This window comes from Caulobacter sp. P4_E5 (assembly GCF_056401555.1).
Genome location: NZ_JBFUJD010000011.1, coordinates 1 through 56,454 on the forward strand (window position 1 = coordinate 1; position 56,454 = coordinate 56,454).

The following is a 56,454-nucleotide window of genomic DNA, read 5'->3' on the forward strand; positions in this document are numbered from 1 at the left end:
GCGGCCTTGACCGTTTCCGAGGACACCGCGCCGATCTCGGTGGCGGCGGTCTGCGACCGCTCGGCCAGCTTGCGGACTTCCGAGGCGACGACGGCGAAGCCGCGACCGTGCTCGCCGGCCCGGGCGGCCTCGACGGCCGCATTCAGGGCCAGCAGATCGGTCTGGCGAGCGATCTCCTGCACGATGGTGATCTTCTCGGCGATCGTCTGCATGGCGTCGACCGCCTTGGCCACGGCCTGGCCCGAGACTTCGGCGTCCTGGGCCGACTGACGGGCGATCTTCTCGGTCTGGGCGGCGTTGTCGGCGTTTTGCTTGATGTTCGAGGCCATCTCTTCCATCGAGGCCGAGGCCTCTTCGGCCGACGAGGCCTGCTCGGTAGCGCCCTGGCTGACCTGTTCCGAGGCGGCCGACAGTTCCTGGCTGCCCGCCGAGACGTTCTCCGAGGCCGAGATCGCGTCGGAGACCACGCCGCGCAGGCGCTCGATCATGACGTTCACATGGCCCAGCAGGTCGCCGATCTCGTCCTTGGTGGTGATGTCGACGGTTTTGGTCAGATCGCCGTCGGCCACCGCGCGAACCGCGTCCGAAGCGCGTTCGAGGCCCTTGCTGACCGCCAAAGAGATGTAGAGGGCCGCGCCCACGGCGATCAGCAGCGACACGGCGGCCAGAACGATCAGGCTGTTGCGGACCTTGGCGAAGTCGGCGTCGGCTTCCTCGGTGGCGGCGGTCATCTGGGCCTGCGACAGCTCCACCAGCTCTTGCACCTGGGTGGAGGCCTCGGTGACGGCCTTGCGGCCGTCGCCCATCGAGACCGCGGCGGCGGCCGCATCGTTGTTGGCGACCGCCAAGGCATAGACCCGTTCATGCGAGGCGATCAGGCGCTCCCAAGCGCCGCCAAGGGCCTCCCACTTGGGTTTGCCCGCGGCCGTGGCCAAGCCCTCGGCCTTGGTCAGCAGGGTGTCGAAAGCGTGCTTCTCCCGTTCGATCGACTCCTCGAGGGCCTTTACATCCTCGACCGTGTCGACCAGGACCATGTTCTTCTCGAACCGGACCACATTGAGCATGTGGATGTTTAGCTCCTGCGCGACCTGAAGGCGCACGGCCGGCCCCTCGACCATCGCGTTCAAGTCGCGGTTGGTCGCGGACAGACTGCTGACGCCGAACAGGGTCGCCGTCAAAAGCAGGGCGATGATCAGGCCAAAGGCGAGGCCGAGCTGCAATTTTATCGTAAAGCGCATGGTCCGGGTCCTCTGGCGCGATCGGAAACTGGTCGCTGTCGGGTTCAGTATTCGGTGAATTCGCGGTCGTCGGCGTCCGGGCCGCCCTGGCTCAGGTCAAGGGCGAAGCCCTGGGCCCGGGCCTGCTGGACGGCGACGGCGCGCGGAGCCTTGCGTGCCGGGATCTTCGTCGGCGCCGCCTTGGCGGCGCGGGCGGGCAGGCGCACGACCGGGGCCGGCTTGCGCGCGCCCTGTCCGTTGTTCGACAGGCGGAAATAGGCGATCGAGGTCTGCAGCTCTTCGGCCTGAGCGGCCAGTTCCTCGGAAGTCGCCGACATCTGCTCGGACGCCGAGGCGTTCTGCTGGGTGACCTTGTCCAGCTGCTGGATGGCTTCGTTGATTTGGCTGGAGCCGATGTCCTGCTCGCGGCAGGCGGCGCTGATCTCGGCGACCAGTTCGGCGGTCCGGCGGATATTGGGCACCAGGGTGGTCAGCATCTCGCCGGCCGATTGGGCCGCCTTGACGGTGTCCGACGAGACCGCGCTGATCTCGGTGGCGGCGGTTTGCGACCGCTCGGCCAGCTTGCGCACTTCCGAGGCGACGACGGCGAAACCACGGCCGTGCTCGCCAGCCCGGGCGGCCTCGACGGCGGCGTTCAGGGCCAGCAGATCGGTCTGGCGAGCGATCTCCTGCACGATGGCGATCTTCTCGGCGATCGTGCGCATGGCGTCGACGGCGCGGTTGACAGCCTCGCCCGAGAGCTCGGCGTCCTGGGCCGACTGGCGGGCGATCTTCTCGGTCTGGGCGGCGTTGTCGGCGTTCTGCTTGATGTTGGCGGCCATCTCTTCCATGGAGGCCGAGGCCTCTTCGGCCGAGGAGGCCTGTTCGGTGGCGCCCTGGCTGACCTGTTCCGAGGCGGCCGACAGTTCCTGGCTGCCCGCCGAGACGTTGTCCGAGGCCGAGATCGCGTCGGAGACCACGCCACGCAGGCGCTCGACCATGCGCTGCAGGGCGATGCCCAGAGCGTCCTTGTCGGAGAGCGGCTTGGTTTCGACAGTCAGGTCGCCATCGGCGACCTTGTCAGCGACCGCGGCGGTGGCGCGGAGGTTCTCGGTCATGCGGTTGACCGTGTCGACCAAGTCCTTGATCTCGTCGTTGGTCGTGATGTTGACCCGCTGGTCCAGGTCGCCCAGGGCGACGGCGTTGGCCAGGTCGGCGACCTTGCCCAGGCCCTTGCTGATGGTGAGGGCGATCCAGGTCGCGGCCGTGGCGGCGATCAGCAGCGAGCCGATGATGACGGCGATCAGGAAGTTGCGCGCGGTAGCGTAGGTCTGGTTGCCTTCCTCGTCGGCAAGCGCCAGGCGCTGGACGTTGTAGGCGACGAGATCCTCGACCCGTTGCGACACGGCGTTGGTCACCGGACGCTGCACGGTCTGCATCATGGTCACGGCCTCGGCGCGACGGCCGTTCATCATGGCCGCCCGCATCGTCAGATCCATGGCGGCGTAGCTTTCCCAGTCCTGCTCAAGGGCGACCCACTTGGTCTTGGCTTCCGGCGTCGTCGCCTTGGCCACGCCTTCGTCGACCAGCGACTGGACGATCCTGCGCTGCTTGTCGGCCTTTTCGTTCTGGCCATGCAGCTCTTCGTTGTCGTCGGCCAGGGCCATGTTCTTCTGCGCCCGCGTGACCTGAAGCAGGGCGATGTTGGCGGACTGAGCGCGCTGAAGTTGGGCCGCCGGGCCCTTGATCATCGCCGTCTGAGCGGTGTTGATCTTGCCCAGCGCACTGATGCCGAACAGGGTCGAGGCGGTCATCAGGGCGATGACCAGGCCAAAGGCGATGCCGAGCTTGAGTTTGATCGTGAAACGCATGGTGAGGTCCCGGCTCAGGCTTGGAGCGCGTTGAAGGGCGTGACGGTGGCGGTCGATTGGCCGCGCGCGGCGAAGATCTGGTCCAGGTCGGGGATGACGATCACGTCACCGTCCCGGCGGGCCAGCAATCGGATGAAGTCGGCACGCCACTGCAGGCCCACGCGAGGGGCCTCCTCGGTGACGGCGCGGTCGATGGTGGTGACCTCGTGGACCTTGTCGGCGCGGAGGCCGATCAAGGTYGGCTCGCCGTCCAGGTCGTGCTCGATGACCACGATGCGGCTGTCGATGGTCGGCTCGGCGGCCCCCATGTCGAAGGCCACGCGCAGGTCGACCAGGGGGATGATCCGGCCGCGGAAATTGATCACGGCGTTGACGAACGGCGGCGCGCCGGGCACGCCGGTCTCCGGCAGCAGGTCCAGCACCTCGCGCACCAGGCCGGCCTCCAGGGCGAAGGTCTCGCCGCGCAGGTCGAAGGTCAGGGCCTCGATCGGATCGCCGGAAGGCTCGGTGTTCATGGTCGGGACCCTCATCAGCTGGCGACGCGCAGCTGCGCGTCGGGACGTTGGCCGGCCGCCACCAGATGGCCGATATCGAGGATCAGGGCGACGCCGCCGTCGCCCAGGATGGTCGCGCCGGAGAAGGCGCCGACCTCGGCGTGGAAGCCCGACAACGCCTTAATGACGGTCTGGTGGTCGCCGAGGATCTGGTCGACAACCAGACCCACGCGTTCCTGCCCGGTCGACACCACGACGATCTTCTGGTGGGCGTCGGGCGCCAGGCCCGTGGCGAACATCTGCCGCAGGCGGATGAACGGCACTAGCTGGTCGCGCAGGGTGATCAGGCAGCGGCCCGCCGAGCGCGCGTCCTGCTCGACCGACAGCTCCACGCACTCCTCGACCGAGCCCAGCGGGATGACGTAGCGGCTAGTCCCGACCCGCACGAGCAGGCCGTCGATGATCGCCAGGGTCAACGGAATGCGCAGCGAGACGACCGAACCTTGGCCAGGCGTGCTGGTCAGTTCGATCGCGCCGCGCAGGCCCTCGATGGTCCTCTTGACGACGTCCATGCCGACGCCGCGGCCTGAAAGATTGGTGATCGCCGCCGCGGTCGAAAAGCCGGGCGCGAAGATCAGCTGCAGCAGTTCGTTGTCGCTCAGCACCTGGCCCGGCTGGATCAGGCCGTTCTCCTCGGCCTTGGCGCGGACCCGCGCTCGGTCGACGCCTCTGCCGTCGTCGGTGATGGTGATCACGACCTCGGCGCCGGACTGGCGCGCGGCCAGGATCACGTGGCCCGTTTCCGGCTTGCCGGCGGCCAGGCGTTGCTCGGGCGTTTCAAGGCCATGGTCGGCGGCGTTGCGGATCAGGTGGATCAGCGGATCGGCCAGGCGCTCGATCACCGTCTTGTCCAGCTCGGTCGCCTCGCCCTCGGTCGAGAGCTCGATCGTCTTGCCGGTGTCGCGGGCCAGGTCGTGAATCAGGCGGCGGAAGCGGCCGAACAGCTGGGCGATCGGCACCATGCGGACGACCATCATGGTGTCGCGCATTTCCGAGGCCAAGCGTTCGATCTCCTCGGCGACGGCGCGCAGGGCGATGTCGCTGCTACTGGCGGCCAGTTGCTTGAGGCGTGACTGAGCGATGACCAACTCGCCGACCCGATCCATCATCTCGTCCAGGCGCTCGGCGGGCACGCGCACGGTGTCGCCGCCGGTCTTGGCGCGACCCTCGTTGGCGGCCTCGGCCTGGGTCGCGACCGCTTGCGGCGTCGCGACGGTCTCGGTGGCTTCTAGAGCGGCCTCGATAGGGGCCGGCGCGGCGTTCATGTCCTGGATGTCCAGGGTCATGTCGTCGATCACGAAGATGAAGACGTCCTCGATGGCGTCGCGGCCGTGCTTGGTGACCAGGGTCACTTCCCAGGCCAGGTGACACTCGGTCGGAACCAGGGCGTCGAAGTCGGGGACGGCGTCGGTCAGCGCGATCACCGTGCACTCGCCCAGCTCCCGCAGCTCGTCGAGCAGGGGCAGGGGGCGGGTGCCGTTGACCAAGGCGTCGGCCGGCAGGCTAAACTTCACGCGCCAGGTATTGAGGTCCGGCTCGACGGGCGCGGCTTCGACGGCGGCGGCCGGATTTCCGGCGCGCTCGACCACACGGCGCAGCTCGGTCAGCAGCGTCTCGCCGGCAGCTTCCGAAGCGGGGCGGCCCTCGGCCAGGGCGCGCATGTGATCCTGGGCGGCCAGCACCGCGCCGACCAGCTCTGGCGTGGCGGCGACCTCGCCCTTGCGGACGCGGTCGAAGGCTGTTTCGCAGTGATGGGTGAAGGCGGCCAAGGCGTCGAAGCCGAACATCGCCCCCGAGCCCTTCAGGGTGTGGAGGCCGCGGAACACCGCGTCGACCAGGTCTCGATCCCCGGGACGATGAGCTAGGTCGAGCAGGCCCTGCTCGATCTCCTCCAGCAGATCCTGGGCTTCCTGGCGGAATGTCTCGATGGGATCGAGGCCGCTCACTTGGCGAGGACTTTCTTGACGACCCGGACCAGCTGCTCGGGGTCGAAGGGTTTGGTCAGCCAGCCGGTCGCGCCGGCGGCCTTGGCTTGCGCCTTGATCTCGGCGTCGGATTCGGTGGTCAGGAACAGGATCGGCACGCCGGCTCCGGCCGGGCGCTTGCGCAGCTCGCGGATCATCGCCAGGCCGTCCATCACGGGCATGTTCAGGTCGGTGACGATCAGGTCGAAGCCGCCGGCGCTGCCCTTGTCCAGGCCGTCCTGGCCGTTGACGGCCTCGGTGACGCTGTAGCCCTCGCCGCTGAGGGCGATCTTGATCGCCTGACGGATGCTGGCGGAATCGTCGACGGTAAGGATCGCGGTCATTGGGCTGCCCCTTGAAGCCAGAAGGTGGCGCGGTCGGAAGCTTCGTCGTCGAGGAACCCACCGCGCCGCAGGACTTCGAGTAGAGACCCGGTGGCCGGCTGGTTGAGCGAGAAGCCGACACCGATTTCGCTCGCCTTGCGGCGCGCGGATTCTAAGAGTTGTATGAAGGTTAGATCGGTCTCGGTGAGGTCTTCGATGTCGATGATCACGGCCTTCCGCTCGCGCAGCAAGGCGCCAAGCTGCTCGTGAGCTTGACCAATGTTCGAAATCGTCACCTCCCCGGCGAACGATATCGATTTAGATTCGACGACAGACAATAAGCACCGCCCCAAGCAAATATATTTCGTCGTTATACGAAATATTCGCTTGGGGAACTTTGACCGCGCCGGCCTTAAATTAAGGTAAATGAGACAACCTATGGCAGCGCGGCAATTTGCCACGACCGCCGGAGCAGTCGGGTAGTCGACCCAAAATGCCCGCGCCAGGCTGACCAAACGATCGACCGCAAAGGTGGGAGCGGGCGTCAGCGCGTTGCTGTTAGCCCCCGACTCTTGAGGTCAGCGTAGATGCAGTCCCCCCTCGGACCCTTGTCCGGATTCTCGCCCGGAACGTAGGCTGCCCAAGCCGAGCCCGCTTGTGTGGGCTCAAAATGCTGAATGCCGCATCGGGCCGCGGCCTGAACGACCTGTTTCCGGCTCGCCCAATGGATGTCGCCGCGCATGCGGCGGCGACCTTGGCGGCCCTCACGCCTCGATCGGCTGGAAGCTGCCCGGATCCAGGCCCTCGGGCACGCCGCGGACATAGAGGCCTTCGGCATGATGACGCTCGAAGTCCTCGACCTCGTAGACCTGGCCGCTGAAGACGCCCAGATGGGGCAGGTTGACGCCGGTGCGCAGCACCTGTTCGCCGGGCTGGAACGTCCGTTCGATCATCTTGGGCTTCCCGTCCTCGTTTGCGCCATCCTGTCGTTCCGGCGGCGCGGCCTCAAAACACGTGTGCGTTAGTAGCTTGACCTTAGGCGCGCGCTGTTCGCGTCCCCGCTCCCTATCGAGCAAGCGAACTTTCACGACGCTAGGAAACTTCCGCTCGGCCAAGCTCCCGGCGCGGCGCGGGTGCGGACAGGCTCGACAGGACGCTGGCGTGCTTACGTCCTACCGGAAGTCGTTCGCCCCCCTGGAGCAGCACGGTTCGCCGTCCGCCCGCATCGCGCTCGATAGCGACGACACACGCGAGGTTGACGACGTAGCCGCGATGGACCCGCTCGAACCCAGGCGGCAGGCGCCCCAGCATCGCGGCGAGACCGCCCGGCGCGAGCAGGCGGCGGCCGTCTTGCTGACAGACTTCGACATAGTCGTCGCAAGCCTTCAGGTAGGCGATCTTGCTCGGCGCGATCCGATGGAGGCGCGCGCCATCTCGGATCACGAGCGGCTCCGTCGCGGCTCGGGCCCCGTGTGCGCGCTCCAGCGCCGTCTCGGCCGCGAGGGTTCGTCCCCGCAGGTCGAGTTCCGCGGCCTTCGACTGACGCAAGGCGATCGCGTCGGCGGCGAAGCGCCATGAAAAGGCGGCGGCGAACGCCAGATAGCAGCCCGCATCGAGGAAGAGCCCGCCGTCGAGCGAGGCCGCGACGATCACCAATCCGAACGCAACGAACGCCGCGCGCGCGCCGGGAATTCGACGAACTACGCCCCAGCCCGCGCAGCCCAACGCCATTGTCGCGCCCACGATCATCGCTCCAACCGCCTTGTCGTCATAAGGCGGTGACAGGACGAGGGCCGCGACGGCCAGGGCCGCCGTCACCGCGGTCACCGAGTTCCGCCAGGCGCTGGCGAAGCGGTTCGCCGCGATCCGCGCCGTCAGCACGCTCGTGACGGCCGCCAAGCCGGCGATCGCCGCCAGCCGCGGGGTGTGGAAAGGGTAGGGATAGTTGACCAGCAGCCTGCTGGCCTCGAAGGCCGCCTGGGTCAGGACTGTCCCCGCGAGCGCGGCGATCAGCCAAGCCTCCTGGTCGTCGTCGCGCCAGGCCAGGCCGATGGCGTGGCCGAACGCCAAGGCGATCAGGCCCATCATGCCCAAGGTCGGGAGATAGCGCCTGACCAGGTCGCGCAGCGGATCCTGGCGGGGGCCGACGTCCAGGACATGCACGGCGCTGGCGACGGGGGGCCACAGGTGTTGCGCCGACAGCCTCACGGTGACGCGGTTTTGGTCGGCTCGCACCCAGGCGGACGGTACGATGAACTCGGCGGTGAAGCGTCCTGGGCGTTCGGCCGCGGGATCGGCGCCCACGCGGCCGTTGCGGCCCAGCAGCGCGCCGTTCCACCAGACCTCCGAGGACGCCATGGCCTGGATCCGGACCACGGTCTCCGCGCCCGCCATCGGTGGTCGGTAAAGCCGCGTCAGGGTGGTGATCGGCGCGCCCGGTTCGAGGCGGGGCTTGACGATGGGGCGGCAGTCGCGGGCCTGCGAGGCGAAGGCGCAGAGGCTCCACGCCGATCCAGCCGCCTTCGCATAGGCCGGCTGGGCCAAGCCAAGGCAAACCGCCAAGACGAGCACGATGGTCTGGATCGCGTTCCCGCCGGGACGTTCGCCGGTGCTTATGGGTCGTTCGCCGATCAAGCCTTTATCCCACGCATCGCCCGGCCGACGGCCTTCCCTCAGTAGCTTTGCACGAGAGGGATCATCCATGAAAACGAAGTTCGGTCGGCTGGGCCGATTGCTGATCCTCGGTCTGAGCGCGGCCATGGCGGTCTGCGGTCCGGCCGCGGCCGCCGCTCACCGCGTGGGCGAGATCGCTTTGACGACGGGGACCGCCACACGCGAAGGCGGCCCCTCGATCACCTACGAAATTGGAACCCTGTACGTCCCCGAGAACCGCGCCGCCCCCAACAGCCGGCCGATCGGGGTGGGTTTCGCCCGGCTCAAGGCTGCGCGACCGTCGAACGCGCCACCGATCTTCATTCTGCCCGGTGGCCCTGGGCGAAGCTATCTCAACGCCTTCACCGACCAAGACGCGGCCGCGCGGTCTCGCCTGGCCGAACTGCTCGTCTACGCCGAGGCGGCCGACGTGGTCGTTGTCRATCAACGCGGGTGGTCTCGCCAGGGCGACATGCTGGAACAGCCCGTCTCCGATCAGCCGCTCGGCCGGCCGCGCTCGCGCTCGGCCGAGATCGACGACATGGTCGCTCTGGCCAAGGCGGCGCGGGCGGCAAATCCCGACAAGGACCTTGCCGGCTACACGGTCGTGCAGTGCGCCGAGGACGTGAACGATCTGCGCCGGGCCCTGGGCTACAGGACGATCTCTTTGTCTGGGCAGAGCTTTGGTTCGCAGTGGTCGCTGGCCGTGATGCGACTTCATCCCGACATCGTCGCCCGCGCCGTCTTGTCGGGCGTCGAGCCGCTGGACGCGGCGTTCGACATGCCAAGCCAGGTGCTGGCGTCATTCCAGCGCCTGGCCTTCGAGGCTGACCAGGATCCGGCCCTGAAGCCGTATCTGCCGCTTGGCGGCTTGATGGCCGCGCTGAAGGACCTCCGCGCCCGTTTCGCCGACGCGCCGGTCAAGGTGACCGTCGCCGATCCGACCACTGGCGCGCCCGTAAGCGTCGCGCTCGGCCTTGGCGACCTGCAGGCGTCATTGCGCCGGCCACCCGCCGATTGGCCGGCTTTCGTGCTCTCGCTGTACTACGGCCGCTACGAGGATTGGGCCTTGGAGACGATCGCGTCGCGGCGAGGCGCGGAGGGCGCCTTGCGTCTGATCGAGCCGCTGATCGACAGTAGTCTCGGGGTGTCGCCCGCGCGGGGCTACCGGCTCTGGACCGATCCGGCCGCCGAAATCCTCGGCTTCTGGGATTTCGAGGCCGTGCTCGCCTCCGCCTCGGCTTGGCCCACGCCCGATGTCGACGACGCCTTGCGCAAGCCGGTGCTCAACCGGACGCCGGTGGTTTTCATCCACGGCGATTGGGACATCTCCACGCCGATCGACAATACGCTGGGGCTTCTGCCCTATTTCCCCAACGGGCACGCGATCCTCGTGCATCGCGGCGTCCACCATGCTCGCGAGCCCTTGTTCGAACATGATCCAGCGGTGCGTGAGGCCGTCATCGCGTTCCTGCGCACCGGGGCCATCGGTGACTTGCCTGTCGACGCCGAACTTCCTCCGGTCGCCTTTCGGACGCCCGCCTTTTCACCGCCGGCGCGCTAGACGAGCAGGGTGCTCGACGGTCTGGTCTTCGGACTCGGCTCAATGTCCGCCTCTGGCGCAAATCGCCGCAAATCAGCCCACTCGCGTGGAAGCATCGGACAGAAGGTTCAGAGCGGCGAGGCAGCGCTTGGGCGTCGATGGCGCCAGAGGCTCGGAAAATCGAAAGCAAACGAAAATAAACAACGATATTTAGCGATGCGTCGCATCGGTGGGCATGGTACGCCCTCGAGGAGGGCCGGTTCGAAACTGGCCAAACGAAAAACGAAGGGAGACGCCATGGGGAGACGTTCGAAAGCCGCGGCGCTAGCGGTGGTCGGCCTCTGCGCGGCGCTGACAGCCGCTCCATCCTGCGCGATGGCCGGCAAGGCGCCCGTCAAGGTCCCGCCGCGCTATCTCGAAACCCCGCTTGGCGCCAAGCCTCGCGTCGTCATCACGGCCGACCCGGAACTGGACGACTCCAACTCCCTGGTCCGCTACCTGCTCTACGCGCCGAGTTTCCGCACCGAAGGACTGATCTACGCCAGCAGCCAGTTCCACTGGAAAGGCGACGGCAAGGGCACGAAGGGCTTCATCGCCGGGCGAGAATACACCCGGGTAGGCCGCGAGATCTGTCCCTGTACGTCCTGGCGCTGGGATCCGAAGGAGCGCTTCATCGACGACGCGCTCGACGTCTACGCCAAGGCCTATCCGAATCTGCGCGTGCACGATCGCGCCTATCCGACGCCCGCCGCGCTGCGGGCGAAGGTGCGCTGGGGCAATGTCGATTTCGACGGCGAGATGGACAAGGACACCGGCGGCTCGAACCTGATCAAGGCCCTGCTGCTGGATGACGAGGAGGCGCCGATCTACCTGCACGCCTGGGGCGGTCAGAGCACGATCGCCCGGGCCCTGAAGTCCATCGAGGACCAGTACCAGGGCGCGCCGCGATGGCCGGCGATCCGCGCCAAGGTGATCCGCAAGGCCGTCATCCATCCGTCCGGCGACCAGGACGACACCTACGCCAAGTACATCAAGCCCCATTGGCCCGAGATCCGCTACATGGAGCCGGCCGACGGGCTGTCGCTGAGCTATCTGTCGCAGCGCACGGTCAGCGAAGAGGACGCGGTCTTTCTCGGCGTCGATTGGACCCGGAAGAACATCTCCTCACGCGGCCCGCTGGGCGCGTTCTACCGTGTCTGGGGCGACGGGCGGCAGATGGTGAAGGGCGACATCTTCGACTATTTCGGCGTCCCGGGTAAAAGCCGCGACCAGCTGAAGGCGGAGGGCTACATCGTCTGGTCGCCGGTCGAGGAGTCGGGCTCCTTCATCGGTGAGGGCGACACCGGCACCTTCCTGAACCTGGTCGACAACGGACTGGACGGCTACCGCGCCGAGACCTACGGCGGGTGGGGCGGCCATGCCAGCACGGGACGTTCGGCGATCTCGGGCGAGATGAGCGCCAACCTCTCGGCGGTCGCCTCGGGCAAGCCCCCGGCCTTCGCGCGCGCGCCGACCCACCCGTTCATGGCGCCAGCCCAGCGGGACTTGGCCGCTCGCTTCGTCTGGGCCACGACGCCGCGCTACGCCGACGCCAACCACAATCCCAGGATCGCGCTCCAGGGTTCGCGGTTGGTCAGCGCGCGGCCGGGCCAGGTCGTGAACCTGGCCGCCGCGGTCAGTGATCCTGACCATGACAAGATCGTCGTCCGCTGGCGCGCTTGGCCTGGGGCCGGGACCTATGCCGGCGAGGTGGTGCTCGCGGGGGCCGAAGGCCTGTCGACACGCCTGACCGTGCCGGGGGACGCCAAACCGGGTGACACCATCCATGTCCTGGCCGAGGCGATCGACGACGGCGCGCCAGCCTTGAGCCGCTATGTTCACGTCGTCGTGACGGTCGCCAAATAGGGGTGACGAAAAAGGCGGGAGCGGCGTCGGCCGTCTCCCGCCTCGTTTCGGAAGGAGCGAGCGCGCTAGGCGCCGATCAGGCGGCGCAGGTCTCCTTGCGGATCGCTTTGCACCTTGCTTTCCAGGTTGAAGATCATCGTCTGGCGCTTGGCCAGGTCATAGCGCGGCCAGGCCGGCAGGTTCGCGGTTTGGGGATCGCCGGTCTTGGCGAAGGCGACCCAGGCGGGATGCATCTGAGCGGCCATTCGCGTCGGACCGTCGCCGGGGCCCACGAAAAAGCGGATGTTCTCATGCGTTCCGAACACGAACGAGAGCTCCATGGCGTGACTAGCCTTCAGCTTGCCGCCCATGGCCGGGGACCTGTCCCAGTCCATCCGGTACATCCAGACGGGCGCGGGTTGCTTGAGCTTGCGTTCGGCCAGGGTGATCGAGTCGATCCAGAACGCCTTGGCCGTCTGTAGGGCGATCGTCAGGTCGCCGGGCGTGGCGCCCGGATGGGCGGCGCGCAGGGCGGCGATCACCTGGTCGGCCTTGGCGGGATAGACTTCGCGCGCGGCCCTTTCGAAGTCCGCGTCGGTCTGATTGGCGATGGCGGGCGAGGCGGCCAGGAACAGGGTCATCTCGTCGCGATTGGTGCCGATCAGCAGCGGCACGTCGGCGATCCAAGGCTGGGCCTGCGGCATGAATGGACCGCGCGGCAGCGCCTGGCCGTCGATGCTGGGCACGAAGCCGTCGGTCAGGAAGCCCTTCACCGCCGCGCCTTTGACCTTCTCGATGGCCGCCTTCTGACTGTCGAAGATCGTCTTGGCGTCGAGGGCGGCCAGGGCGGCCACGTCGCCGGGCTTGACGCCAAGGGTCTCGGTCAAGGCGCCGCCCAGGGCCTGGGCGTAGGCGCGAGGGGCGGCGGTAAGACCGGCGCCGCTCTGGATGATGGCGCGGTGGAACAGGCCCTTGGCGGGCGGCATGCCCAGCAGCAGCGACACCTTCGCGCCGCCGCCGCTCTCGCCGAAGATCGTGACGTTGTCCGGATCCCCGCCGAACCGGGCGATATTGGCCTTCACCCATTGCAGCGCCTGGACGATGTCCAGCATGCCCGCCAAGCCCGACTGCCTGTAGGCCGGGCCCCAGCTGTCGGGCAGCTGGGTGAAACCGAAGACGTTCAGGCGGTGATTGATCGAGACCAGCACGACGCCGTCGCGGGCGAAATGGTCACCGTAGTAGGTGGGACGTCCCGCCGCGCCTTCCGCGAAAGCGCCGCCGTGCAGCCACACCATCACCGGACGCTTCGCCGGGGTCGGGCCTGGGGCCGGAGCCCATACGTTCAGGAACAGGCAGTCCTCGCTGTGGACCTCCGAGGGCGGCGCGTCCGGACCGGGCGACTGCATGGCCGCGGCCCCGAACGTATCGGCCTCGAAGACCTTCGACCACTTCTGGGGCGGTCGCGGCGGGCGGAAGCGGAGTTGGCCGACCGGCGGCGCGCCGTAGCGGACGCCTCGGAACGTGTGCACGCCATCCTCGACTCGGCCGCGCACCGGGCCGTTCGTCGTCTGGATGATCGGTGTCCGGGCGTCCGTCTGCTTCGCGAAGGCGGGACTTGAGGCGATCAATGTCCCGGCGAGGGCGGCCGCCGACGCCATCCAATCTCGCCGCGAAAGGCTGGCGTTCTCGGTCATTCGCAATTCCTCCCTGTCAGCGGCCAAGCGCCTGTCCGCATATTATTTTCGTATTGAGATCGGAATACGAAGATATTCGAAAGTGGTCAATTGTCATTCGGAGATTCATCGGCTACGGATGAGCCGTCAAAAGAGATCGAAAGGCCGAGATGAGCCTTCGACATAGGGAGAGGAGAAGGGGCATGTCAGCGAATATGTTCGAAAGGCGTCGTGCGGGTCTGGTCTCGGCCAGCCTCATTGCGATCACGGTCGCGATCGCTGGTCCGGCCATGGCCCAGACCGCGCCGGCCAATCCGCCGCCGGCGTCGGCCACCGACAAGGCTTCGTCGGATTCCAGCGAAGTGTCCGAGATCGTCGTCACCGGCACCTTGCTGCGGGGCGTCGCACCGGTCGGGACCAATGTCATTGGCGTCACCCGCGACGACGTGGTCGCCACGGGCGCGGCCTCGACCAACGATCTGTTGGCGACCATTCCGCAGGTCAGCAACTTCAACTCCTTCCCGGCCGGCACCGCCACCTTCGGCCAGCCGATCGCCCAGACGAACCTGCGCGGCCTCGGCGCGTCGGGTGGCACGACGACCCTGGTGCTGTTGAACGGCCACCGCCTGGTCGGCGCCGGCATCCTGCAGACCTATGTCGATCCGACCATCATCCCGCCCGGCATGATCGAGCGCGTGGAAGTGGTGCCGGACGGCGGCTCTTCGATCTATGGCTCAGACGCCATCGGCGGCGTGGTCAACTTCATCACCCGCAAACGTATGTCGGGCCTCGAGGCCGACGCCAAGTACGGTATGGCCGATGGCTACCGGACCTTCGACGCCAACGTGACCGCCGGCAAGGACTGGGGCACGGGCTCGCTGTTCGCCTCGTACGCCTATGCCTGGCACAACGAAATCCAGGGCGACGAGCGCGACTATGTCAGCCAGAACAAGGTGGCCTTAGGCGGCACGGACCGGCGCGTGGCGACCTGCGGGGTGACCAACATCCAGGTCGGCGCAACGACCTACGCCCTGCCAGGGCGAGTCGCGGGGACGAAGAACGTCTGCGACAGCACCGACTACGCGACGATCTATCCGCGCGAGAATCGTCACACGGTGTTCGCCACGCTGGACCAGACGATCAACGACGACCTGACCTTCAACGCCACCGCCTACTACTCGATCCGCCGCTCGGTCACCCAGACCGCGCCGCTGGCCACCAGCGGGACGATCACCTCGGCCAATCCCTACTTCTCGCCGATCGGGGCCGAGGCGAGCCACACGGTGCTGTTCGACTACACCTCGGTGTTCGGCGCCGAAGGCACGCGAAACCCGGCCAAGTTCTCGTCGCGCGGGTTTACTCCGTCGTTCGACTACAACATTGGCGACGGCTGGAAGCTGCGGGGCATGGCCAACTTCGGCCACAGCTTCAACCGGACCGTGGAGGCCTCGATCAACACGACGGCCGCCAGCAACGCGCTGCGGGCGACGACGACGGCGACCGCGCTCAATCCCTATAATCTGAGCCAGACCAATTCAGCCCTCCTGGCGACGATCCGCGACTACACGAACCTCTCCGAGGCCAAGCAGGACCTCGCCGAGGGCCGGCTGGTCGTCGACGGGTCGGTGTTCCAACTGCCCGCCGGCGACGTCCGTCTGGCCGCCGGGGTCGAGTACCACTACGAGAAGATCAATTCGCATATCGCCTTTGGTCCGTCGGCCTCGCCTAAGACCAACCGGGCCATTGCGTCGCGTGACGCCCGGTCGATCTATGGCGAGATCTTCGTTCCGGTGCTGGAGGCTTTCGACCTGACCGGCTCGGTTCGCTACGACGACTATTCCGACGTCGGCGGCACGACCAACCCCAAGGTCGGCTTCAACTTCCGTCCCACCAACTGGATCACGGTGCGCGGCAACTGGGGCACCTCGTTCCACGCGCCCAGCCTTGCCGACACCACCGGCGCGGTGGACGCCCGCGTGACCTCGCTGGCGATCACGCCCAACCCCGCCCCGGGCAGTGCGCCGACCGACGCCCTGCGCCCGATCCTTTACATTTCCGGCGGCAGCCCGACCCTGAAGCCGGAATCGGCGGACACCTGGTCTCTAGGCGCGGACTTCAAGCCCGACTTCCTGCCGGGGATCACGCTGAACGTCACCTACTACAACGTCGACTTCTCGAACGTGATCAGCGTCAACGCCGGCGGCTTCAATGGCGGCGCGGGCTTCTACGCCGACCCGACCAACGCGCCGTTCTACATCCTCAACCCCACCCTGGCGCAGGCCACCGCCTTCGCGCGAGGCGCCCGGGCCGACAACTTCGACTCCCTGGCGGCCTTCTTCGCCAGCAACAGCCCGTACGCCATCTACGACCTGCGTCGCTACAACCGCGGCCGGCTTAAGCAGGATGGCGTCGACTTCAACATCGGCTATCGCAAGCCGACGAGCTTCGGGTCGATCTCGGCTAGTTTCGCGGGCACCTACACGCTGAACCGCAAGACCAGCGACTCCAACAACGGCGTCTATGTCGATCGGCTGAAGAACGGCTTCAACCACTTCAACTACGTCACCTCGGTGGGCGCCGAGGTCGGGCCGATCACCGGTCGTGTGACCCTGACCCACAGCGGCAGCTATCCGCTGCGGGGCGATCCGGTTCAGTCGCGGGTGTCGGCCTTCAATCCGGTCGACGTCTATCTGGCCCTCGACCTGGAGAAGGTCGGCGTTCTCGACCGTTCGTCCCTGACGCTGAACATCGACAACATCGGCGACACCGACCCGCCGTTCCGCAACGCCGGCTCGGGCTATGCCAATGGCTCGACCCTGGGTCGCCTGGTGTCGGTCGGCCTGCGCACGAAGTTCTAGACGACCCCCGAAACTTGCTCGCCGAGGGGCGTTGTCCTGCCCTCTCGGCGAGCTTCTTTCGAAACGAACCCGGCGCCTTGGCGCGACGACGGTTCGCGAGCGCCAAGTCTATTAGTCCAGGATTTCGAACCGGCCTCCGGAGCAGGCCGAGCGGGCGCTTGACGCCCTTCGACGATCAGCTTGTCTGGCGCGCTTGTTGGATCGCCGCGCGCCAGCCGCGCCGGATCCGATCGCGCGCGTCGTTGGCCATGGCGGGTGTGAAGCGGAGCGCGGGAGTCTCCTCCGCGCGCAAGGGTGAGCCCAGCGCCTGAGCGGCCATGCGGGCCACGCCCAAGGCGCTGGCTTCCGGACTGTCCTGACGTGTGACGTCCGCGCGCAGAAGATCGGACAGCAACTGCAACAGGAAGGCGTTGCGTGTCGCGCCGCCGTCGACGCGGATCTCGGTCAGAGGGCGGGCCAGGTCGGCCTGCATGGCCTCGACGACGTCGACGATCTGCAGGGCGATGGCCTCGAACGTGGCGCGGGCGACGTGGCCTGGTCGCGTGCTCAGGGTCATGCCGGTAAACAGGCCGCGCGCCTGGTCATCCCAGTGCGGCGCGCCCAGGCCGGCGAGGGCGGGCACGAAAACAACCCCGTCGCTGGTCTCGACCGAGGTCGCCAGGTCTGTCAGCGCCTGCTCGTCGGCCGCGCCGAGCAGTTGTGTCGAGAATGCCGCCGCCTGGCCGGAAACGGTGATGTTGCCTTCCAGGGCGTAGAGCGTCTCGCCGCCCTGACGCCAGGCGACCGTCGTCGACAGGCCGTGCGCCGAGCGCGCCAAGCGGTCGGTTGTCGTCATGATCGACGAGCCGGTGCCGATCGTGGCTTTCAGGGCCCCGGGCGCGGACTGGACGTGTCCGAACAGGGCGGCGTGAGAGTCGCCCATGATCGCGTGGATCGGAGTATCGGCGGTCAGGGCGCTGACGCCGGCCGCCACGCGCCCGAAACAGGCGTCGGACGACATGATCTCCGGCAGCACGGTCAGGGGGACGCCGAACAGCGCCGCCAGGTCCGGATCCCAGGCCAGTGTGCGCAGGTTCAGGAGCTGGGTGCGCGAGGCGTTGCTCGGGTCGGTCGCATGAACCTGGCCGCCGGTCAGGTTCCAGAGCAGCCAGCTGTCGACCGTGCCGACCCGCAAGGCGCCGGCGGCGGCCAGGCGCGCCGCTTCCGGGACGGAGTCCAGCAGCCAGGCGAGCTTGGTTGCCGGAAACAGCGGATCCAGGCCCAGGCCGCTTCGCTCCGACACAAACCCCTCCAGGCCCTCGGCCCTCAGGCGGGCGCAACGGTCCGACGAACGGCGGCACTGCCAGCTGATCGCCGGCGCGACGGCCCGGCCGGTCCCGGCGTCCCAGGCGACGATGGTTTCGCGCTGATTGCTGATCGCGACGGCAGCGATGCGGTGGCCTGGCGCGGCCGTGAGCAGGTCCTCGATCACGGCCACGACGCTGGCCCACAGATGCTCGGCGTTCTGTTCGGTCCAGCCCGGCCGAGGATGGGCCAGGGTCATCGGGCGGCTGGCGCGGGCGACGATCTGGGCGTCTTGGCCGACGAGCAGCGCCTTGGTGTTGGTTGTCCCCTGGTCGATAGCCAGGATCACGTCGCCGACCATCAGCCGCGCTTCCGCGACAAGGCCTCGCGCGCCGCGGCGGCCAGGCCGGCGGCGGTGAGGCCCGCGCGCTCCATCAGCCATTCGGCCGAGCCGGTCGGCTGGAATCCATCGAAACCGACGATGCGCATCGGCGTCGGGCGTTGCATGGCCAGGACCTCGGCGACAGCGCCGCCCAGGCCGCCGCGCACCACGTGCTCCTCGGCGGTGACGACCGCGCCGCAGTCGGTGGCGGCCGCGACGATCGCGGCCTCGTCGAGCGGCGAGAGGGTGGACATGTTGACGACACGCGCCTCGATCCCCTCGGCGGCCAGGATGTCGGCGGCCTTCAATGCGCGATGGACCAGCGTGCCGGCGGCGATGATCGCCACGTCGCCGCCATCGCGCAGGATCTCGGCCCTGCCGATCTGGAAGGGCGCGCGATGTTCCAACTCAGGGACCGGCATCCGGCTGATCCGGATGAAGGTCGGCTGGTCGCTCGCCGCGGCGGCCTTGACGGCCTCGGCGGTCTCCCAAGGGTCCGAGGGCACGATCACGGTCAGGCCGCGCAGGGTGCGCAACCAGGCCAAGTCTTCGATCGAGTGGTGGGTCGCGCCCAGCTCGCCATAGGCCACGCCGCTGGAGATGCCGCACAGCTTCACATTCGCCGCCGAATAGGCGACGTCGACCTTGATCTGCTCGAGGGCGCGCGCCGTCAGGAAACAGGCCGCGCCGCTGACGAACGGGATCTTGCCGCCGTTGGCCAGGCCGGCGCCGACGCCGACCATGTTCTGCTCGGCGATGCCGACATTGATCACGCGCTCGGGAAAGCGGTCGCGAAACTTGCCCAGCTTGCTGGAGCCGACGCTGTCATTGACCACCGCGACCACGCGCGGGTCCTCGGCGGCCAAGGCTTCGAGGGTTCGGGCATAGGCGTCCCGGCAGTCGAACAGGCCTGGGACGGAAGGGGGCGCGGCGCTCATGCTTGATCCTCGACGCCAGCTTCCTCGATACCGGCCAGCTCGGCCAGAGCCTGAGCGTACTGCGCGGCGTTGGGCGCGCCATGATGCCAGCCGGCCTGGTCGTGCATGTAGGAGACGCCGTAGCCCTTGATCGTGTTGGCGATGACGCAGCGCGGCGCGACGCGCGGCGACGCGGGGCGGTCCAGAGCCGAGAGCAGCTGGGCGTAGTCGTGGCCGTTGATCTCAACGACCTCCCAGCCGAAGGCGCGCCACTTGTCCGCCAGCGGCTCCAGGGCGTTGGTGTCCTCGGTGCGGGCGCCTTGCTGCAGGCGGTTGCGATCGATGATGACGGTCAGGTTGCCGAGCTTGCGATGCCCGGCCAGCATGGCCGCTTCCCACATGCTGCCTTCCTGCAGTTCGCCGTCGCCGGTCAGCACGAAGGTGCGATGGCCCGACCGATCGATCTGCTCGGCGATAGCGATGCCCACGGCGACGGGCAGCCCGTGGCCAAGCGGACCCGTGTTGGTCTCGACGCCGGGCAGATAGGTCCTGTTGGGATGGCCGTTCAGGCGCGAGTTCGGCCGCAGATAGGTTGAAAGCTCGCCCTCAGGAAAGAAGCCCGCGCCGGCCAGCGCCGTGTAGAGGGCGCCGGTGCAGTGGCCCTTGCTCATCACGAACCGGTCGCGGTCGGGCGCGGCGGGGGCGCTCGCGTCATAGCGCATGACGCCGAAATAGAGCGTCGCCAGGACGTCGGTCGCGGAGAGGTCGCCACCGGGGTGGCCTTGCCCGGCCTCGTAGATCATCTGGAGGCTGCGCCTGCGCATCCAATTCGCGCGCTCGCGAATGCGTTCGATGCGTTCGGCGCCTTCATTCTCTCGCCTTGCGTCCAGGGCTTTCACCAATCCGCTCTCCGTGTCGTGAGGATTGGAGTATCCGCACGGCGATATCGAGACAAGTGTAACTTTCGATTTTCTTCGAATTGCGTTGCTCTGTCTGGGAAGTTTCGCCAGATTTTACGAAGGGAACGCCGCGCCGGGTTTGACAGCGCTGATGTCGATAGGCATCTTGCTGGCTCAAAAGAAAATAAACGAAGATCAATCGACGGTTATGTCGGGTAGGGAGGGCGAGTGACGGGAATGGGTCTGGTCCGGCGCCGCGCGTTGTTCGCCATCCTGCTGAGCTGCGCCGCCGTCCTGGCGGGCTGCAAAGTCATGACGGTCGAGCAGGACCAAGCGATCCGCGCCAAGCGCAGCCTCGACTTCGACGCCGACACCTACGTCTCGCGCATCTGGACCACCCAAGCGCTTCCCGAACTCCAGCATCGCGCCGCGCCCGCACGAGAACTCTTCGCGGCGATCGCCGCCGACCCCGAAGGCGCCGGCGCGCGCCTGGGCCGACGCGCCAGTGAGGGCGGCGCCTGGACGTTCGTCGTCAGGGGCGAGGGCGTGGTCACCGCGATCGACGATAGCTCCCGCCGCCGCACCGTCGAGGTCGCGCTCGGCGACGGCGTCTCTCGCGCCGTGAAGCTGGAAACCGGCCCCGTGGTAGTCGGAACGACGGTTCGCGACGCGCTGCCCTTCATCGCCTTCGACGATTTCTCGGACCAGCTGGTCTATGCCGACGTCGGGCGAGCCCTGACGACGACCGCGCTGGCGCGGCTGAAGCCCGCCCTGGACGGCGTGCGTCCGGGTGATCGCGTCCGGTTCCTCGGCGCGCTCCATCTTCCGGCGGCCGGCCAGCCAGTCTTCGTCACGCCTGTTTCGATCGAAAAAGTCGCTTCGGCGGGCGTTGCTCCATGAGTGGCGAAGCCGTCCTCCTCAGCGCCCGGAACGTCGTCAAATCCTATGGCGCGACCACCGCCTTGCGGGGCGTGGATTTCGACGTGCGCGGCGGAGCCGTCAATGTCCTGATCGGCGAGAATGGGGCCGGCAAGTCGACCCTGATGCGCCTGCTGGCCGGGGTCGAGCAACCCGACAGCGGCGAGATCTTGCTGGGCGGCGCGACCGTCAGCCTGCGCTCCGTGCGCGACGCCGCGCGGCAGGGCGTCGGCATCGTTTTCCAGGAGCTGAACCTCTGCCCCAACCTGACGGTGGTCGAGAACATCTTCCTGGGTCGCAACCTCGGGCGAGGCGGGGTGATCGACCATGCCGCCGAGCGCCGGCGCGCCGACGAGGCCCTGGCTCGCCTTGGCGCGACCTTCACCTCGGACACACGCGTGTCGGCCCTGAGCATTGGCCAACAGCAGATCGTCGAGATCGCTCGCGTGCTGGTCGAAGACGTCCGTGTGCTGATCATGGACGAGCCGACCTCGGCCCTCAGCGAGGAAGAGGTCGCCAACCTCTTCGCCATCATCGGCGAGCTGAAGCGCCAGGGCGTCGGCATCGTCTACATCTCGCACCGGCTGGAAGAGCTGATGCGGATCGGCGACCACGTCACGGTGGTGCGCGACGGTTCCGTGGTGGCGTCCGCGCCGATCGCCCAGGCTTCTGTGCCCTGGATCGTCGAGGCCATGCTGGGCGAAGCCGTCGCGGCGGTCGGCGCAACGTCTACCGCGCGCGGCGACGTGGTTCTGGCGCTGGAGGACGTGGTCGTCCGTCGTGGCGACGGCGCCCGGCTAGTCGATGGCGTCTCGGCCGAATTTCACGCCGGCGAGGTCGTGGCGGTCTACGGTCTGCTCGGCGCGGGGCGGACCGAACTCTTCGAATACATCTTCGGTTCGCGACGCGGCGCGGGCGGCGTGCGGCTGAACGGTGAGGCTATCGAGCGGCTCTCCGCCGCCGATCGCGTGGCCCGGCGCCTGCTGATGGTTCCCGAGGATCGCCAGCGGGACGGTCTGTTTCAGAACCTGTCCGTGGGCGGCAACCTCGGCCTGTCCAGCCTGGCCCGTTTCACGCGCTTCGGCTTCATCTCGAACGCGGTCGAGGACCGCTCGGTGCGCGCGATGATCGCGCGGCTGGGGGTGAAGACCCCGTCGCCTCGGACGCCGATCGGCGCGCTGTCGGGCGGCAACCAGCAGAAGGTGGTCATCGGTCGCTGCCTGCTCCGTGATCCGCTCGTCCTGCTGCTGGACGAGCCGGCGCGGGGCATTGACATCGGCGCGCGCGCCGAGGTGTTCGCCGCCATGCGCGCCCTGGCCGCCGACGGCCTGGCCGTGGTGTTCACGACCTCCGACATGCTGGAGGCGCTCGGTGTCGCCGACCGGATCCTGGTGATGTCCAAGGGGCGCCTGACCGCGGACCTACCGGCGAGCCAGGCCGACGAAGGTCTGCTGGTCCAGGCCGCCAACGGCGCGGTCGTTTCCCCATTCGACCCGCGCCCGCGGCGCGCGGCGGTCGCGCAGTGAAGGTGAGCATGTCGTCCATCGCTTCCGATCCCGCCCCGAAGGCGGCCGAGCTGCTCATGAAGCCGCCGACGCCGGCCTGGGTCGCCTTGCTGTTCAAGGCGCGGGCGCTGATCGCCCTGGCGCTGGTCACCGCCTTCTTCTCGGCCATGGCCCCGAACTTCCTGTCGGTGGCCAGCGCCCTGATCACGGCCAAGCACATCGCCACCATCGCTATCCTCGGGATCGGCATGACCTATGTGATCCTGACCGGCGGCATCGACCTTTCGGTCGGCTCGATCGCGGGCTTGTCGGGAATGATTGGCGGGGCCCTGATCCTGAACGGGATCACGACGGGGCCGCTGGGCGTCGTCATCTATCCGTCGACCCTGGCCGTGATCGTCATCGTGGTGATGGTCGGCGGGCTGATCGGCCTGCTCAACGGGACGCTGATCACGCGCTTCGGCGTTGCGCCCTTCATCGCCACGCTGGGCGTGCTGTATGTGGCCCGCGGCGCGGCCTTGCTGTGCTCGAACGGCGCGACCTTCCCGAACCTGACGGGCGGCGCCGACTACGGCAACCAAGGCTTCCCGCTGCTCGGCGCGGGGCGGTTGCTGGGGATTCCGGTTCCCGTGCTGATCATGATCGTCCTGGCCGTTGTCGCGGCGTGGGCGGCGGCGCATACGCCGTTCGGGCGGCGCGTCTACGGGGTCGGCGGCAGCGAGCGCGCCGCGCTGCTGTCCGGCGTCCGGGTGGGCCGCATCAAGACGCTGGTCTACGTGATCTCGGGCATGTGCGCGGCCCTGGTCGGGTTGATCGTCGCCTCGGACCTTGTCGCGGCCCATCCGGCGTCCGGGGAAACCTTCGAGCTGAGCGCCATCGCCGCCGTGGTGCTGGGCGGCGCGTCGCTGAGCGGCGGGCGGGGCACGATCGGCGGAACCATCATCGGCGCCTGCGTGATCGGCGTGCTGGGCGATGGGATGGTGATGATCGGCGTCAGTGAGTTCTGGCAGATGGTGATCAAGGGTACGGTAATCGTCACGGCCGTTGTACTCGATCAGTTGCAGGGCCGGATCATCGGCGCGCGAGACTGAGAGCGGACATGGCCAAGGGCACCTCCCCCAAGAGCGAAGTGAAGACTGGACGCGGCAAGACGATCGCGGCCGCCAAGGCGCCGCGCGCCAAGTCCAAGGGCCCGGGGCTCACGGTCGGCGCCGGCTCGTTGCTTGGCGAACCGCGCCGCATGAAGATGCTGGCCTGGTTCCAGGAGGCCGGCAGCGCGCGGGTGCGCGACCTGGCCGAGGCGTTCGCGGTCTCGGAGGTGACGGTCCGTCAGGACCTAGAGCGCCTGGAGGCCGAAGGCCACATCGTCCGCGAACACGGCGGCGCATATCTGAAGTCCGTGCCCCAGCAGGTGCGCGCCATGGCGCTGCATCACCTGGTCAACATGGACGCCAAGCGCCGGATCGGCCAAGCGGCCGCGGCCCTGGTCGAAGACCATGAGACCATCGTGCTGGACGCGGGCTCGACCATCACCGAGATCGCCATGAACCTGGGCGACCGCGAGGGCCTGACGGTCATCACCAACGCGCTCAACATCGCCCTGATCCTGGGCGCCATCCCGACCTACACCGTCCACATGCCGGGCGGGCAGTTCAAGGCGCCGACCCTGTCGCTGTCGGGCGAGCGCTCGGCCGACTACTTCGAGGGCCTGTTCGCCCAGAAGCTGTTCCTGGCGACGGCGGCGGTTTCGTTCGAGGCCGGCCTGACCTTCCCCGCCATCGCCGACATCGCCGTCAAGCGCGCCATGATCAAGTCGGCGTCGAAAATCTATCTGGCGGCGGACTCCACCAAGATCGGCAAGACCTCGTTCTCGTCGTTGGGCGGGATCGAAAACATCCACTGCCTGATCACCGACAGCGGTATTCGCGACGAGGACCACCGCGCGTTCCTCGACGCCGGCATAGAGGTCATCGTCGCATGAAGCTTGGGCGTCCACGGATCTGGCTTGCCGTTCTGGCGCTGATCGTCGTCGCCGTGGCGGCGGTCGCCTTGTTGGCGCCACGCGCTGGCCGCTCCAGCCTGATCGTGATCATCACGCCCTCTCTCGACAATCCATTCTTCGGCCAGGAAGCCATCGGCGCCGAGCAGCGCGCCCAGGCGTTGGGCTACCGCACGCTGAAGTTCTCGCACGACGACGACGCCTTCAAGCAGAGCCAGCTGATCGACACCGCCATCGCCCAAAACGCCTCGGCCATCATCCTGGACAACGCCGGGGCCGACGCCAGCGTCGCGGCGGTGCKTCGGGCCAGGTCGGCCGGTGTGCCCGTCTTCTTAATCGACCGAGAGATCTCCAGCCGCGGCGCCGCGGCGGTCCAGATCGTCTCCAACAACTATCAAGGCGCGGCCCTCGGCGCCCAGGCCTTCGCGGAGGCGCTGGCTGAGAAGGGCGACTATGCCGAGCTGGTCGGCAAGGAGTCGGACACCAACGCCTCGATCCGTTCGCGCGGCTTTCACGACGTCCTCGACCAGTATCCCGACTTGAAGATGGTGTCGCGCCAGAGCGCCAACTGGGATCAGGCCCAGGCCTTCTCGATCATGCAGTCGATTCTGCAGGCCCATCCGACCCTGAAGGGCGTGATCGCCGGCAACGACACCATGGCCCTGGGCGCGGTGGCCGCGCTGGAGAGCGCCGGGCGACGCGACGTCGCGGTGGTGGGCTTCGACGGCTCCAACGACGCGCGCGACGCCATCCTGGCGGGCAAGATGCGCGCGACGGTGCTGCAGCCGGCCTTGCGGCAGGCCCAATACGCCGTCGAGCTGGCCGACCGCTACCTGAAGACCGGCAAGACCGGCGAGCGCGAGAAGCTGTTGATGGACTGCTTCCTGGTCGACCGCGCCAACGCCGCGCGCGTGAACAACTTCGCGCTGACCCAGCGCTGAGGCCTCCCGAAGACCCTAACCGAAAGCGTACCCATGACCGCCAAGCAACGATACGGCGCCGGCATCTGGCACTTCGCCACCTATGTCGATCGCTACGCCACCGACGGGTATGGGCCGCAACGCGATCTGCTGGAAATGATCGACCTAGCCGGCCAGGTCGAGGATCTCTCGGTGGTCGACATCAACTTCCCGTTCGTCGGCAAGGACGTCTCGCTGACGGCCATTGGCGAGGCGCTGGATCGCAATGGCCTCAGCGTCATCGGCATCACGCCCGAGATCTATACGCGCCGGTTCGCCAAGGGCGCCTTCACCAATCCCGACCCAGGCGTGCGCCGCCTGGCTAACGAGATGTGCAACGACGCCGCCAAGATGGTCCGCCATTTCGGCGCCGACTATGTCAAGCTGTGGCCCGGCCAGGACGGCTGGGACTATCCGTTCCAGGTCGACCACAAGGCGCTGTGGACGGCGTCGGTCGAGGGCGTGGCAGAGCTGGCCGCTCAGAACCCCGACCTGAAGTTCGTGATCGAGTACAAGCCGCGCGAGCCGCGGGTGCACATGAGCTACGACTCGGTCGCCCGGACCCTGCTGGCGATCGAGCGCATAGGCGTTCCCAATGTCGGGATCCTGCTGGACTTCGGCCACTCGCTGTATGGCGGCGAGTCGCCTGCCGACGCCGCCCAGCTGGCGATTGATCACGGCCGCCTGTTCGGCATGGACGTCAACGACAACATGCGCGGCTGGGACGACGACCTGATCGCCGGCTCGGTGCATCCGATCGAGCTTTTCGAGTTCTTCTGGACGCTGCGCAAGAACGGCTGGGACGGCGTCTGGCAGCTGGACCAGTTTCCGTTCCGCGAAGACTGCGTCGCCGCCGCCAACAGCGCGATCCGCTTCCTCAAGCGTATCGAGACGGCGCTGGACCGCCTCGATGTCGAAGGCCTGAAAGCGGCCCAGGCCCGTCAGGACGCCGTCACGGCGCTGGACATAGCGCGCGCTGCGCTGTTCGGCGACGCCTAGCAGGCTGTCTCTAGGCTATGGTTTGAGTTGAGCGTGACGCTACGAGTCGCTATCGGGCGGCTCGTGGCTGCGCCCGCCAAGCCATGCTGGAGAAGACCATGATCGATGAGGCCGAAGCCGCCGAGTCCCCCGCGCGGCGCCGAGGCATCCAGTCGGTTGAGATCGGGCTGGGCATCCTCGAGGCCTTGGCCGGGCTGGGACAGGCCTCGACGCTGAGCGCCGTGGCCCAGGCCAGCGGCATGGCCGCGCCGCAGGTGCACCGCTATCTCCAGAGCCTGATCATCGCCGGCATGGCGCACCAGGATCCGGCCACCGGTCGCTACGACCTGGGCCCCAAGGCGCTGAAGCTGGGCATGGCCGCCCTGTCGCGGATCGACGCCTTCAGACTGGTCGATTCCGCGATCATCGACTTCACCCAGAGGACCGGCCAGACGGTCCAGATCGCCGCGCTGGGACCACTGGGACCGACCATCGTGCGCTGGAACATGGGCCGTCCGGCGGTGATGACGTCGTTTAACGTCGGATCGGTGCTGCCGCTTCTGTACTCGGCGACGGGCCAGGCCTTCCTGGCATTCACGCCGGCGATCGAGACCGAACACTTGCTGGAACGCGAGCTCAAGACCGGACCGATGAAGCGCGCCGAGGCCGAGGCCTTGCGCCAGTTGGTGCGAGCGCGCGGCCACGCCCACGTCGAGGGCACGATGGTGCCGGGACTGCGCGCCACGGCCTTTCCAATCTTCGATCTGCAAGGGCGGGCGGTGCTGACGGCCACGGCGCTGCTGCCTGACGCCTTCGCGGGCGATCGCCACGAGCAGGCGTTGGCGGAACTGGGCGAGCTGTGCCGGGAGATCAGCACGCAGCTGGGGTGGTTCGGTCAGTGAGTTATGCATTGCGCAAGTGATTACGTAGTGTCAAAAATACGCTCACGCAGGCCCTCGGGAGCGGGGCGGCGAAGGATGCGCGATGACCCTGCCCAACGACCAACGCGCCCAGCTGGAAGCGCTCTACGCCGAGATGGCGCCGGCCAACCTGACGCCCCTGTGGGAATCGCTGGCCCAGCTGGTGCCCAAGCAACCGCAGTCGCCCGCGGTGGTTCATCGCTGGTCCTATGATCAGGCGCGCGATTACCTGATCCGCGCCGGCGACCTGATCAGCGCCGAACAGGCCGAACGTCGGGTTCTGATCCTGGAGAACCCCGGCCTTCGAGGGTTGTCGTCGATCACGCCCAGCCTCTATGCCGGTCTGCAGCTGATCCTGCCGGGCGAGATCGCGCCCGCCCACCGTCACGTCCAATGCGCGCTGCGCTTCGTCCTCGAAGGGGAGGGGGCCTTCACCGCCCTGGACGGGGAGAAGGCGATCATGCGGCCGTTCGATCTGGTGCTGACGCCGGCTTGGCAATGGCACGACCACGGCAATCCCAGCGACCGGCCGATGATCTGGCTGGACGGCCTGGACATCCCCACTGTCCGCCATTTCGACGCCGGCTTCGCCGAGTCCTATCCTGAGAAGGCCCACCCCGAGACCGCGCCGCCGGGCGACACTCTGGCGCGCTACGGCCGCAACCTGCGCCCGGTGCGCGGCTCGGCCGCCGACCGGCGACCGGCGCGCCAGCCGCTATTCCACTATCCCTACGCCGACTGGCGGCCGGCGCTGGACGCCATGGCCGCGGCGGCGACCATTGATCCGCATCTTGGCCACGCGCTGGAATTTCTGAACCCGGCCGACGGCGGTCCGATCATGCCCACCATCGCGGCCCAGGCGCGGCTGCTGCCGGCGGGGTTCGAAACCCGCGCCCGGCGCTCGACCGATGGCGCGGTGTTCGTCGTGGTCGAAGGCGAGGGCTGGGCGGTCGTAGACGGCCGCGAAATCGCGCTGGCGCCGCGTGACGTCCTGGTCGTGCCGTCTTGGCGGGAACTGCGCCTGGGCGCGGCCCGCGACCTTGTGCTGTTCAGCTATTCGGACCGGGCGGCGCAGGAAAAACTCAGTCTCTATCGGGAGGAATGCGCGTGACCTTGGTGTTCGAACCCCAGGCGCCCGTCGTCGCGGCGACCAGCGAGGGCCGGGGCTTCCCGGTCCGACGGATCTTCTGCATCGGCCGCAACTACGCCGCCCATGCGCGCGAGATGGGCCGCGACCCGGACCGCGAGGCGCCGTTCTTCTTCACCAAGTGGGCCGAGACGGTGGTTCCGACGGGCGCCGTGGTCGCCTATCCGTCCGAAACCAGCAACTTCCACTACGAGGCCGAACTGGTCGTGGCGATCGGCGGGGGCGGCCGCGACATCGCGTCGGACGACGCGCTAGGCCACGTCTACGGCTACGCCACGGGCCTGGACATGACCCGCCGCGATCTCCAGCTGGAAGCCCGCGAGAAGGGGCGTCCCTGGGACACCGGAAAGAACGTCGAGCAGTCCTCGCCGCTGGGCTTGATCCACACCGTCGCCGAGGTCGGCCATCCGAAGGCGGGCCGTATCGCGCTGAGCGTCAATGGCGAGGTCCGGCAGGACGCCGACCTGGCCGAGCTGATCTGGCCGGTCGCTGACGTGATCGCCTATGTTTCGCGCTTCTACCGCCTGGAGCCGGGCGACCTGATCTATACGGGCACGCCGGCTGGAGTCGGGGCGGTGGTCGAGGGCGACGAGATCGTCGTGTCCGTGGCGGGCCTCTCCGATTGCGCGATCAGGGTCGGGCCGCCGGCCCGCGACTGATCCGGCGAGGCCGTTCCGCCGTCAGGCTCGCCGCAGCGCGAACACCGCCGCGGCGGCCGCCAGGGCCGGGACGATGGCGGCCAGCAGCAGGGCCTGAGGCGTCCAGCCTATGGCCAGCAACGCTCCGCCGATCGTGGGCCCTAGGATCGAGCCGATCCGCCCGACGCCCAAAGCCCAGCCGATGCCGGTGGACCGGACCGCCGTCGGATAGGCATTGGCGGTCACCGCGTTCAGGCCGATCTGTGCGCCCGACACCCCGAACCCGCAGGCCGTCGCCGCCGCCAGCAGCAGGACGGTGTTGGGACCGGCCAGGGCGATGACGGCGATAAAGATCGCCGCGGCGAAATAGGCCGCGCTCAGGATCAGGTAGGGATCGCGGCGGTCGATCAACCGACCCAGCACCACACCGCCGATCACGCCGCCCAGGTTCAGCAGCGCGGTCGACAGGATCGCGGTCTTCAGCGGCATGCCCAGGGTCTTGAGCAACGACGGCAGCCAGTTGACCAGGAAATACATGACCAGCAGGTTCATGAAGAAGGCCGTCCAGACCAGCAGGGTGCGGCCGGCCCGGCCCTCGGCGAACAGGGCCGCCACTGGAAAGCGCGGAGCGTCGCCGCCGCTCTCGGCGCGCACCGAGGCGACGAAGGCCTCGACAGTGAGGTCCGGCGCGCCGCGGCGCAGAATCGCGGCGATGCGCGGCTCCCGCCCGGGGCGGAGCGCCAGGAAACGGGCGGACTCTGGCAGAAGCCAGGCCAGCACCGGCAGCAGCGCCAGAGGCATGGCTCCGCCCACCAGGAACACCCATGACCAGCCGTGGTCGGCGATCAAGGGCGCGGTGACCAGGCCGCCGATCGTCGATCCCAGCGGAAAGCCGCAGAACATCACCGTCACCAGCGTCGCCTTGTAGCGCGCGGGCGCGTACTCGTTGGTCAGGGCGATGATGTTGGGCATGGCGCCGCCCAGGCCGATCCCGGTCAGCAGCCGCAAGGCCAGCAGCTCGTCGATCGTCCGCGCGCGGGCGGTCAGCAGGGCGAAGACCCCGAAGACGGCCACCGACAGCAGGATGATGACCTTCCGCCCGTATCGGTCGGCGGCCGAGCTGAGCACGAAGGCGCCGATGGTCAGGCCCAGCAGGCCTGCGCCGAAGATCGGACCGAAGGCGGAGGCGGCCAGGCCCCAATCCTCGGCGATGCGTGGCGCGACATAGGCGATCGACTGGGTGTCGAAGCCGTCCAGCATCGCCACCAGCCCGCACAGGACGGTGATGCCGACCTGGAACGCGCCGAACCGCGTGTGATCGATCCCTGCGTCGGGCGCCGACTGCATGCCCGCCATCATCTCTCCTTTACGCGCGACACACAGTTCCGACCGGCAGAGGGCTGAAAGCTGTTGCCCCCTTCGCCGCGCGGATAAGCGCCCGGTGGCCAAGGTTGATTGGATTATTTGCCATCGTCAAATGCATTTCGCATGATAAAATCGCGGAAATGCCACCCGGCGGGAGCCGGCTTGATCCCGCGTAGGGATGACATGCGAGCGGTCTTTCGAAGAGATTTCGAATCTTGACGATTTCGGGGGGGCGGGATTGAGCGTGGCCGCTTGTCCAATGTTTCATAGAATAAATTGATTTATAACAATAAATTGTATCGTTTAGATTACTTTTCGACACAGCCCTTTGAGGTTTATTGACAGGGATCCGAAGGTGGCGCTAGGTTTTTCGATAAAATCGAAGCTATTCGAAATATATGCAGAAGGTCCGTTGCCAGCGGTAGACGCGCCGAAGAGCTCGAGATTGGGCTGACGGTGCGCCCGCTTACGCAGGATTTCGCGAAAGGGGAGGGGCAATGAAGCATCAAGCCCGACTGTGGCTGGCCGCGCTCGCGGGGCTGAGCGCCTTGTGCTGCGGGACGATCAACCCCGCCAGCGCGGCCGAGAAGCCGCGGGTGATCGTCCTTTCCGACATCGGCAATGAGCCCGATGACTCCGAGTCCCTGGTTCGGCTCTTGCTCTATGCGAACGAACTGGACCTCGAAGGCCTGGTCGCCACGACCTCGACTTGGCAGCGCGGGCGGGTCCAGCCCCAGCTGATGCGCGAGCGGATCGCGGCCTACGGTCAGGTCCTGTCGAACCTGCGTCGCCACGCCGACGGCTATCCCGACGCCGCCAAACTCGACGCGGTGGTCCGGTCCGGAAGCGCCGCCTACGGCATGCGCGGAGTCGGAGTGGGCAAGGACACCGAAGGGTCTCGCCTGATCATCGAGGCGGTCGACCGACCCGATCCCCGGCCGATCTATGTCTCGGTGTGGGGCGGGGCGCTGGACCTGGCCCAGGCGCTGTGGACCGTCCGCGCGACGCGCACACCCGAGCAGCTCAACGCGTTCGTCGCCAAGCTGCGGGTCTATTCGATCTCTGACCAGGATGACGCGGGTCCCTGGGCGCGCCAGAACTTTCCCGACCTCGTCTGGATCGCCAGCGTCCACGGCTGGGGCCAGTACGGCCTAGCCGCCTGGATCGGCATTTCAGGCGACGTGCGCCGGCCCGCCAAGTGGCCCGCCGCCGAGATGGTCACCAACACCTGGCTCGAGGCGAATGTGCGCCGAGGCCCGCTGGGGGCGCTCTATCCGCCGCACCAGTTCATCATGGAAGGCGACACGCCGGCGTTCCTGTGGCTGATCCCCAACGGCCTGAACGCGCCCGAGCACCCGGAATACGGCGGCTGGGGCGGTCGCTACGTCCCGACCTACGAGGGCGCGGCGCAGTACGGCGACGCCCAGGACACCGTCAAGGGCGGTGACGGAGCCAGCTGGACCAGCAACCAGGCGACGATCTTCCGCTGGCGCGAGGCGTTCCAGAACGACTTCGCCGCGCGAATCGGCTGGACGCTGACGCCCGAGCGCGCGAAGGCCAACCACCCGCCCGTCCTGGTCCTGAACGGCGTCTCCGGCGACGGCGCGGCGGTTCTTCTGGCCAAGGCGGGCGAGACCTTGACGCTGAGCGCTCTGGGCTCGCGGGACCCTGACGGCGACGCCTTGACCTATCGCTGGTGGCAATACGCCGAACCCAGCGGCCGACCGGGCCTGTCGCCGCCGAAGCTCGATCTCGTCGACGCCGATCAGGCCACGACCCGGTTCGTGGTCCCGACCGTCGTCGAGCCCACGACCTACCACGTCATACTCGAGGTTCGCGACAGCGGCGGGCCGGCGATCACCCGCTATCGCCGGGTCCTGGTGAACGTCCGTCCCTAGCGTGGTCGGCCCCCTCGGCCGATCGGCGCTCACTCACAGAACACCACGGCCAAGGAGATATCCATGAAGCGCGGAACGGTCTTGTGCTCGGTCGCCGGCCTGCATGCGCTGATCGCCGGAACCCTGGCGGCGGCCCCCGCGGCCTGGGCCGATAGCGCCAAGATCGACGCCCTGATCGGGCGGATGACCTTGGACGAGAAGATCGGGTTTCTGCACGGCCACGACGACCCGGAGCATCTGGCTGGCGGCGGCTACCTTCCCGGCGTGGCTCGCCTGGGCATCCCGCCGCTGCGCCTGGCCGACGGCCCGGCCGGCGTGCGAACCTCGCGGACCGCAACGGCGTTTCCAGCGCCCGTCGCCCTGACGGCGACCTTCTCGCCGGACCTAGCCAAGGCTTGGGGTGTGGCCGTGGCCGGCGAGGCCCTGGCCCGCGACCAGCAGGTGTTGCTGGCCCCGATGACCAACAACGTCCGCGCGCCCACCGCAGGCCGCAACTTCGAGACCTTCGGCGAGGATCCGCTCCTGGCGGCGCGGCTGGTGGCGGCCAGCGTCAAGGGACTGCAGGACGGTGGCGTGATCGCCACGGTCAAGCACTTCGCGGCCAACAACCAGGAGACCGATCGCAAGACCATTGACGTCCAGGTCGACGAGCGGACGCTGCGCGAGATCGAGTTCCCGCCGTTCCAGGCCGCGGTGGAGGCCGGCGTTGGCGCGGTGATGTGCGCCTACAACAAGGTGGGCGGCGTGGCGGCTTGCGAAAACCCGTTCCTGCTCGACACGGTCCTGCGCAAGGAATGGGGCTTCGCCGGCTTCGTGATGTCCGACTGGGGCGCCACCCACAGCGCCGGACCCTCGCTAAAGGCGGGTCTCGACATGGAGATGCCGCGCGGCAAGTTCCTGGGCGACGCGCTGAAGGCGGCGACGGCCAAGGGCGAGGTCAAGGAAGCCGACATCGACCGCTCGGTGCGGCGCATCCTGACCCAGATGGACAAGATCGGCATGCTGGTCGACGCCCCCGCGCGGCCGACCGAGAGCGAGGCCGAGCGCAATGCTCACGCGGATCTGGCCTTGAACATCGCCCTAGAGGGCGCGGTCCTGCTGAAGAACGACGGCATCCTGCCCCTGGTCCCGGCGACACTGAAGCAGGTCGCCATCGTTGGTCCGACCGCCAAGCGCGCGCTGTTCGGCGGCGGCGGCAGCGCCGAGGTCAAGCCGACCGCCCTGGACAATCCCTATGAGGCGCTCGGCGCTCAGGCGGGCGCCGCCCTGGTCTTCGCCGAGGGCCTGCGTCTGGAGGGCGAGCCTATTCCCGCGGCGGTCCTGAGCTCCGAGGGTGGGCCGAGCTTCACCGGCGTGCTGACCGTGGAAATGAGCCAGTCGGCCAGCTGGCAGGGGTGGATCACGGCCCCGGAAACCGGCGACTACGAGCTGATGCTGCAGTTCACGCCGGTCGGCGGCCTGGCGCTGGCCGAGGCCGATCGCGGCATGGCCGACGTGGAGCTGGACGGCAAGCGCCTCATCGAGGGCGGGCGATTGTTCGGCGGTTCGCGCCTGATCAAGACCTCGGACGGTCTGTTGAACCAGGGCCAAGTGGTGCGCCTCGAAGCCGGCGTGCGCCGCCGCCTCAAGCTGACCGTCAAGGCCTCGGCGGTCGAACCTCTGCGTCTACGCTTGGCTTGGACCACGCCGGCCCTGCGCCGTCGCTTGCTGGACGAGGCCGCCGCGGCGGCCAAGGCCGCGCCGGCCGCCATCGTCTTCGCGCACGTCGAAGGCACCGAGGGCGAGGACAACCGCTCGCTGGCCTTGCCCTACCGCCAGGACGAGCTGATCGAGACGGTGGCCGCCGCCAATCCCAACACCGTGGTGGTGCTCAACACCGGCGCGCCGGTGCTGATGCCGTGGATCGATCGCGTCAAGGCCGTCCTGCAGATGTGGTACCCGGGTCAGCGGGGCGGCGAGGCGACCGCTGACCTGTTGACCGGCAAGGCCAATCCGTCGGGCCGGCTGCCCATCACCTTCCCGATGGCCGACAGCCAGACGGCCGTGGCCCAGCCCGAGCGCTTCCCCGGCGTCGGCGGCCGCCAAGTCTATTCCGAAGGCGTGCGGGTCGGCTATCGCTGGTACGACGCCGAAGGCGCTCGGCCCCTGTTCCCGTTCGGCCACGGGCTGTCCTATACCCGCTTCGACTACAGCGGGCTGAAGGTCACCGCCGTCGCCGACGGCCTGGACGTGGCCTTCACGCTGCGCAATGTCGGCCCGAGGGACGGCGCGGAGGTCGCGCAGATCTATGTCGACGGACCGGCGTCCCGCCCCGAAGGATTGACCTTCGCGCCGCGCATCCTAGCCGGCTTCGAACGTGTGACCCTGCACGCCGGCGAGAGCCGCGAAGTTCACGTCAAGATTGCTTGGCGTGAACTGTCCTATTGGTCGCCGCGCGCCAAGGCGTGGCGGTTGCCGTCGGAGCGGCGCCGCGTGCGGGTCGGCGGATCATCGCGCGATTTGCCATTAGCGGGAGACATCGAAGTTGGCTTCCCCCGCACGCGGCGCTGACCAGTGCGCGCAAGTCACGCGCGGACCGCAGCATGGACCGGCATTCCCCTCGAGGACCTTCTGACCCACGCTTCCGGCATTCCGAACTCGAAGGACCCGCCCCGAGGCCCGCGCGGCCCGGGGCTCGCCGCTGACGCCCGAGCAAGATCTGGCTTCCCTCGGCCGCGACCTAGTGACGCCCGATGCCGACCCATCGGCCGATCAGCATTCCGGCGAAGCGATGGACGACGCCGACGAACATCAACTTGGCGACGACGATCAGAACGAGCAGGCCGACGAGCGCCGCGGTCAGCGAAGGCGGCAAAGCGTGTGGCATGCGCCACAGTGACATCGCCGCGCCGACATGCAGGGCGACCAGGGCCAGAAGCGCAAGGCCGGCCACGATCTTCGTGTGGCCATGGCCCCCGGGCCGGGTCCGGGCGGCCTGATGCGCGGCGATCGATTGCGCTGTGCCGGCCGCCACGAAGTCGAGGCCCTTAGCGCCGACCGGGCCCGAAGCGGTCTCGAAGCCGGCGTGCTTCAGGTCGGCGACGATCGCGTCGATCTGCACGAAGCCGTGGGGGTGGAAATGGTCGATGGCGCTGCGCCGCGACGCCTTGGGCGGGCCAAAGTCGACCAGCAGGGCGCGGCCGTCCGGCTTCAGGACCCGCCGGATCTCATGGGCCATCGTCCGGCGCACGGCCGCGGGCACGTGATGCAGCATGAAGGTGGAGATCACCACGTCGAAGCTGGCGTCCGGATAGGGCATGGCCTGGACCGCGCCCTGGGTCAGGGTGAGCGCCACGCGAGCGCGACGGGCCTTGGCGCCGGCGCGCTCGAGCATCTGCGGGGAGGGATCCAGGCCATCGACGGATCCCGACGCCCCGACGCGCCGCTTGGCGAGCAGGGCCAGCGAGCCGGTGCCGCAGCCGATGTCCAAAACCTGCTCGCCCGGGCGAAGGTCGGCCAGGTCGAGGATCTTCTCACGCAGCCGGCGCTCGCCCCCGAGGGTGAGCAGGGCCACGAGCAGGTCATAGCGGGCCGCGCGATGGATGGTCAGGCCCACCGCGTTGTGAGCGGCGGGGCCGTGGGCGGAGTGGGTCATGGGTTTCTCGCAGCGGAATGGACACCGTGTCCGAAAACTGACTTCCTGTGCGGAAGTCGGCAACGAACACACCGGGCGAGATGTCCGGTTCGGCACACAATGGGCATGCCTGTCCGGAAAAAGTCGCGGTGAGGAGGCAGGCATGGACCGACGCATCGCGCGGACCCGCTCAATGCTGCAGCGGGCGCTGATCTCGCTGATGACCCGCAAGGGCTATGACGCCATCACCGTCGAGGAGGTTTGCGACGAGGCCGACATCGGCCGCTCGACCTTCTACGCCCACTTCACCGGCAAGGATCACCTCAAACGCAGCGGGCTCGACGATCACCTACGCGGCATGCTGCTGGAGCATCAGCGGGCCGCGGCGCTGCGGCCGCTGGACGGTGGCTTCGGGTTCGTGCTGCCGTTCCTGGAGCATGCGCGCGAGCAACTGGATCTCTATCGCGCGCTGGTCAGCAAGGGCGGCGTGGCCACCACGACGGCGATGCTGCGTCAGATCGTGACCGAGCTGGTGCGCAACGAACTGGTCCATAGGCCAGCGCCGAGCGACGTTCGGCCGGAGGTGGCGACCGCGTTCGTCGTGGGAGGGTTCATGTCGCTGCTAACCTGGTGGCTGGACGGTGGCGCGCGCCTGGCGCCGGCGGAACTGGACGTGATGTTCCGCCGGCTAGTGCGCCAGGGCCTGGGAGACGGCGCCCAGCTCACGGGAGCCGAGGGCGCGCCTTAGCGCACGACGTCGAAGCGACAGCGGCCTGGCGCGTCGTGGTTCTCGGTGACGATTTCCCAACGATGATGCAGCCTCGGCGACGGGCGTCAGCCGGCGCCGAAACTCGCATCACCGTCGATCCTAAGTTCAACGATGCTCGACTGGGGCGCTTGCCTATGGGGCCAGATCCCAGAGGATCGGTCCCCGGTAGCCCGGTTCGTTCTGATCGGGGATCCCGTTCCGGTTCTTGTCCGGCGGATTGACCATCCCTCCGGTGACCAGCTCCAGCTCCTCGGACGTCAGCTCAGCGACGTAGTTCACAACGTTTTGCATATGAATCTCCTAGCCAAGAGGAAGTTTCCGCACCCAAGGTTGCATTGAGAAATACACTCGTCAAGAATGATTGCGGCTGCTCGCGGGTGATCGCTGGCTTGGGCGGCGTCCACGAGTGTCGCGCACGGCTGTCGACCACGGAGATCGAGATCATGGGTGATAGGGCCGAGCTTCGGCGGGCTTGGCGCCCGCAGCGGGGGCGCGCTGGGCTCTGGCGAAGTTCGCAGTTTTAAACCGAAGTGGCGCACCCGACACGATTCGAACGTGTGACCTTTGCCTTCGGAGGGCAACGCTCTATCCAGCTGAGCTACGGGTGCCTGCCGCCCTGCATCCGGGCGGGAAGCGGGTCTTAGCCGAAAGGCGACGCATGCGCAAACGGTCTTGGGCGCTCACGCCGCGCCCATGTAGATGAAGCGGGCGACGAACAGGGCGGCCAGCACGAATAGCAGCCAGTCCTTCGGTTTGGCCTGGCCGCGCAGCAGCGTCAGGCCCGCATAGGCGGTGATGCCGAACGCCAGGCCGTTGGCGATCGAGAAGGTCAGCGGGATGGCGATCACCGTCAGGAAGGCGGGGATGGCCACGCCGGGATCTTCCCAGTCGATGTCGGCCAGGGCGCCGATCATCATCGAGCCGACGATGATCAGGGCCGGCGCCGTGGCGGCGGCCGGGATGGCCTGGACCCACGGCGCGAAGAACAGGGTGACCAGGAACAGCAGGCCGACCACGATGGCGGTCAGGCCGGTGCGGCCGCCGGCCGCGACACCCGAGGCGCTCTCGATATAGCTGACGACCGTCGAGGTGCCGGCCAGCGAGCCGCCGATGGTGGCGATCGAATCGGCGGTCAGGATGCGGTTCAGGCGCGGGATCGTCCCGTCGGGCTGGACCAGGCCCGCCTTCTTGGTCACCGCGACCAAGGTGCCGACATTGTCGAACAGGTCGACAAACAGGAAGACGAAGATGATCTCCGCCATGGCCACGCCCATCGCCCCATTGATGTGCAGCGCCGCCGGGACGTCCAGCTTGAAGGCGGTGGCGGTCAGGGCCGCGAGGCCGTAGTCGCCGGGCGCGATCTTGGCCATGCCCAGGGCCCAGGCGGCGAGGGCGGCCACGAGAATGCCGATCAGGATCGCGCCCTTCACCCGCCAGACCATCAGCCCGCTCATGATGAGGAGGCCGAGAATGGCCAGGGCGGCGGTCGGCTTGGTCAGGTCGCCCAGCGCCACGGTGGTGGCCGGGTCGGCGACGATGATGCCGGCCTCCTTCAGGCCGATGAAGGCGATGAACAGGCCCACGCCCGCGGCAACGGCCGAGAACAGCGGACGCGGAATGGCCCCGACGATCAGCTGGCGAATGCCCGCCACGGTCAGGATCAGGAAGGCCACGCCCGACAGGAAGACGCAGCCCAGGGCGGTCTCCCACGGCACGCCCATGCCCTTGACGACGGTGAAGGTGAAATAGGCGTTGAGGCCCATGCCGGGGGCCAGGGCGATCGGATAGTTGGCGATCAGCCCCATCAGGATGCTGCCGAAGCCGGCCGCCAGGCAGGTGGCCGCCGCCACGGCCGCGACCGGCATGCCGGCCTGGCCCAGGATCGTCGGATTGACGATGACGATATAGGCCATGGTCAGGAAGGTGGTGAAGCCGGCCAGCACCTCGGTGCGCACCGAGGTCCCTTGGGCCGAGAGCTTGAACATCCGCTCGATCATTTCGTCGTTCCCCCGATGGACGCCCCGGTGTTGGACGTGACGTTTGGCGTCGTCGTCTCGTACTTGTCCCAATGCCCCGCCAGTTCGCGGACGACGACCGAGCCCACGCGATAGGCCGAGTCGAACGCCGCCATCGCCCCTTCGCCGTGGAAGGCGCGGGGGAAGGTCGGGGCGCCCAGCGGCGGGCGCGAATAGTTGCTGGCCGTGCGCAGCACCAGGACCCTCTCGAAATCGACCTTGCCGGCCTTGGCGTAGAGGTCGAGCACGTCGAGGATCCCCTGGTCCTCGCAGTCGGTCATGGTGAAGGTTCCCGCCCCGTCGGTCCAGAGCTTCACCCAGTCTTCGGCCCACTGGGTGCGCTTGGCGCCGTGCCAGAACCGGGTGGCGCCCAGGGCTTCGCCCTTGAGGACGAAGGGGGGCCTCGTGGCGTTCGGGTCGCCGACATAGGGGGCGCGCAGGGCGGCCAGGGCCGGGGAGTCCGGGATCGGCGTCTTGGCGGTCAGGCCGTGGGCCCAGTCGACCAGCCGCCAGTTCAGCGCCCAGACCATGCCGGACGAGCCCTTGGCCGAGCCCTTCACGTTGGGCCGGTCGGTCTCCAGCGAATAGAGGCCGTAGGGCCAGTCGGCCGGGATCTCGCGGTCGTCGACCTCGTAGATCGGATCGGCGTCGACGACATAGCGGGCCCAGGCGGCGCTGCCGATCGAGGCGACCTTGGGATCGACCCCGGCGATGCCGGCGACGACCCAGTAGGTCTTCGAGAAGTCGAACTGGCCCGACAGGATCAGGGCCGCGACGCTCTCGCGAGCCCGGGCCCGCATGTCGGTCATCACGCCCAGAACGCCGTCCTTGGGCGAATAGCGGGCCGGGTGGCGCAGGCCGGGGACCGCGATGGTCTGCGTCAGCGGCACGCCCTCGACCCAGGGCTGGAACTCGCCGGGCCGATCGCCGGTGACCTCGCCGATCTCGAAGGTGGCCAGCACCACGACCTTGATCGGGATCGGCTTGGTCTCGGCGTGGGCCGCGGGCGAGATGCCCGCCACGCCAAGCCAAAAGGCCGCCACGAGTCCCAGGATCCGCATCGCCATCACGCCCCTCCGCACCGATTTCGCGGCGAAGCTGGCGTGCGCCGCTGAGACTGGCAAGCGACCTTCGCGTTCGAAGCGCGAAGGCTCGCCGCGTGATCAGTCCTTGGTCGGATCGGCCGCGTTCGGGTCGCCGTAGGTCAGGGCCAGGAAGACGTCCTCCAGATCGGGGTCCTCGGTGGCGATGTCCTTGATGTGGACGCCGCTGGCCCGCACCGCCGCCAGCACCTGCTCGACGCTGGACTGGCCGGTGCGATAGCTGACCTGGAAGGCGCCGTTGGCCCGCAGCTTGGTGTCGAAGCCGGCCAGGGCCGGGGCGGTGGTCACCGGGTCGTCGGGGGTGACCACGACGTTGCGGCTGTCCATCCGGCGCAGCAGGGTCGCGGTCGGCTCGCAGGCGACGACCTCGCCGCGGTTGACGATGGCGATCTCGTCGCACAGCTCCTGGGCTTCCTCGAGATAGTGGGTGGTCAGCACGATGGTGACGCCCAGCGCGTTCAGCCCCTGGACGTATTGCCAGAGCTGGCGGCGCAGCTCGACATCGACCCCGGCGGTCGGTTCGTCGAGGATCAGCACCGGCGGCTGGTGGACCATGGCCTTGGCCACCATCAGGCGGCGCTTCATGCCGCCCGACAGCTGGCGGACATAGGCGTTGGCCTTGTCGCCCAGCCCCAGGACGTTCAGCAGCTCGTCGGTGCGGCGTTCGTTCTTGGGCACGCCATAGAAGCCCGCCTGGACCTCCAGCGACTCGCGCGGGGTGAAGAAGACGTCGGCGGCCAGCTCCTGCGGCACCACGCCGATCGCCGCGCGGGCGTCGCGCGGCCGCTGGTCGATGTCGCGGCCCCAGATCCGCACCGTGCCGGAGCTCTTGCGCACCAGGCCGGCCAGGATGTTGATGAAGGTCGATTTGCCCGCGCCGTTGGGACCCAGCAGGCCGAAGATCGAGCCACGCGGGATCTTCAGGTCGATGCCGTTCAAGGCGCGCTTTTCCGGCGAGGTCTTGGTGCCGGCATAGGTCTTGTAGAGGCCTTCGGCTTCGATGGCGTAGGCGGGCAGGTCCATGGGCATTCCAAATAGGGATGGGCCAAATAGAGACGGCCAGATCGGTAGGCGAAACACCGTATGAGGCGCGCGTCGATTGACGGCGCCTTCCGGCGTCGCATAGGTATGCCTCGTTCGCGGCCACGCCAAGGCCACGGTCTGAATTCGAAGGTTTCGCCCATGGCGCGCAAGGCCAAGTCCACCTCCGCTCTCGACGCCCTGCCCGGTTCGGCGACGGCCGAGCCCCAGACGGTCCCGACCGCCATGGACACGCTGGCCAACGCCGGTCCCGCCCCCGAGACGATCATGGTCCGCTCGCACCGCATCGCCTGCGACGGCGTCGGCGGGGCGCTGGGCCATCCGCGCGTGTGGCTGGAGATGGGCGCGGCGGGCTTCGTCGACTGCTCCTATTGCGACCGCCGCTTCGTGGCCTCGACGGCCGTGGGCGACGAGGACGAGATCCTGGCGCCGGGCGTCTACGAAGGCGCCGGCGGTCACTAGCTTGACCGACGCGATCTCGCCGGAAGAGCGCGCCGAGACCCTGGCCAAGGCCTGGGAAAAGGCCCAGTGGCCGCACGAGGCGCCGGTGCTGCGCGCCATCGCCATGCCGTCCGACACCAATCCCGAAGGCGACATCTTCGGCGGCTGGCTGCTGTCGCAGATGGACCTGGCGGCGGCCTCGATCGCCTTCCACCGCGCGGCTGGCCGCTGCGCCACCATCGCCATCGACGGCATGACCTTCATCAGCCCGGTGTTCGTCGGCGACGAGGTCAGCCTGTTCGCCAAGGTCGTCCACACCGGCCGCACCTCGCTGAAGGTCGCCGTCGAGGCCTGGCGCCGCCGCCGCGACGGCGAGCAGGCCCACAAGGTCACCGAAGGCGTGTTCACGTTCGTGGCCATCGACGAGCACCGCAAGCCCCGGCCGCTGCCGGTCTAGAACGCGCGGCGTCTCCGCTTCAAAGGCGCTGTCCCTCTGCCTCCTAGAGGGGGCCGATCCAGATCTCCGCCGGCCGAGCGCCCCCTCCGTCACGAGGCTGCGCCTCGCGCCACCTCCCCCGTTGCACGGGTGAGGAGGATGTTCCTCCTCCCTTGCGAAGCGGGGGAGGTGGATCGGCGCGAATACGCGACGAGACGGAGGGGGCGCTCAGGCACGGCTTCGCCGCTTCACGCGGTTCACCGCTGAAGTGGGTGGGGAGGCGACGGAGCGGCCGGGCGAACCCGGATGACCGTAAGGGTTTGTGTGCGTTTCGGTTCGCTTACCGCTCCGCCAGGCTGTTCTTTCCGTGAGGACGGCGGGCGTGAGCGTTATCTGCTCGGGCCTCCGCTACCCCCGGACGGGCGTGGACCAACTGGATCGGCTATTCCGTCTCCAGCTCGGCGATCCACGATAGGCGGCTTGTACGATCACCGCCCTGTCGCTCCGCTGACGATTTGATCCCGGACGGTCCCGTCACTCGCACGCGCTCCTAAAGAGTAAGCCGCGCGACCTGACGAGGTCGCCGGGAACCGCCAGCGGCCCCGCTCAACCTATCCCCGTCGCCGCTTCGGGCCGGATCCAAGCGCCCTCCCCTTGCGACGGGGACAGCTATGAGTATGGCGCGGGGCTGAACGCGGATCATTCAGAGGCGCGTAAAAGTGAGAAGGCGTTGATTTCGCTGGCTTCGATGTCGCGAATGCCGAGGATACAGCCCGCTCAATCCCCGTGAATCTCCATGAATCCCTCTCTCTGAGAGAGAGGGAGGGGCCCACGCGAAGCGTGGGAGGGTGAGTGGTTACACCCTCAGCCGGCGCGCCGGCACTGAGTCCCTCGACAGCGCCCAGATCGTCCAGGGGCTTCGCCTACCCACTCACCCTCCCACCGCTACGCGGCGGGCCCCTCCCTCTCTCCATGAGAGAGGGATTTTGGTGGATGCCCTCGCTTGCTTGAGAACCCTTCTCCCCCGGAGAAGGAGCCCTCCTTACATCTCACGGCGAGAGGATCGCAGGGCTGATCAGGTCACTCAAGGACCGCCTCCGGCGGCCGCGCGCGGCGACGCGGAGCATCGTCCTTGACTGACCTGATCAGCCCTGCACGCTGCAGCCTCCAAGAGATCTAAGGATCGCACCCGACCCGGAGGTCGGCTTGCGACCCTTAGCGGACGCTCGTTGATACCCAGTCGGGTGGAAGTCTATGAGCTGGTTGATCGGGCCAGCGACGCGCTCGCTCCTCCCTAATCAGGCGTTCCCGCCAAATGGGGCCGCCGACATGCCAAGCGGCTTCTTCCTCGCCAAAATCAGCGGTGAGCCTTTGCGGGATGTGAGCTTCAGCATCCCATACAGCCATCAACTCGACGGCTTGAATCGCAGGGTCATCAGCTCCGGTGTCGAACGCCGGCGTCCCATCCTGACAGACCGTTACGGTGAGCGTGCCGACCGGCCATTGCACATAGAGTGCGGGCGCGCTCGCCCCCTCGGCCAGTTCGTGCCGGCCGAGATGTTTCCACGCCCCTGCGCGCAGTGCTCTGGTTATCGAAGGCCCGGCAACCGTTGTGGTGCTCATGGCGGGGCGACTTAGAGGCACGTCCACCGCCTCTAACTCGCGACTTCGAAGGCGAAAGAAGGCCAAATCCTTCGAAGGAGTGACTTGCGCGTAGTAGATCCAATCGTTTTCGCCGGTCACGGCATAGACCGCACCCGCCTTCAGATCAGCCCGCGCTGTTGGTGCCGTTTCAAACATGGCGGGAGCTTAGCCGCGAGCCTCCTGCGGTCAACGTCCGCAACCCACCCTGAGCGGACGTTCAAGCCGCGAGTTTCCAAACGCCCCGATCCGACCGCCCGAACCCCCACTTTTCAGCAAGGCCTCACAATTCGCTCATGCCGCTCACCAGCGGCCGCGCCAAGCTGTGCGTCTCACTCAAAAGGGCCTGACGGGGATGACGATGAACGACACCATGAAGCGTGGCGGCTTGAGCAACGGCTGGCGGATCGCCGCCTGGTCGGCGGTGGCCGCCCTGATCGCGACGCCGTGGGTGGCGATGCAATTCACCGCCGAGGTGAAGTGGACGCTGTTCGACTTCGGCCTGTTCGGCGGTTTGCTGATCGGCTCGGGGCTGGTCCTCGAATTCGTCACCTGGAAATCGGGCAGCTTGGCCTATCGCGCCGCCGTCGGCCTGGCCCTGCTGGCGTCCGTGCTGCTGGTGCTGGTCACCGGCGCGGTCGGGATCATCGGCTCCGAGGCCAACGCCGCCAACCTGATGTACGCGGGCGTGCTGCTGATCGTGATCGGCGGAGCGGCGATGGCGCGGCTCAAGCCCGCCGGCATGGCTCACGCCATGGGGGCCGCGGCGCTGGCCCAGGTGGCGATCATGATCATCGCCCTGGTCGGTGACCTGGGCGCAGAGGGCCAGGCCTGGCCGCGCGACCTGATCGGCGTGACCGTGATCTTCGCGGCCCTGTGGCTCGCCTCGGCCGGGCTGTTCCGCAAGGCGGCGGGGGCCTAAGGCGCCCGCTCGGCCTTGACGAAATCGACGAAGGCCCGCAGCGGCGCGGGCATGTGCCGGCGGCTGGGATAGTAGAGATAGGGGCCGGTGAACGCGGGCAGCCAGTCCTCCAGCACCGTCTCCAGCCGCCCGGCCGCGATCGCCTCGGCCACGAAGTCCTCGAAGGTGGCCAACAGCCCGACACCCGCCTCGCAGGCGGCCTGCTTCAGGTCGGCGTCGGTGGTGGTCAACCGGCCGGGCGGATCGAGGCGGATGACCTCGCCGTCCTTCTCGAACTCCCACGGATAGGACACGCCGCTGGCGAAGCGGTGGCGGATGCAGGCGTGGTCCAGCACCTCGCGGGGATGGGTCGGCCGGCCGTGGGCGGCGAAATAGGCCGGTGAGCCGACGACGACGAACCGCTGCGGGCCCGACAGCGGCACGGCGATCATGTCCTTCTCCAGCCGTTCGTCGTAGCGGACCCCGGCGTCGTAGCCGGCGGCCAGCACGTCGATGAAATTGTCCTCGGCGACGATCTCGACGGCCACGCCCGGGTTCTGGGCCAGGAACTTCGGGATCAGGCGCGGCATCATCACCTTGGCCACCACCACCGGCACGTTCAGGCGCAGGGTGCCGGTCGGGCTGTCGCGGAAGGCGTTGACCTCGTCCAGGGCCAGGGCGACGTCGGCCAGGGCGGGGGACAGGCGCTCCAGCAGCTTCTGGCCGGCCTCGGTGGGCGTGACGCTGCGGGTGGTGCGGTTCAAGAGGCGCACGCCCAGCCGCGTCTCCAGCCGCCGCACCGCCTCGCTCAGCGACGAGGCCGAGACATTGCGCAGGCCGGCGGCGGCGCGGAAGCCGCGCGCTCGGGCCACGGCCGTGAAGGCGTCGAGATCGGCGAAGTCGGCTTGCTGCATTGTGCGAAATCCAGAACGGCCCGTGCGGACTTGCATGGATTATCGCACGAAACGATCGGGCGCATAACCCGCTCCGCCAACCCGGAGAACCACCATGAAAACCCGCCAACTCGGCAAGACCGGCCCCGTCGTTTCCGCCTTCGGCCTCGGCTGCATGGGCATGTCGGACATGTACGGCCCCAGCGACCGGGCCGAGAGCCTGGCCACCTTCGACGCCGCCGTCGAGGCTGGAATCACCCTGATCGACACCGGCGACTTCTACGGCATGGGCCACAACGAGATGCTGATCGGCGAGGCGCTGAAGCGCCACAAGCGCGACAAGCGCGACAAGCTGGTGCTCAGCGTCAAGACCGGCGCCCTGCGCGACCCGGTCGGCCAGTTCCTCGGCTATGACGGCCGTCCCGCCGCGATCAAGAACTTCCTGGCCTATAGCCTCAAGCGCCTGGGCGTCGATTACATCGACATCTATCGCCCCTCGCGCCTGGATCCCGACGTGCCGATCGAAGACACGATCGGGGCGATCGCCGAGATGGTCCAGGCCGGCTATGTCCGCCACATCGGCCTGTCGGAGGTGGGCTCCGACACGATCCGCCGGGCGGCCAAGGTCGCGCCGATCGTCGACCTGCAGATCGAATATTCGCTGATCTCGCGCGGCGTCGAGGCCGACATCCTGCCGACCTTGCGCGAGCTGGGCATCGGCATGACCGCCTATGGCGTGCTGTCGCGCGGCCTGATCAGCGGTCACTGGACCAAGGACAGCGGCAAGGTCGGTCGCGACTTCCGCGCCATGAGCCCGCGCTTCGCCGGCCAGAACCTCGACGCCAATCTCGGGCTGGTCGAGGCCCTGCGCGGCGTCGCCGAGGCCAAGGGCGTGACCACGGCTCAGGCCGCCATCGCCTGGGTCGCCTCGCGCGGCGACGACATCGTCCCGCTGATCGGGGCCCGCCGCCGCGACCGCCTGGCCGAGGCCCTGGGCGCGCTGGAGGTCAGCCTGACGCCCGAGGATCTGGCCGCCATCGAAGCCGCGGTGCCGGCCGAGGCCGTGGCGGGCACGCGCTACGCCGAGGCGATGATGGCTCACCTCGACAGCGAGCGCTGAGCCTCTTGCATGACGTGAGGAGACGGGCGTCAGATGCTGGCATGAGCACGCCCGGCTTCGACCTCGACCTATTGCCGTTCGCCGCCCTGATGGGCGTGTCGGTGACCCACGCCGCCCCCGACCGCGTCGAGGGGCGGCTCGTCGTTCGGCCTGACCTGTGCACCGCCGGCGGCATCTTGCACGGCGGCGCGGCCATGGCCCTGGCCGACACCTTGGGCGCGATCGGCGCCTTCCTGTCGACGCCCGAGGGCAAGCGCACCACGACGCTGGAGAGCAAGACCAACTTCATCGGCTCGGCCAAGGTGGGGAGCACGGTCGTGGCGACCGCGATGCCGCTGCACGTCGGCCGCCGCTCCAGTGTCTGGACCACGCGACTCGAGACTGAAAACGGCAAGCTCGTGGCGGTGGTCACCCAGACCCAGATGACAGTGGAGTAGGCGCATGTTCGAGTCCCGGCACATCAGCATCCGGATCCACAGGCCGGCGGCGGAGGTCTACGCCTTCGCCTGGAAGCCGGAGAGCTTCCCCAAGTGGGCGGCGGGCCTGGCCTCGGGCCTGACCCAGGACGGCGACCAGTGGGTCGGCCAGGGTCCGGACGGCGAGGTGCGGGTGCGGTTCTCGCCACAGAATACCTATGGCGTGCTCGACCACTGGGTGACCCTGCCGGACGGGACCGAGCTCTACTTGCCGCTGCGGGTGATGACCAATGGCGAAGGGGCCGAGGTGGTGCTGACCCTCTACCGGCCGTCGAACCGCTATGACGACGCGGCCTTCGACCGCGACGCGGCGATGGTCGGGCGCGACCTGGCCAAGCTGAAGGCGTTGCTCGAAGCATGATCACCCTGCGTCCGCCCGCGCCCGGCGACCTGGGCTGGATCGTCCAGCGCCACGGCGCGCTCTATACGGCCGAGCAGGGTTGGGACCATCGGTTCGAGGGCGTGGTGGCCGGCGTGGTCTCCGACTACGTCAAGACCCACGACCCGGCCCGCGAGGCCTGCTGGATCGCCGAGCATGAGGGCCAAAAGGTCGGCTCGATCCTGCTGGCGCGCGAGAGCGACACGGTCGGCCGGCTGCGCCTGCTGCTGGTCGAGCCGTCGGCGCGTGGCCTGGGTGTCGGCCAGGCCCTGATCGCCGCCTGCCTGGGCTTCGCGCGAGACGCCGGCTATGCCGAGGTCGTGCTGTGGACCCAGGCCAACCTGCTGCCCGCCCGCAAGCTCTACGCCGCCGCCGGCTTCGTGCTGGAGGAGAGCTGGCCCTATGACGGGTTCGGCGCGGACCTGGTGTCGGAGAGCTGGCGGTTGAAGTTCTAGGGGCGGGGCCTCAGCCGCCCAAATGCCCCTTCCACGCCGCGCGCAGCACCTTCTTGTCGATCTTGCCGGTGGCGGTCAGCGGCACCGGGGCGAAGACCACGTCGTCGGGGGTCCACCACTTGACGATGCGCGGAGCCAGATAGTCGAGCACGGCGGCCTTGGTCACCTCCGAGCCCGCGTGGGCCTCGATGACCAGCAGCGGCCGTTCCTCCCACTTGGGGTGCGGCACGCCGATCACGGCGGCGATCTTCACGCCCGGGCAGCCGACGGCGACGTTCTCCAGGTCGATCGAGCTGATCCATTCGCCGCCGGACTTGATGACGTCCTTCTGGCGGTCGGTGATCCGCATGAAGCCGTTGGCGTCGAGCGTGGCGATGTCGCCGGTGTCGAACCAGCCGTCGGCGCGGGCGGCGTCGGCCGACTGGCGGAAATAGCGGCGCACCACCCAGGGGCCGCGCACCAAGAGGGCGCCGGAGGTCTCGCCGTCCCACGGGGCGTCGGCGCCGTCCTCGGTCTCGACCTTCAGTTCGATGCCGAACTGCAGCCGGCCCTGGCGGGTCCAGATCGCCTCGTCCATCGCCGCCTCGCCCAGCGCGGCGAGGGCGGGGGTGGGGGTGGCGACCACACCGATCGGACAGGTCTCGGTCATGCCCCAGATCTGCAGGGTCTGGACGCCGTAGAGCCGCTTGAACGCCTCGGCCATGGCGCGCGGCACGGCGCTGCCGCCGATGACCACGCGCTTGAGCGTCGTCGGCGAGGCGTCGTTTTTCTCGAGCCACGCCAGGTACATCGTCCAGATGGTCGGAACGCCGCCGGTGAAGGTGACGCCTTCGTCCTCGATCAAGGCGTGTAGGCTGGCGCCGTCCATCTTGTCGGCGGGCAAAACGAGCTTGGCCCCGCACAGCGGCGCGCTGAACGGCAGGCCCCAGGCGGTGGCGTGATAGAGGCTGGAACAGGGCATGACCACGTCGAACGCCGTGAAGCCGAAGGCGCTGTTCAGCCCGCCGGCCATGGCGTGCAGCACCACGGCCCGGTGCGAATAGAGCACCCCCTTGGGATCGCCCGTCGTGCCCGAGGTGTAGCAGAGGAAGGCTCCGGCATTCTCGTCGAACACCGGCCAGTCGATCGTCTCGGGCTCGCCGGCGATCAGGGTCTCGTAGCTGATCGCGCCGACCGATCCAGGGAGGGTCCGCTCGGCGTCCGACAGCATGACGAAGGTCTTCACGGTGGTCAGCTGCGGCGCGATCCGCTCGACCAGGGCCGCGAAATTGCGCTCGAAGAACAGCACCGCGCTTTGCGCGTGATTGATCGTGTAGACGATCTGCTCGTCGAACAGGCGGGGGTTGGCCGTGTGCAGCACCGCGCCGATCCCGGGGACGGCGTAGAACAGCTCCAGGTGCCGGTGGGTGTTCCAGGCCAGGGAGGTGACCCGGTCGCCCGAGGCCACGCCTAGCCGCTTCAGCGCGTGCGCCGCCTGGGCCGCGCGCCGGCCAAGGCCCGCATAGTCGTAGCGCCACACGGGCTCGTCGATCAGGCGGGAGACGATCTCGCGCGCCCCATGGGCCTGGGCCGCATAGGTGAGGATGCCGCTGATCATCAGCGGCGGGGTCTGCATCAGGCCCGGGATCATCGGCTCTCCCAACTTTTCTTGTTGGGAAGAGCCTAGAATGTAAACGCCGGTAAGTGGAAGCCGTCAGGCGGCGCGGGCGACCGCGCCGGCCTGGGCTGGGCCGACCTGGAAGCGGCTGACCAGCACCGCCAGCTCGCCGGCCTCGCCCTTCAGCGAGTGGGTGGCGGCGGTGGCTTCCTCGACCATGGCGGCGTTCTGCTGGACGACCTGGTCCATCTGGTTCACCGCGACATTGACCTGGTGCAGGCCCGTGGACTGCTCCTGGGCCGAGGCGGCGATCTCCTTGACCAGGGCGTCGATCGAGGCGACCTGGCCGACGATGGCGCGCAGGGCCTCGCCGGTCTGGGCCACCAGGTCGACCCCGGCCCCGACCTGCCGGGTCGAGGTCGAGATCAGGGTCTTGATCTCCTTGGCCGCGTCGGCCGAGCGTTGGGCCAGGGCCCGCACCTCTTGCGCGACCACCGCGAAGCCGCGACCGGCGTCGCCCGCCCGGGCGGCCTCGACCCCGGCGTTCAGGGCCAAGAGGTTGGTCTGGAAGGCGATTTCGTCGATCACCCCGATGATCTGGTTGACCTGGTTCGACGAGGTCTCGATCTGGCTCATGGCCGTGACCGCCTGCTCGACGATCGTCCCCGAGCGCTCGGCCCCGGCGCGGGCCTGGGCGACCAGGCTCGAGACCTCCAGGGCCCCCGAGGCGGTCTTGCGCACGGTGGCGGTGATCTCGTCCAGAGCGGCGGCGGTCTCTTCCAGGCTGGCGGCCTGCTGCTCGGTGCGGCGCGACAGGTCGTCCGAGGCCTGGGCGATCTCTTCCGAGCCGGCGTGGATGCCGCCGGTGGCGCCGTTGATGCCGCGAAGGGCGTCCTGCAGGCGGTCGGCGGCGGTGTTGAAGTCGCTCTTCAGCCGGGCGGTCTTGGGGGCCAGCTGGGCGGTGATGCGGAAGGTCAGGTCGCCGGACGCCAGGCGGTCCAGGGCCTGGGCCAGGGCGGTCATGGCGAAGGCGTCGGCCTCGGCCTCGGCGGCCTTCTCGCGTTCGCGCTGTTCGCGCTCGGCCTCGGCGGCGGCGCGGTGGACCTCGACCTGCGCCTCGATGCGCAGCTTCTCGATGGCGGCGTCCTTGAAGACGACGACGGCGTCGGCCATCTGGCCGACCTCGTCCTTGCGGCCGGTCGCGGGGACCTCGACCGCGTGGTCGCCGGCGGCCAGGCGGCGCATGGCGCTGGTCATGGCGGCGACCGGGCCGCCGACGGCGCTCGACAGCAGCCAGCCCATCAGGCCGGCGACCGCCAGGGCCGTCGCGCCGCCGATCAGCAGCGACCAATTGGCCAGCGTCTGGGCGGCCTTGACCTCCCTGGCCCGGATGGCCACGCGCTCCTCGGCCGCGGCGACCAGTTCGGCCTGCAGGGTCCGAAGCTTGCTGAGGCTCTTCTGCCCGGCCAGCTCGGCGGCCTGGGGCCGGCCCGCCGGATCGGCGGCCAGGCGCATGGCCGGCTCGCCGACATCGCGGCGCCATTCGGCCATGGCCGCGCGCAGCTTCTGGATACGGGCCTTCTGGGCGGCCACGGTGGTCTTGGCCTCGAAGGCGTCGAGGCGGGTGTCGAACTCGGTCTTGGCGGTGGCGTAGTTGTCGGCCAGGCGAGGCTCGCCCAGCAGCGCGTAACCGCGCACGGCGTTCTGCTGCTCGATGACCTGGACCATGATCGCCTCGGCCTGGGCGACCAGGGCCAGGCTGCGCTGGCTGGAGACCGAGGCCTCGTTGATCTTCTTCAGGCTGGTGAACACCACCGTAGAAGACACGGCCGAGACCAGGATCACGGCGCAGAATGCCAAGCCCAGCTTCGCCGACATCCGCAGATCTTGAAAACGCATCACCGAACCCCGTCCTTGCGCAAGCAAGGCAGGAATTCGGCGATAAGTCTTAAGGTCTCATTTCGGTTAACAAGTATATCGCCGTTATCTGTACGTCAGATGTTCGCCAGAACGGCGTCGCCCATCTCGACAGTGCTCAATGAACCGCCCAGGTCTCGCGTCCGGGCGCCCTGGTCGAGGGTCTTCTTGACCGCCGCCAGCAGGGCGTCGGCGGCCTCGACCTGGCCCAGCGACCAGCGCAGCGCCATCTCGAATGACAGGATGGCGGCCAGCGGATTGGCCAGGCCCTTGCCGGCGATGTCGGGGGCCGAGCCGTGGATCGGCTCGTACAGGCCCGGCTTGCCCGGCGCGCCCAGGGCGGCCGAGGGCAGCATGCCCAGCGAGCCGGTCAGCATGGCGGCGGCGTCGGACAGGATGTCGCCGAACAGGTTGTCGGTGACGATGACGTCGAACTGCTTGGGCGCGCGGACCAGCTGCATGGCGCAGTTGTCGGCCAGGATGTGCTCCAGCTGGACGTCAGAGTATTCGCGGGCGTGCAGCTCGGTGATCACCTGCTTCCACAGCAGGCCCGACTCCATGACGTTCGACTTCTCGGCCGAGTGGACCTTGTTGGTCCGGCCCCGGGCCAGTTCGAAGGCCACGCGGCCGACGCGCTCGATCTCGCTGGTGGTGTAGACGGCGGTGTCGAAGCCCTTCTTCTGGCCGTCCGGCAGGTCCTCGATGCCGCGCGGCTGGCCGAAATAGACTCCGCCGACCAGTTCGCGCACGAACATGATGTCCAGGCCCGAGACCAGCTCGGTCTTCAGGCTGGACGCGCCGGCCAGGGCCTCGAAGCAGTAGGCCGGGCGCAGGTTGGCGAACACATCCATGGCCTTGCGCAGGTTCAGCAGGCCGGCTTCCGGGCGCAGGTGGCGCGGGGCGTTGGTCCATTGCGGACCGCCGACGGCGCCCATCAGCACCGCGTCGCTGGCGATGGCCTGGTCGCGGACCTCGTCCAGCAGCGGCGTGCCGTGGGCGTCATAGCTGGAACCGCCGTAGGGCGCGTCCGAGACCTGGAGGTCCGGGGTGAGGGCGGCCGCCACGCGGCGCACCTGCGCGCAGACTTCCGGGCCGATGCCGTCGCCGGGCAGGAGCAGCAGGGTGGACATGAAAGGCTCTCTCTAGATTTTTGCGCTTAGATTTGGCGGTAGTCGGAAACGTCGAAGGACGACAGGTCGCGGCCGTGCACGCCCAGGTCGGCGCAGGCGGCGCGCCAGGCGGCCATGTGCGGCGTGGCGCGATGGAATTCCAACGCCGCCTCGCTCTCGAAATGCTCGTAGACCCGGATCAGGCCGGGATCCAGCGGGTCCTCGGTCAGGGCGTAGTCCAGGCAGCCCGGCTCGCCGCGTGTGCCCTCGACCTGGGCGCGCAGGTGCGGACGCAGCTCGGCCAGCCGTTCGGGCGCGATGCGGATCGTGCCGGCGAGGATGAGGGTCATCTATTGTCCGCCTACAAAAATCTCGTCATCCCGGCCGTAGCGAAGCGGAGAGCCGGGACCCAGGGCCGCCGCACTGGGCTTGGCCCCTGGGTCCCGGGTCGGCCTACGGCCGCCCGGGATGACGAGCTGTTTTGCCGCTCTACGCCTCCAGCCAAGGCTGGCTGAGCGCGCGCTTGCTCTCATAGACGTCGATGTCGCCGCCATGCATCAGGGTCTCGCCGATGGCGTCGAGGCCCTTGAGCATCTTTTCCTTGCGCACGGGGTCGATGTCGAAGCGGATCACCCGGCCCGACGGCGAGACCACGGTCTGGGTCTCGAGGTCGACGCTGACCATGTGATTGCCGCCCTTGGCCTCTTCCATCAGGACGGACAGCTCTTCGGGCTTCACCACCACCGGCAGCAGGCCGTTGTTGAAGCAGTTGTTGTTGAAGATGTCGGCGAAGCTGGTCGAGATCACGCACATGATCCCGAAGTCCATCAGGGCCCACGGCGCGTGCTCGCGCGAGCTGCCGCAGCCGAAATTGTCGCCGGCGATCAGCACCGAGGCATTCTTGAACTCCGGCTTGTTCAGCACGAAGTCCTTGATCTCGTTGCCTTCGCCATCGAAGCGGAAGTCGTAGAACAGGCCCTTGGCCAGACCCTCGCGCTCCACGGTCTTGAGGAACTGCTTGGGGATGATCTGGTCGGTGTCGATATTGGCCAGCTCCAGCGGAGCCGCGCGGCCGTCGAGGCGGGTGAAGGCGCGCATCAGGCGGTCTCCTCCAGGAAGGTGCGCACGTCGACGAGATGGCCGGCGATCGCCGCCGCCGCCGCCATGGCCGGCGAGACGAGGTGGGTGCGGCCGGCGCGGCCCTGGCGGCCTTCGAAGTTGCGGTTGCTGGTCGAGGCGCAGCGCTCCTGCGGCTGCAGCTTGTCGGGGTTCATGGCCAGGCACATCGAGCAGCCGGGCTCGCGCCAGTCGAAGCCGGCGGCCTTGAAGATGGCGTCCAGGCCTTCTTCCTCGGCCTGTTCCTTCACGAGACCCGAGCCGGGCACGACCATGGCCCTGACGTGCGGGGCCACCAGGCGGCCGTGCAGGAAGGCTTCCTGGACCACGGCGGCGGCGGCGCGCATGTCCTCGATGCGGCTGTTGGTGCACGAGCCGATGAAGACGCGGTCGATCTTGGCCGCGGAAATCGGCTGGCCGGCGGTCAGGCCCATATAGTCCAGGGCCCGGTGGGCGGCGGCGCGCTTGTCGGGCGTGGCGAAGCTTTCCGGATCCGGGACGTTGCCGGTGACCGGAATGACGTCCTCGGGGCTGGTGCCCCAGGTGACCATCGGCACCAGCGCCGAGCCGTCGATGACCACCGTGCGGTCGAAGACGGCGTCCTCGTCGGTGAAGAAGGTCTTCCAGTGGCTCAGCGCCATGTCCCAGGCCGCGCCCTTGGGGGCCGCGGGCTTGCCCTGGATATAGGCGAAGGTCTTGTCGTCCGGCGCCACCAACCCGGCCTTGGCGCCGCCCTCGATGGTCAGGTTGCAGAGGGTCATGCGGCCCTCCATCGACAGCGCGCGGACGGCCTCGCCGGCGAACTCGATGACATAGCCGGTGCCGCCGGCCGTGCCGATCTCGCCGATCACGGCCAGGGCGATGTCCTTGCCGGTGACGCCGGGACCCAGCTGGCCATCGACGCGGACCAGCATGTTCTTGGCCTTCTTCTGGCGCAGGGTCTGGGTGGCCAGGACGTGCTCGACCTCGGACGTGCCGATGCCGTGGGCAAGGGCTCCGAAGGCGCCGTGGGTCGAGGTGTGGCTATCGCCGCAGACGATGGTCATGCCCGGCTGGGTGCGGCCCTGCTCGGGCCCGACCACGTGGACGATGCCGTTGCGGATGTCGCCCATCGGGAAGAATTCGATGCCGTTGTCGGCGACGTTGCGGGCCAGCGTCTTGAGCTGCAGCCGCGCTTCCTCGTCCGCCACCGCGTCGACGCCCAGGGCCTGGCCCTCGGTCGGGATGTTGTGGTCCGCCACGGCCAGCGTGCGGTCGGGCCGGCGCACCTTGCGGCCCGCCACGCGAAGGCCGGAGAAGGCCTGCGGGGTGGTCACCTCATGGATCAGGTGCAGGTCGATATAGAGGATCGCTTCGCCGTCCTGTTCGTTGACGAGGTGAGCGTCCCAGATCTTGTCGTAGAGCGTCTTGGATGTGCGGGTCATAGCGCCCCGCATCTAGGCCTTCGGAGCGGGCGCGTAAAGCGAGGAAACGCCGAGAATCCCTTGTTCGATCGCCGTCTGGCGATCGTTCCTGCCCCGTCGAGGCAGTAGAATGCGAGTGCAGCGCATGTTTTTTGCCCCGACGCCGCAATTGACCGAGGACGAGCGCGAGCGCGGCCTGCGCCACCTTGTCCTGGAGGCCGGCTTTTCCAACGCGGTCACGGCAGTGACCAGCGGCGTCATCCTGACCGCGTTCGCCCTGCACCTGGGCGCGTCGAACACCACGATCGGCCTGCTGGCGGCGGTGACCTTCTGGGTGCAACTGTTGCAGGCGCCCGGGGTGCTGCTGGTCGAGAAGCTCAGGACTCGCAAGCGGATCGCTATCCTGTCCAGCCTGATCAGTCGCTTCGCCCTGGCCGGCATGGCGCTGCTGGCCCTGTCGCGCGGCCAGGACGCGGCGACCCTGGCGATCCTGGTCGCGCTGCAGGTCTTCTACTGCGGGGTCGCGACGTTCGGCGGCTGCGCCTGGAACGCCTGGGTGCGGGATCTCGCCCCCGAGGCGCGGCTTGGTCAGATCTTCGCCAAGCGGACGATCAACGCCACCATTGTGGCCCTGGTCGCCAGCCTGGCCGCCGCCTTCGCCCTCGACCGCGCGCCGGAGGGCTCGACGTGGCGACCCGTCGCCTTCGCCGGCCTCTACGCCTTCGGCTTCCTGGCCGGTCTGTTCAGTTGCCGCGAGCTGGCCCTGACGCCCGAGCCGACGATGCCGCCGGCCACCGAGACCATCCGCCTGCTGCCGCTGCTGCGCGCGCCGCTGCGCGACCAGAATTTCCGGCGGCTGATCATGTTCCTGGCCAGCTGGCAGTTCGCGGTGAACCTGGCGACGCCGTTCTTCACGGTGTTCTTCGTCAAGCAGCTGGGGTTGGACATCACCTTCGTGGTGATCCTGGGCGTGGTCAGCCAGGCGACCAACGTGCTGGCGCTGCGCAGCTGGGGCCTGCTGTCGGACCGGTTCGCCAACAAGTCGGTGCTGGCCGTGGCCGCGCCGCTGTTCATCCTGTGCATCGCGGCCATGGTCGGGGCCTCGCAGATCCAGGACAAGGTCTGGGTCATGGCCTATCTGGTCGGGCTGCACGCCCTGATGGGCCTGGCCACCGCCGGCGTGACCCTGTCGTCGGGCAACATCGCCCTGAAGCTGTCGCCGCGCGGCTCGGCCACCGCCTATATCGCCACCAACGCCCTGATCAGCTCGGCGGCGGCGGGCCTGGCTCCCGTGCTGGGCGGGATGTTCGCGGACTTCTTCGCGGCCCGGCGGCTGGAGATCCTGCTGCGCTGGACCAGCCCCGGCGACGTGCTGACCCTGATGCCGCTGCGGGTGTCCAGCTGGGACTTCTACTTCCTGATCGCCTTCGTGCTGGGACTCTACGCCCTGCACCGCCTGGCCCTGGTCAAGGAGGCCGGCGAGGTCGACAGCAAGGCCATGGTCGGCGAGGTGATCGCCCAGGCGCGCCGCGACGTGCGCAACCTGTCGCCGATCGCGGGGCTAAAGCTGTTGACCGACGTCCCGGCCGCCCTGCTGCGCGACGCGCAGGTCCAGCGGCGCCTGCGCCGGGCGCGGGAACGGGCGCTCGAGCGGGAGCGGGAAAAGCATCGCGGGCCCGGC

At 68.3% G+C, this 56,454-nt stretch carries 49 protein-coding genes, 1 tRNA gene and 1 pseudogene (1 of these 51 only partly in view); 24 read left to right on the forward strand and 27 right to left on the reverse strand.

Going from position 1 to position 56,454, the window contains the following annotated elements:
* The 8 genes from AC1DSO_RS05415 to AC1DSO_RS05450 form a co-directional block, all read right to left on the reverse strand.
* Positions 1–1,238, reverse strand: a 1,238-nt coding sequence (locus tag AC1DSO_RS05415; protein ID WP_477067875.1) for a methyl-accepting chemotaxis protein, incomplete at its 3' end; no start/stop codon positions are given.
* Positions 1,239–1,282: 44 nt separating this feature from the next.
* On the reverse strand, positions 1,283–3,088 hold the full coding sequence (locus AC1DSO_RS05420; protein ID WP_477067876.1) for a methyl-accepting chemotaxis protein: 1,806 nt from the start codon (positions 3,086–3,088) through the stop codon (positions 1,283–1,285).
* 14 nt (positions 3,089–3,102) lie between these two features.
* Positions 3,103–3,603: a chemotaxis protein CheW gene (locus AC1DSO_RS05425; RefSeq protein ID WP_477067877.1), complete on the reverse strand. Its 501-nt coding sequence runs from the start codon at positions 3,601–3,603 to the stop codon at positions 3,103–3,105.
* Between the two features lie 14 nt (positions 3,604–3,617).
* The gene (locus tag AC1DSO_RS05430; protein WP_477067878.1) at positions 3,618–5,588 is read right to left on the reverse strand and encodes a chemotaxis protein CheA; all 1,971 of its coding nucleotides are present in this window, start codon (positions 5,586–5,588) and stop codon (positions 3,618–3,620) included.
* Positions 5,585–5,950, reverse strand: coding sequence for a response regulator (locus AC1DSO_RS05435; protein ID WP_047413621.1), 366 nt, complete (start codon positions 5,948–5,950; stop codon positions 5,585–5,587). Before AC1DSO_RS05435 ends, AC1DSO_RS05430 begins: the two co-directional genes overlap by 4 nt.
* Positions 5,947–6,267, reverse strand: a complete 321-nt coding sequence (locus AC1DSO_RS05440; protein WP_477067879.1) for an STAS domain-containing protein — start codon at positions 6,265–6,267, stop codon at positions 5,947–5,949. Before AC1DSO_RS05440 ends, AC1DSO_RS05435 begins: the two co-directional genes overlap by 4 nt.
* Positions 6,268–6,693: 426 nt before the next feature.
* Positions 6,694–6,882, reverse strand: coding sequence for a hypothetical protein (locus AC1DSO_RS05445; protein ID WP_477067880.1), 189 nt, complete (start codon positions 6,880–6,882; stop codon positions 6,694–6,696).
* Between the two features lie 139 nt (positions 6,883–7,021).
* A complete protein-coding gene (locus tag AC1DSO_RS05450; RefSeq protein ID WP_477067881.1) occupies positions 7,022–8,563 on the reverse strand; it encodes a LytR/AlgR family response regulator transcription factor in 1,542 nt (513 codons plus the stop codon).
* A gap of 67 nt (positions 8,564–8,630) precedes the next feature.
* On the opposite strand from AC1DSO_RS05450, the gene AC1DSO_RS05455 reads away from it, so the two are divergent.
* Together AC1DSO_RS05455 and AC1DSO_RS05460 are read left to right on the forward strand one after the other, a co-directional pair.
* Positions 8,631–10,145 (forward strand): alpha/beta hydrolase, encoded by a 1,515-nt coding sequence (locus AC1DSO_RS05455; RefSeq protein ID WP_477067882.1) that lies wholly within the window; start codon positions 8,631–8,633, stop codon positions 10,143–10,145.
* A gap of 276 nt (positions 10,146–10,421) precedes the next feature.
* A complete protein-coding gene (locus AC1DSO_RS05460; RefSeq protein WP_477067883.1) occupies positions 10,422–12,029 on the forward strand; it encodes a DUF1593 domain-containing protein in 1,608 nt (535 codons plus the stop codon).
* A 65-nt stretch (positions 12,030–12,094) separates the two neighbouring features.
* Here AC1DSO_RS05460 and AC1DSO_RS05465 read toward each other — a convergent pair whose 3' ends face one another.
* Positions 12,095–13,702: a carboxylesterase/lipase family protein gene (locus AC1DSO_RS05465; protein ID WP_477067884.1), complete on the reverse strand. Its 1,608-nt coding sequence runs from the start codon at positions 13,700–13,702 to the stop codon at positions 12,095–12,097.
* 182 nt (positions 13,703–13,884) lie between these two features.
* Here AC1DSO_RS05465 and AC1DSO_RS05470 point away from each other — a divergent pair, with 182 nt between their 5' ends.
* Positions 13,885–16,539 carry a TonB-dependent receptor plug domain-containing protein gene (locus AC1DSO_RS05470; protein WP_477067885.1) on the forward strand — a complete coding sequence of 885 codons (2,655 nt, stop codon included), beginning with the start codon at positions 13,885–13,887 and terminating at the stop codon, positions 16,537–16,539.
* Between the two features lie 175 nt (positions 16,540–16,714).
* Here the strand turns inward: AC1DSO_RS05470 and AC1DSO_RS05475 are convergent, their stop codons facing one another.
* From AC1DSO_RS05475 to AC1DSO_RS05485, 3 genes are read right to left on the reverse strand one after another with little or no spacing between them, the layout of a single operon-like run.
* Positions 16,715–18,184: an FGGY family carbohydrate kinase gene (locus AC1DSO_RS05475; protein WP_477067886.1), complete on the reverse strand. Its 1,470-nt coding sequence runs from the start codon at positions 18,182–18,184 to the stop codon at positions 16,715–16,717.
* On the reverse strand, positions 18,184–19,143 hold the full coding sequence (locus tag AC1DSO_RS05480) for a transketolase family protein (RefSeq protein ID WP_477067887.1): 960 nt from the start codon (positions 19,141–19,143) through the stop codon (positions 18,184–18,186). The genes AC1DSO_RS05475 and AC1DSO_RS05480 overlap by 1 nt, the downstream gene beginning before the upstream one ends.
* Positions 19,140–19,946 carry a transketolase gene (locus tag AC1DSO_RS05485; protein WP_477067888.1) on the reverse strand — a complete coding sequence of 269 codons (807 nt, stop codon included), beginning with the start codon at positions 19,944–19,946 and terminating at the stop codon, positions 19,140–19,142. Before AC1DSO_RS05485 ends, AC1DSO_RS05480 begins: the two co-directional genes overlap by 4 nt.
* Positions 19,947–20,258: 312 nt before the next feature.
* Here AC1DSO_RS05485 and AC1DSO_RS05490 point away from each other — a divergent pair, with 312 nt between their 5' ends.
* The 9 genes from AC1DSO_RS05490 (at position 20,259) to AC1DSO_RS05530 (ending at position 29,106) form a co-directional block, all read left to right on the forward strand.
* Positions 20,259–20,921, forward strand: coding sequence for a DUF2291 family protein (locus AC1DSO_RS05490; protein WP_477067889.1), 663 nt, complete (start codon positions 20,259–20,261; stop codon positions 20,919–20,921).
* The gene (locus tag AC1DSO_RS05495; RefSeq protein WP_477067890.1) at positions 20,918–22,465 is read left to right on the forward strand and encodes a sugar ABC transporter ATP-binding protein; all 1,548 of its coding nucleotides are present in this window, start codon (positions 20,918–20,920) and stop codon (positions 22,463–22,465) included. The genes AC1DSO_RS05490 and AC1DSO_RS05495 overlap by 4 nt, the downstream gene beginning before the upstream one ends.
* A gap of 8 nt (positions 22,466–22,473) precedes the next feature.
* Positions 22,474–23,535: an ABC transporter permease gene (locus tag AC1DSO_RS05500; protein ID WP_477067891.1), complete on the forward strand. Its 1,062-nt coding sequence runs from the start codon at positions 22,474–22,476 to the stop codon at positions 23,533–23,535.
* An 8-nt stretch (positions 23,536–23,543) separates the two neighbouring features.
* On the forward strand, positions 23,544–24,425 hold the full coding sequence (locus tag AC1DSO_RS05505) for a DeoR/GlpR family DNA-binding transcription regulator (protein ID WP_477067892.1): 882 nt from the start codon (positions 23,544–23,546) through the stop codon (positions 24,423–24,425).
* Positions 24,422–25,384, forward strand: a complete 963-nt coding sequence (locus AC1DSO_RS05510; protein ID WP_477067893.1) for a substrate-binding domain-containing protein — start codon at positions 24,422–24,424, stop codon at positions 25,382–25,384. Before AC1DSO_RS05505 ends, AC1DSO_RS05510 begins: the two co-directional genes overlap by 4 nt.
* Before the next feature lie 33 nt (positions 25,385–25,417).
* Positions 25,418–26,401 carry a sugar phosphate isomerase/epimerase family protein gene (locus tag AC1DSO_RS05515; RefSeq protein WP_477067894.1) on the forward strand — a complete coding sequence of 328 codons (984 nt, stop codon included), beginning with the start codon at positions 25,418–25,420 and terminating at the stop codon, positions 26,399–26,401.
* Between the two features lie 98 nt (positions 26,402–26,499).
* Positions 26,500–27,282, forward strand: coding sequence for an IclR family transcriptional regulator (locus AC1DSO_RS05520; protein WP_477067895.1), 783 nt, complete (start codon positions 26,500–26,502; stop codon positions 27,280–27,282).
* Positions 27,283–27,364: 82 nt separating this feature from the next.
* Entirely contained in the window at positions 27,365–28,411 is a 1,047-nt protein-coding gene (gene gtdA / locus AC1DSO_RS05525; protein ID WP_477067896.1) for a gentisate 1,2-dioxygenase, read from the forward strand.
* Positions 28,408–29,106: a fumarylacetoacetate hydrolase family protein gene (locus AC1DSO_RS05530; protein ID WP_477067897.1), complete on the forward strand. Its 699-nt coding sequence runs from the start codon at positions 28,408–28,410 to the stop codon at positions 29,104–29,106. Before gtdA ends, AC1DSO_RS05530 begins: the two co-directional genes overlap by 4 nt.
* A gap of 21 nt (positions 29,107–29,127) precedes the next feature.
* Here the strand turns inward: AC1DSO_RS05530 and AC1DSO_RS05535 are convergent, their stop codons facing one another.
* Positions 29,128–30,432 (reverse strand): MFS transporter, encoded by a 1,305-nt coding sequence (locus tag AC1DSO_RS05535; protein ID WP_477067898.1) that lies wholly within the window; start codon positions 30,430–30,432, stop codon positions 29,128–29,130.
* Between the two features lie 515 nt (positions 30,433–30,947).
* Here AC1DSO_RS05535 and AC1DSO_RS05540 point away from each other — a divergent pair.
* Together AC1DSO_RS05540 and AC1DSO_RS05545 are read left to right on the forward strand one after the other, a co-directional pair.
* Positions 30,948–32,348 (forward strand): DUF1593 domain-containing protein, encoded by a 1,401-nt coding sequence (locus AC1DSO_RS05540; RefSeq protein ID WP_477067899.1) that lies wholly within the window; start codon positions 30,948–30,950, stop codon positions 32,346–32,348.
* A gap of 63 nt (positions 32,349–32,411) precedes the next feature.
* Positions 32,412–34,898 carry a glycoside hydrolase family 3 C-terminal domain-containing protein gene (locus tag AC1DSO_RS05545; RefSeq protein ID WP_477067900.1) on the forward strand — a complete coding sequence of 829 codons (2,487 nt, stop codon included), beginning with the start codon at positions 32,412–32,414 and terminating at the stop codon, positions 34,896–34,898.
* Positions 34,899–35,067: 169 nt separating this feature from the next.
* Here the strand turns inward: AC1DSO_RS05545 and AC1DSO_RS05550 are convergent, their stop codons facing one another.
* The gene (locus tag AC1DSO_RS05550) at positions 35,068–35,982 is read right to left on the reverse strand and encodes a class I SAM-dependent methyltransferase (protein WP_477067901.1); all 915 of its coding nucleotides are present in this window, start codon (positions 35,980–35,982) and stop codon (positions 35,068–35,070) included.
* A 142-nt stretch (positions 35,983–36,124) separates the two neighbouring features.
* Between AC1DSO_RS05550 and AC1DSO_RS05555 the strand changes: the two genes are divergently transcribed.
* Entirely contained in the window at positions 36,125–36,709 is a 585-nt protein-coding gene (locus AC1DSO_RS05555) for a TetR/AcrR family transcriptional regulator (protein ID WP_477067902.1), read from the forward strand.
* Between the two features lie 153 nt (positions 36,710–36,862).
* Here the strand turns inward: AC1DSO_RS05555 and AC1DSO_RS05560 are convergent, their stop codons facing one another.
* From AC1DSO_RS05560 to AC1DSO_RS05580, 5 genes are all read right to left on the reverse strand, one after another.
* Complete coding sequence (locus AC1DSO_RS05560) at positions 36,863–37,021, reverse strand: hypothetical protein (RefSeq protein ID WP_477067903.1); 159 nt, start codon at positions 37,019–37,021, stop codon at positions 36,863–36,865.
* Positions 37,022–37,261: 240 nt separating this feature from the next.
* A tRNA-Arg gene (locus AC1DSO_RS05565) sits at positions 37,262–37,338 on the reverse strand.
* 72 nt (positions 37,339–37,410) lie between these two features.
* Entirely contained in the window at positions 37,411–38,727 is a 1,317-nt protein-coding gene (locus tag AC1DSO_RS05570) for an NCS2 family permease (RefSeq protein WP_477067904.1), read from the reverse strand.
* On the reverse strand, positions 38,724–39,827 hold the full coding sequence (locus tag AC1DSO_RS05575) for a purine nucleoside permease (protein WP_477067946.1): 1,104 nt from the start codon (positions 39,825–39,827) through the stop codon (positions 38,724–38,726). The genes AC1DSO_RS05570 and AC1DSO_RS05575 overlap by 4 nt, the downstream gene beginning before the upstream one ends.
* A gap of 81 nt (positions 39,828–39,908) precedes the next feature.
* A complete protein-coding gene (locus AC1DSO_RS05580; protein WP_477067905.1) occupies positions 39,909–40,871 on the reverse strand; it encodes an ABC transporter ATP-binding protein in 963 nt (320 codons plus the stop codon).
* Between the two features lie 243 nt (positions 40,872–41,114).
* On the opposite strand from AC1DSO_RS05580, the gene AC1DSO_RS05585 reads away from it, so the two are divergent.
* The 3 genes and pseudogenes from AC1DSO_RS05585 to AC1DSO_RS05595 all read left to right on the forward strand — a co-directional run.
* The gene (locus AC1DSO_RS05585; protein ID WP_047413863.1) at positions 41,115–41,351 is read left to right on the forward strand and encodes a zinc-finger domain-containing protein; all 237 of its coding nucleotides are present in this window, start codon (positions 41,115–41,117) and stop codon (positions 41,349–41,351) included.
* Between the two features lies 1 nt (position 41,352).
* A complete protein-coding gene (locus tag AC1DSO_RS05590; protein ID WP_047413617.1) occupies positions 41,353–41,787 on the forward strand; it encodes an acyl-CoA thioesterase in 435 nt (144 codons plus the stop codon).
* A gap of 72 nt (positions 41,788–41,859) precedes the next feature.
* Positions 41,860–41,934 (forward strand): annotated as a pseudogene (locus tag AC1DSO_RS05595) (hypothetical protein); the annotation flags it as partial.
* 1,047 nt (positions 41,935–42,981) lie between these two features.
* On the opposite strand, the gene AC1DSO_RS05600 reads toward AC1DSO_RS05595, so the two are convergent.
* Entirely contained in the window at positions 42,982–43,566 is a 585-nt protein-coding gene (locus tag AC1DSO_RS05600; RefSeq protein WP_477067906.1) for a hypothetical protein, read from the reverse strand.
* Between the two features lie 202 nt (positions 43,567–43,768).
* Here AC1DSO_RS05600 and AC1DSO_RS05605 point away from each other — a divergent pair, with 202 nt between their 5' ends.
* A complete protein-coding gene (locus AC1DSO_RS05605) occupies positions 43,769–44,329 on the forward strand; it encodes a hypothetical protein (RefSeq protein ID WP_477067907.1) in 561 nt (186 codons plus the stop codon).
* Here AC1DSO_RS05605 and AC1DSO_RS05610 read toward each other — a convergent pair.
* Positions 44,326–45,222 (reverse strand): LysR family transcriptional regulator, encoded by an 897-nt coding sequence (locus AC1DSO_RS05610; protein WP_477067908.1) that lies wholly within the window; start codon positions 45,220–45,222, stop codon positions 44,326–44,328. The two genes, AC1DSO_RS05605 and AC1DSO_RS05610, sit on opposite strands and share 4 nt — an antisense overlap.
* 94 nt (positions 45,223–45,316) lie before the next feature.
* Between AC1DSO_RS05610 and AC1DSO_RS05615 the strand changes: the two genes are divergently transcribed.
* Genes AC1DSO_RS05615 through AC1DSO_RS05630 form a run of 4 tightly spaced genes read left to right on the forward strand, consistent with a single transcriptional unit; the run spans position 45,317 to position 47,631 of the window.
* A complete protein-coding gene (locus tag AC1DSO_RS05615; protein WP_477067909.1) occupies positions 45,317–46,321 on the forward strand; it encodes an aldo/keto reductase in 1,005 nt (334 codons plus the stop codon).
* A gap of 41 nt (positions 46,322–46,362) precedes the next feature.
* Complete coding sequence (locus AC1DSO_RS05620; RefSeq protein ID WP_477067910.1) at positions 46,363–46,758, forward strand: PaaI family thioesterase; 396 nt, start codon at positions 46,363–46,365, stop codon at positions 46,756–46,758.
* A gap of 4 nt (positions 46,759–46,762) precedes the next feature.
* Entirely contained in the window at positions 46,763–47,158 is a 396-nt protein-coding gene (locus tag AC1DSO_RS05625; protein WP_477067911.1) for an SRPBCC family protein, read from the forward strand.
* Positions 47,155–47,631: a GNAT family N-acetyltransferase gene (locus tag AC1DSO_RS05630; protein ID WP_477067912.1), complete on the forward strand. Its 477-nt coding sequence runs from the start codon at positions 47,155–47,157 to the stop codon at positions 47,629–47,631. The genes AC1DSO_RS05625 and AC1DSO_RS05630 overlap by 4 nt, the downstream gene beginning before the upstream one ends.
* Positions 47,632–47,641: 10 nt before the next feature.
* Here AC1DSO_RS05630 and AC1DSO_RS05635 read toward each other — a convergent pair whose 3' ends face one another.
* From AC1DSO_RS05635 to leuC, 6 genes are all read right to left on the reverse strand, one after another.
* Positions 47,642–49,261 carry a long-chain fatty acid--CoA ligase gene (locus tag AC1DSO_RS05635; protein ID WP_477067913.1) on the reverse strand — a complete coding sequence of 540 codons (1,620 nt, stop codon included), beginning with the start codon at positions 49,259–49,261 and terminating at the stop codon, positions 47,642–47,644.
* A gap of 63 nt (positions 49,262–49,324) precedes the next feature.
* Complete coding sequence (locus AC1DSO_RS05640) at positions 49,325–51,127, reverse strand: methyl-accepting chemotaxis protein (protein WP_477067914.1); 1,803 nt, start codon at positions 51,125–51,127, stop codon at positions 49,325–49,327.
* 95 nt (positions 51,128–51,222) lie between these two features.
* Positions 51,223–52,275, reverse strand: a complete 1,053-nt coding sequence (gene leuB, locus AC1DSO_RS05645) for a 3-isopropylmalate dehydrogenase (protein ID WP_477067915.1) — start codon at positions 52,273–52,275, stop codon at positions 51,223–51,225.
* 26 nt (positions 52,276–52,301) lie between these two features.
* Positions 52,302–52,604 carry a putative quinol monooxygenase gene (locus AC1DSO_RS05650; RefSeq protein WP_477067916.1) on the reverse strand — a complete coding sequence of 101 codons (303 nt, stop codon included), beginning with the start codon at positions 52,602–52,604 and terminating at the stop codon, positions 52,302–52,304.
* Between the two features lie 139 nt (positions 52,605–52,743).
* Positions 52,744–53,352 carry a 3-isopropylmalate dehydratase small subunit gene (leuD, locus tag AC1DSO_RS05655; protein ID WP_477067917.1) on the reverse strand — a complete coding sequence of 203 codons (609 nt, stop codon included), beginning with the start codon at positions 53,350–53,352 and terminating at the stop codon, positions 52,744–52,746.
* Complete coding sequence (gene leuC / locus AC1DSO_RS05660; protein WP_477067918.1) at positions 53,352–54,794, reverse strand: 3-isopropylmalate dehydratase large subunit; 1,443 nt, start codon at positions 54,792–54,794, stop codon at positions 53,352–53,354. The genes leuD and leuC overlap by 1 nt, the downstream gene beginning before the upstream one ends.
* A 124-nt stretch (positions 54,795–54,918) precedes the next feature.
* On the opposite strand from leuC, the gene AC1DSO_RS05665 reads away from it, so the two are divergent.
* A protein-coding gene (locus AC1DSO_RS05665) for an MFS transporter (RefSeq protein WP_477067919.1) crosses the window boundary here: on the forward strand, positions 54,919–56,454 show its 5' portion. Its footprint extends 27 nt past the window's final position; 1,536 of the gene's 1,563 nt are visible here — the first part of the coding sequence; its start codon is at positions 54,919–54,921; the stop codon falls past the right edge of the window.

What these genes read in the sequence shown, in the direction of transcription:
- AC1DSO_RS05420 (WP_477067876.1), bottom strand. Translation starts at nt 3,088, where the DNA reads ATGCGTTTCACGATCAAACTCAAGCTCGGCATCGCCTTTGGCCTGGTC.
- AC1DSO_RS05435 (WP_047413621.1), bottom strand. Translation starts at nt 5,950, where the DNA reads ATGACCGCGATCCTTACCGTCGACGATTCCGCCAGCATCCGTCAGGCG.
- AC1DSO_RS05445 (WP_477067880.1), bottom strand. Translation starts at nt 6,882, where the DNA reads ATGATCGAACGGACGTTCCAGCCCGGCGAACAGGTGCTGCGCACCGGC.
- AC1DSO_RS05460 (WP_477067883.1), top strand. Translation starts at nt 10,422, where the DNA reads ATGGGGAGACGTTCGAAAGCCGCGGCGCTAGCGGTGGTCGGCCTCTGC.
- AC1DSO_RS05465 (WP_477067884.1), bottom strand. Translation starts at nt 13,702, where the DNA reads ATGACCGAGAACGCCAGCCTTTCGCGGCGAGATTGGATGGCGTCGGCG.
- AC1DSO_RS05470 (WP_477067885.1), top strand. Translation starts at nt 13,885, where the DNA reads ATGTCAGCGAATATGTTCGAAAGGCGTCGTGCGGGTCTGGTCTCGGCC.
- AC1DSO_RS05475 (WP_477067886.1), bottom strand. Translation starts at nt 18,184, where the DNA reads ATGGTCGGCGACGTGATCCTGGCTATCGACCAGGGGACAACCAACACC.
- AC1DSO_RS05480 (WP_477067887.1), bottom strand. Translation starts at nt 19,143, where the DNA reads ATGAGCGCCGCGCCCCCTTCCGTCCCAGGCCTGTTCGACTGCCGGGAC.
- AC1DSO_RS05485 (WP_477067888.1), bottom strand. Translation starts at nt 19,946, where the DNA reads ATGCGCAGGCGCAGCCTCCAGATGATCTACGAGGCCGGGCAAGGCCAC.
- AC1DSO_RS05490 (WP_477067889.1), top strand. Translation starts at nt 20,259, where the DNA reads ATGGGTCTGGTCCGGCGCCGCGCGTTGTTCGCCATCCTGCTGAGCTGC.
- AC1DSO_RS05495 (WP_477067890.1), top strand. Translation starts at nt 20,918, where the DNA reads ATGAGTGGCGAAGCCGTCCTCCTCAGCGCCCGGAACGTCGTCAAATCC.
- AC1DSO_RS05500 (WP_477067891.1), top strand. Translation starts at nt 22,474, where the DNA reads ATGTCGTCCATCGCTTCCGATCCCGCCCCGAAGGCGGCCGAGCTGCTC.
- AC1DSO_RS05505 (WP_477067892.1), top strand. Translation starts at nt 23,544, where the DNA reads ATGGCCAAGGGCACCTCCCCCAAGAGCGAAGTGAAGACTGGACGCGGC.
- AC1DSO_RS05515 (WP_477067894.1), top strand. Translation starts at nt 25,418, where the DNA reads ATGACCGCCAAGCAACGATACGGCGCCGGCATCTGGCACTTCGCCACC.
- AC1DSO_RS05520 (WP_477067895.1), top strand. Translation starts at nt 26,500, where the DNA reads ATGATCGATGAGGCCGAAGCCGCCGAGTCCCCCGCGCGGCGCCGAGGC.
- gtdA (WP_477067896.1), top strand. Translation starts at nt 27,365, where the DNA reads ATGACCCTGCCCAACGACCAACGCGCCCAGCTGGAAGCGCTCTACGCC.
- AC1DSO_RS05535 (WP_477067898.1), bottom strand. Translation starts at nt 30,432, where the DNA reads ATGCAGTCGGCGCCCGACGCAGGGATCGATCACACGCGGTTCGGCGCG.
- AC1DSO_RS05540 (WP_477067899.1), top strand. Translation starts at nt 30,948, where the DNA reads ATGAAGCATCAAGCCCGACTGTGGCTGGCCGCGCTCGCGGGGCTGAGC.
- AC1DSO_RS05545 (WP_477067900.1), top strand. Translation starts at nt 32,412, where the DNA reads ATGAAGCGCGGAACGGTCTTGTGCTCGGTCGCCGGCCTGCATGCGCTG.
- AC1DSO_RS05550 (WP_477067901.1), bottom strand. Translation starts at nt 35,982, where the DNA reads ATGACCCACTCCGCCCACGGCCCCGCCGCTCACAACGCGGTGGGCCTG.
- AC1DSO_RS05555 (WP_477067902.1), top strand. Translation starts at nt 36,125, where the DNA reads ATGGACCGACGCATCGCGCGGACCCGCTCAATGCTGCAGCGGGCGCTG.
- AC1DSO_RS05560 (WP_477067903.1), bottom strand. Translation starts at nt 37,021, where the DNA reads ATGCAAAACGTTGTGAACTACGTCGCTGAGCTGACGTCCGAGGAGCTG.
- AC1DSO_RS05570 (WP_477067904.1), bottom strand. Translation starts at nt 38,727, where the DNA reads ATGATCGAGCGGATGTTCAAGCTCTCGGCCCAAGGGACCTCGGTGCGC.
- AC1DSO_RS05580 (WP_477067905.1), bottom strand. Translation starts at nt 40,871, where the DNA reads ATGGACCTGCCCGCCTACGCCATCGAAGCCGAAGGCCTCTACAAGACC.
- AC1DSO_RS05585 (WP_047413863.1), top strand. Translation starts at nt 41,115, where the DNA reads ATGGACACGCTGGCCAACGCCGGTCCCGCCCCCGAGACGATCATGGTC.
- AC1DSO_RS05600 (WP_477067906.1), bottom strand. Translation starts at nt 43,566, where the DNA reads ATGTTTGAAACGGCACCAACAGCGCGGGCTGATCTGAAGGCGGGTGCG.
- AC1DSO_RS05605 (WP_477067907.1), top strand. Translation starts at nt 43,769, where the DNA reads ATGAACGACACCATGAAGCGTGGCGGCTTGAGCAACGGCTGGCGGATC.
- AC1DSO_RS05610 (WP_477067908.1), bottom strand. Translation starts at nt 45,222, where the DNA reads ATGCAGCAAGCCGACTTCGCCGATCTCGACGCCTTCACGGCCGTGGCC.
- AC1DSO_RS05615 (WP_477067909.1), top strand. Translation starts at nt 45,317, where the DNA reads ATGAAAACCCGCCAACTCGGCAAGACCGGCCCCGTCGTTTCCGCCTTC.
- AC1DSO_RS05620 (WP_477067910.1), top strand. Translation starts at nt 46,363, where the DNA reads ATGAGCACGCCCGGCTTCGACCTCGACCTATTGCCGTTCGCCGCCCTG.
- AC1DSO_RS05625 (WP_477067911.1), top strand. Translation starts at nt 46,763, where the DNA reads ATGTTCGAGTCCCGGCACATCAGCATCCGGATCCACAGGCCGGCGGCG.
- AC1DSO_RS05630 (WP_477067912.1), top strand. Translation starts at nt 47,155, where the DNA reads ATGATCACCCTGCGTCCGCCCGCGCCCGGCGACCTGGGCTGGATCGTC.
- AC1DSO_RS05635 (WP_477067913.1), bottom strand. Translation starts at nt 49,261, where the DNA reads ATGATCCCGGGCCTGATGCAGACCCCGCCGCTGATGATCAGCGGCATC.
- AC1DSO_RS05640 (WP_477067914.1), bottom strand. Translation starts at nt 51,127, where the DNA reads ATGCGTTTTCAAGATCTGCGGATGTCGGCGAAGCTGGGCTTGGCATTC.
- leuB (WP_477067915.1), bottom strand. Translation starts at nt 52,275, where the DNA reads ATGTCCACCCTGCTGCTCCTGCCCGGCGACGGCATCGGCCCGGAAGTC.
- AC1DSO_RS05650 (WP_477067916.1), bottom strand. Translation starts at nt 52,604, where the DNA reads ATGACCCTCATCCTCGCCGGCACGATCCGCATCGCGCCCGAACGGCTG.
- leuD (WP_477067917.1), bottom strand. Translation starts at nt 53,352, where the DNA reads ATGCGCGCCTTCACCCGCCTCGACGGCCGCGCGGCTCCGCTGGAGCTG.
- leuC (WP_477067918.1), bottom strand. Translation starts at nt 54,794, where the DNA reads ATGACCCGCACATCCAAGACGCTCTACGACAAGATCTGGGACGCTCAC.